This window comes from Paenibacillus allorhizosphaerae (assembly GCF_042659105.1).
In the GTDB taxonomy this organism is placed as follows: Bacteria; Bacillota; Bacilli; order Paenibacillales; family NBRC-103111; genus Paenibacillus_G; species Paenibacillus_G allorhizosphaerae.
In genome coordinates, this window is record NZ_JBHSRV010000022.1 from 1 (window position 1) to 55,613 (window position 55,613).

At 49.2% G+C, this 55,613-nt stretch carries 72 protein-coding genes, 1 rRNA gene and 1 other annotated feature (1 of these 74 running past the window's edge); of the genes, 2 read left to right on the plus strand and 71 right to left on the minus strand.

Annotated elements, in window-relative coordinates; genetic code table 11:
• The 3 genes from ACFQI7_RS34095 to ACFQI7_RS34105 all read right to left on the minus strand — a co-directional run.
• Positions 1-80, minus strand: a 16S ribosomal RNA gene (locus tag ACFQI7_RS34095); the annotation flags it as partial.
• 335 nt (positions 81-415) lie between these two features.
• Complete coding sequence (locus ACFQI7_RS34100; protein ID WP_218102670.1) at positions 416-634, minus strand: hypothetical protein; 219 nt, start codon at positions 632-634, stop codon at positions 416-418.
• 157 nt (positions 635-791) lie between these two features.
• The gene (locus ACFQI7_RS34105) at positions 792-1,412 is read right to left on the minus strand and encodes a stage II sporulation protein M (RefSeq protein ID WP_230415626.1); all 621 of its coding nucleotides are present in this window, start codon (positions 1,410-1,412) and stop codon (positions 792-794) included.
• A gap of 101 nt (positions 1,413-1,513) precedes the next feature.
• Here ACFQI7_RS34105 and pdaB point away from each other — a divergent pair, with 101 nt between their 5' ends.
• Positions 1,514-2,299 carry a polysaccharide deacetylase family sporulation protein PdaB gene (gene pdaB, locus ACFQI7_RS34110; RefSeq protein ID WP_218102672.1) on the plus strand — a complete coding sequence of 262 codons (786 nt, stop codon included), beginning with the start codon at positions 1,514-1,516 and terminating at the stop codon, positions 2,297-2,299.
• 29 nt (positions 2,300-2,328) lie between these two features.
• Here the strand turns inward: pdaB and ACFQI7_RS34115 are convergent, their stop codons facing one another.
• Positions 2,329-2,901 (minus strand): KinB-signaling pathway activation protein, encoded by a 573-nt coding sequence (locus ACFQI7_RS34115; protein ID WP_218102673.1) that lies wholly within the window; start codon positions 2,899-2,901, stop codon positions 2,329-2,331.
• A gap of 136 nt (positions 2,902-3,037) precedes the next feature.
• On the opposite strand from ACFQI7_RS34115, the gene gerD reads away from it, so the two are divergent.
• Positions 3,038-3,721 (plus strand): spore germination lipoprotein GerD, encoded by a 684-nt coding sequence (gene gerD, locus ACFQI7_RS34120; RefSeq protein WP_218102674.1) that lies wholly within the window; start codon positions 3,038-3,040, stop codon positions 3,719-3,721.
• A gap of 19 nt (positions 3,722-3,740) precedes the next feature.
• Here gerD and ACFQI7_RS34125 read toward each other — a convergent pair whose 3' ends face one another.
• The 67 genes from ACFQI7_RS34125 to clpC all read right to left on the minus strand — a co-directional run.
• Complete coding sequence (locus tag ACFQI7_RS34125) at positions 3,741-4,847, minus strand: Mrp/NBP35 family ATP-binding protein (protein WP_329958293.1); 1,107 nt, start codon at positions 4,845-4,847, stop codon at positions 3,741-3,743.
• 54 nt (positions 4,848-4,901) lie between these two features.
• Positions 4,902-5,663, minus strand: a complete 762-nt coding sequence (cwlD, locus tag ACFQI7_RS34130) for an N-acetylmuramoyl-L-alanine amidase CwlD (RefSeq protein WP_218102675.1) — start codon at positions 5,661-5,663, stop codon at positions 4,902-4,904.
• Between the two features lie 74 nt (positions 5,664-5,737).
• The gene (sat, locus tag ACFQI7_RS34135) at positions 5,738-6,913 is read right to left on the minus strand and encodes a sulfate adenylyltransferase (protein WP_218102676.1); all 1,176 of its coding nucleotides are present in this window, start codon (positions 6,911-6,913) and stop codon (positions 5,738-5,740) included.
• A 36-nt stretch (positions 6,914-6,949) separates the two neighbouring features.
• Positions 6,950-7,642 (minus strand): phosphoadenylyl-sulfate reductase, encoded by a 693-nt coding sequence (locus ACFQI7_RS34140; protein WP_218102677.1) that lies wholly within the window; start codon positions 7,640-7,642, stop codon positions 6,950-6,952.
• Between the two features lie 206 nt (positions 7,643-7,848).
• The gene (gene rpsI / locus ACFQI7_RS34145; RefSeq protein ID WP_218102678.1) at positions 7,849-8,241 is read right to left on the minus strand and encodes a 30S ribosomal protein S9; all 393 of its coding nucleotides are present in this window, start codon (positions 8,239-8,241) and stop codon (positions 7,849-7,851) included.
• 18 nt (positions 8,242-8,259) lie between these two features.
• Positions 8,260-8,697: a 50S ribosomal protein L13 gene (gene rplM, locus ACFQI7_RS34150; protein ID WP_218102680.1), complete on the minus strand. Its 438-nt coding sequence runs from the start codon at positions 8,695-8,697 to the stop codon at positions 8,260-8,262.
• 152 nt (positions 8,698-8,849) lie between these two features.
• A complete protein-coding gene (gene truA, locus ACFQI7_RS34155) occupies positions 8,850-9,629 on the minus strand; it encodes a tRNA pseudouridine(38-40) synthase TruA (protein ID WP_218102681.1) in 780 nt (259 codons plus the stop codon).
• A gap of 190 nt (positions 9,630-9,819) precedes the next feature.
• Positions 9,820-10,185, minus strand: a complete 366-nt coding sequence (gene rplQ / locus ACFQI7_RS34160) for a 50S ribosomal protein L17 (RefSeq protein ID WP_218102683.1) — start codon at positions 10,183-10,185, stop codon at positions 9,820-9,822.
• A gap of 51 nt (positions 10,186-10,236) precedes the next feature.
• A complete protein-coding gene (locus ACFQI7_RS34165; protein ID WP_218095090.1) occupies positions 10,237-11,181 on the minus strand; it encodes a DNA-directed RNA polymerase subunit alpha in 945 nt (314 codons plus the stop codon).
• Between the two features lie 129 nt (positions 11,182-11,310).
• A complete protein-coding gene (gene rpsK, locus ACFQI7_RS34170) occupies positions 11,311-11,706 on the minus strand; it encodes a 30S ribosomal protein S11 (RefSeq protein WP_013921137.1) in 396 nt (131 codons plus the stop codon).
• 20 nt (positions 11,707-11,726) lie between these two features.
• A complete protein-coding gene (gene rpsM, locus ACFQI7_RS34175) occupies positions 11,727-12,095 on the minus strand; it encodes a 30S ribosomal protein S13 (RefSeq protein ID WP_218102685.1) in 369 nt (122 codons plus the stop codon).
• Between the two features lie 16 nt (positions 12,096-12,111).
• The gene (gene rpmJ / locus ACFQI7_RS34180) at positions 12,112-12,225 is read right to left on the minus strand and encodes a 50S ribosomal protein L36 (RefSeq protein WP_003333770.1); all 114 of its coding nucleotides are present in this window, start codon (positions 12,223-12,225) and stop codon (positions 12,112-12,114) included.
• A 92-nt stretch (positions 12,226-12,317) separates the two neighbouring features.
• Positions 12,318-12,536 carry a translation initiation factor IF-1 gene (gene infA, locus ACFQI7_RS34185; RefSeq protein WP_218095092.1) on the minus strand — a complete coding sequence of 73 codons (219 nt, stop codon included), beginning with the start codon at positions 12,534-12,536 and terminating at the stop codon, positions 12,318-12,320.
• A gap of 2 nt (positions 12,537-12,538) precedes the next feature.
• Positions 12,539-12,847 (minus strand): KOW domain-containing RNA-binding protein, encoded by a 309-nt coding sequence (locus ACFQI7_RS34190; RefSeq protein ID WP_218102686.1) that lies wholly within the window; start codon positions 12,845-12,847, stop codon positions 12,539-12,541.
• A gap of 9 nt (positions 12,848-12,856) precedes the next feature.
• Positions 12,857-13,609: a type I methionyl aminopeptidase gene (gene map, locus ACFQI7_RS34195; protein WP_218102687.1), complete on the minus strand. Its 753-nt coding sequence runs from the start codon at positions 13,607-13,609 to the stop codon at positions 12,857-12,859.
• Positions 13,609-14,259, minus strand: coding sequence for an adenylate kinase (locus ACFQI7_RS34200; RefSeq protein WP_218102727.1), 651 nt, complete (start codon positions 14,257-14,259; stop codon positions 13,609-13,611). Before ACFQI7_RS34200 ends, map begins: the two co-directional genes overlap by 1 nt.
• A gap of 131 nt (positions 14,260-14,390) precedes the next feature.
• Positions 14,391-15,692: a preprotein translocase subunit SecY gene (gene secY / locus ACFQI7_RS34205; RefSeq protein WP_218102688.1), complete on the minus strand. Its 1,302-nt coding sequence runs from the start codon at positions 15,690-15,692 to the stop codon at positions 14,391-14,393.
• A complete protein-coding gene (gene rplO, locus ACFQI7_RS34210; protein WP_218102689.1) occupies positions 15,692-16,132 on the minus strand; it encodes a 50S ribosomal protein L15 in 441 nt (146 codons plus the stop codon). Before rplO ends, secY begins: the two co-directional genes overlap by 1 nt.
• 33 nt (positions 16,133-16,165) lie before the next feature.
• The gene (rpmD, locus tag ACFQI7_RS34215) at positions 16,166-16,354 is read right to left on the minus strand and encodes a 50S ribosomal protein L30 (protein WP_218102690.1); all 189 of its coding nucleotides are present in this window, start codon (positions 16,352-16,354) and stop codon (positions 16,166-16,168) included.
• A gap of 10 nt (positions 16,355-16,364) precedes the next feature.
• Positions 16,365-16,862, minus strand: coding sequence for a 30S ribosomal protein S5 (rpsE, locus tag ACFQI7_RS34220; RefSeq protein ID WP_144853553.1), 498 nt, complete (start codon positions 16,860-16,862; stop codon positions 16,365-16,367).
• 30 nt (positions 16,863-16,892) lie between these two features.
• A complete protein-coding gene (rplR, locus tag ACFQI7_RS34225) occupies positions 16,893-17,261 on the minus strand; it encodes a 50S ribosomal protein L18 (RefSeq protein WP_218102691.1) in 369 nt (122 codons plus the stop codon).
• 59 nt (positions 17,262-17,320) lie between these two features.
• Entirely contained in the window at positions 17,321-17,863 is a 543-nt protein-coding gene (rplF, locus tag ACFQI7_RS34230) for a 50S ribosomal protein L6 (RefSeq protein WP_218102692.1), read from the minus strand.
• Positions 17,864-17,895: 32 nt separating this feature from the next.
• On the minus strand, positions 17,896-18,294 hold the full coding sequence (gene rpsH, locus ACFQI7_RS34235) for a 30S ribosomal protein S8 (RefSeq protein WP_218102693.1): 399 nt from the start codon (positions 18,292-18,294) through the stop codon (positions 17,896-17,898).
• A gap of 33 nt (positions 18,295-18,327) precedes the next feature.
• Entirely contained in the window at positions 18,328-18,513 is a 186-nt protein-coding gene (locus tag ACFQI7_RS34240; protein ID WP_010498863.1) for a type Z 30S ribosomal protein S14, read from the minus strand.
• Positions 18,514-18,543: 30 nt separating this feature from the next.
• A complete protein-coding gene (rplE, locus tag ACFQI7_RS34245; protein WP_218095101.1) occupies positions 18,544-19,086 on the minus strand; it encodes a 50S ribosomal protein L5 in 543 nt (180 codons plus the stop codon).
• 31 nt (positions 19,087-19,117) lie between these two features.
• Positions 19,118-19,471, minus strand: a complete 354-nt coding sequence (gene rplX / locus ACFQI7_RS34250) for a 50S ribosomal protein L24 (RefSeq protein ID WP_218102694.1) — start codon at positions 19,469-19,471, stop codon at positions 19,118-19,120.
• Between the two features lie 47 nt (positions 19,472-19,518).
• Positions 19,519-19,887 (minus strand): 50S ribosomal protein L14, encoded by a 369-nt coding sequence (gene rplN / locus ACFQI7_RS34255; RefSeq protein ID WP_218102695.1) that lies wholly within the window; start codon positions 19,885-19,887, stop codon positions 19,519-19,521.
• A 41-nt stretch (positions 19,888-19,928) separates the two neighbouring features.
• Positions 19,929-20,192: a 30S ribosomal protein S17 gene (gene rpsQ, locus ACFQI7_RS34260; RefSeq protein WP_218095103.1), complete on the minus strand. Its 264-nt coding sequence runs from the start codon at positions 20,190-20,192 to the stop codon at positions 19,929-19,931.
• A gap of 23 nt (positions 20,193-20,215) precedes the next feature.
• Positions 20,216-20,416 carry a 50S ribosomal protein L29 gene (gene rpmC, locus ACFQI7_RS34265; protein ID WP_013921153.1) on the minus strand — a complete coding sequence of 67 codons (201 nt, stop codon included), beginning with the start codon at positions 20,414-20,416 and terminating at the stop codon, positions 20,216-20,218.
• Entirely contained in the window at positions 20,406-20,840 is a 435-nt protein-coding gene (rplP, locus tag ACFQI7_RS34270; protein ID WP_218095105.1) for a 50S ribosomal protein L16, read from the minus strand. The genes rpmC and rplP overlap by 11 nt, the downstream gene beginning before the upstream one ends.
• A gap of 2 nt (positions 20,841-20,842) precedes the next feature.
• Positions 20,843-21,508 carry a 30S ribosomal protein S3 gene (gene rpsC / locus ACFQI7_RS34275; RefSeq protein ID WP_218102696.1) on the minus strand — a complete coding sequence of 222 codons (666 nt, stop codon included), beginning with the start codon at positions 21,506-21,508 and terminating at the stop codon, positions 20,843-20,845.
• A 13-nt stretch (positions 21,509-21,521) separates the two neighbouring features.
• On the minus strand, positions 21,522-21,857 hold the full coding sequence (gene rplV, locus ACFQI7_RS34280; protein WP_218095107.1) for a 50S ribosomal protein L22: 336 nt from the start codon (positions 21,855-21,857) through the stop codon (positions 21,522-21,524).
• Positions 21,858-21,900: 43 nt separating this feature from the next.
• A complete protein-coding gene (gene rpsS, locus ACFQI7_RS34285) occupies positions 21,901-22,185 on the minus strand; it encodes a 30S ribosomal protein S19 (RefSeq protein ID WP_218102697.1) in 285 nt (94 codons plus the stop codon).
• A gap of 45 nt (positions 22,186-22,230) precedes the next feature.
• A complete protein-coding gene (gene rplB, locus ACFQI7_RS34290) occupies positions 22,231-23,061 on the minus strand; it encodes a 50S ribosomal protein L2 (RefSeq protein ID WP_218102698.1) in 831 nt (276 codons plus the stop codon).
• A gap of 30 nt (positions 23,062-23,091) precedes the next feature.
• On the minus strand, positions 23,092-23,382 hold the full coding sequence (gene rplW / locus ACFQI7_RS34295) for a 50S ribosomal protein L23 (protein ID WP_218102699.1): 291 nt from the start codon (positions 23,380-23,382) through the stop codon (positions 23,092-23,094).
• Positions 23,382-24,005 carry a 50S ribosomal protein L4 gene (gene rplD, locus ACFQI7_RS34300; RefSeq protein ID WP_218102700.1) on the minus strand — a complete coding sequence of 208 codons (624 nt, stop codon included), beginning with the start codon at positions 24,003-24,005 and terminating at the stop codon, positions 23,382-23,384. Before rplD ends, rplW begins: the two co-directional genes overlap by 1 nt.
• A 24-nt stretch (positions 24,006-24,029) precedes the next feature.
• A complete protein-coding gene (gene rplC, locus ACFQI7_RS34305) occupies positions 24,030-24,656 on the minus strand; it encodes a 50S ribosomal protein L3 (protein ID WP_218102701.1) in 627 nt (208 codons plus the stop codon).
• 51 nt (positions 24,657-24,707) lie between these two features.
• The gene (gene rpsJ / locus ACFQI7_RS34310; RefSeq protein ID WP_009589214.1) at positions 24,708-25,016 is read right to left on the minus strand and encodes a 30S ribosomal protein S10; all 309 of its coding nucleotides are present in this window, start codon (positions 25,014-25,016) and stop codon (positions 24,708-24,710) included.
• 247 nt (positions 25,017-25,263) lie between these two features.
• A complete protein-coding gene (gene tuf, locus ACFQI7_RS34315; RefSeq protein WP_218102702.1) occupies positions 25,264-26,454 on the minus strand; it encodes an elongation factor Tu in 1,191 nt (396 codons plus the stop codon).
• A 33-nt stretch (positions 26,455-26,487) separates the two neighbouring features.
• Positions 26,488-28,563: an elongation factor G gene (gene fusA / locus ACFQI7_RS34320; protein ID WP_218102703.1), complete on the minus strand. Its 2,076-nt coding sequence runs from the start codon at positions 28,561-28,563 to the stop codon at positions 26,488-26,490.
• 35 nt (positions 28,564-28,598) lie between these two features.
• Positions 28,599-29,069: a 30S ribosomal protein S7 gene (gene rpsG / locus ACFQI7_RS34325; protein ID WP_218095115.1), complete on the minus strand. Its 471-nt coding sequence runs from the start codon at positions 29,067-29,069 to the stop codon at positions 28,599-28,601.
• 41 nt (positions 29,070-29,110) lie between these two features.
• A complete protein-coding gene (rpsL, locus tag ACFQI7_RS34330) occupies positions 29,111-29,530 on the minus strand; it encodes a 30S ribosomal protein S12 (protein ID WP_218095116.1) in 420 nt (139 codons plus the stop codon).
• Positions 29,531-29,660: 130 nt separating this feature from the next.
• Entirely contained in the window at positions 29,661-29,912 is a 252-nt protein-coding gene (locus tag ACFQI7_RS34335) for a ribosomal L7Ae/L30e/S12e/Gadd45 family protein (RefSeq protein ID WP_218095117.1), read from the minus strand.
• 150 nt (positions 29,913-30,062) lie between these two features.
• Positions 30,063-33,683, minus strand: coding sequence for a DNA-directed RNA polymerase subunit beta' (gene rpoC / locus ACFQI7_RS34340; protein ID WP_218102704.1), 3,621 nt, complete (start codon positions 33,681-33,683; stop codon positions 30,063-30,065).
• Between the two features lie 108 nt (positions 33,684-33,791).
• Positions 33,792-37,346, minus strand: coding sequence for a DNA-directed RNA polymerase subunit beta (gene rpoB, locus ACFQI7_RS34345; protein ID WP_218102705.1), 3,555 nt, complete (start codon positions 37,344-37,346; stop codon positions 33,792-33,794).
• 392 nt (positions 37,347-37,738) lie between these two features.
• Entirely contained in the window at positions 37,739-38,335 is a 597-nt protein-coding gene (locus ACFQI7_RS34350) for a class I SAM-dependent methyltransferase (RefSeq protein ID WP_218102706.1), read from the minus strand.
• Between the two features lie 309 nt (positions 38,336-38,644).
• Positions 38,645-39,007: a 50S ribosomal protein L7/L12 gene (gene rplL / locus ACFQI7_RS34355; RefSeq protein WP_218102707.1), complete on the minus strand. Its 363-nt coding sequence runs from the start codon at positions 39,005-39,007 to the stop codon at positions 38,645-38,647.
• Between the two features lie 60 nt (positions 39,008-39,067).
• Positions 39,068-39,580, minus strand: a complete 513-nt coding sequence (gene rplJ, locus ACFQI7_RS34360) for a 50S ribosomal protein L10 (RefSeq protein WP_218102708.1) — start codon at positions 39,578-39,580, stop codon at positions 39,068-39,070.
• Between the two features lie 99 nt (positions 39,581-39,679).
• Positions 39,680-39,843 (minus strand) — a sequence feature (ribosomal protein L10 leader region).
• Positions 39,844-39,900: 57 nt separating this feature from the next.
• Entirely contained in the window at positions 39,901-40,593 is a 693-nt protein-coding gene (rplA, locus tag ACFQI7_RS34365; protein WP_218102709.1) for a 50S ribosomal protein L1, read from the minus strand.
• A 238-nt stretch (positions 40,594-40,831) separates the two neighbouring features.
• Positions 40,832-41,257: a 50S ribosomal protein L11 gene (gene rplK / locus ACFQI7_RS34370; RefSeq protein ID WP_072338039.1), complete on the minus strand. Its 426-nt coding sequence runs from the start codon at positions 41,255-41,257 to the stop codon at positions 40,832-40,834.
• A 42-nt stretch (positions 41,258-41,299) separates the two neighbouring features.
• A complete protein-coding gene (gene nusG, locus ACFQI7_RS34375) occupies positions 41,300-41,833 on the minus strand; it encodes a transcription termination/antitermination protein NusG (protein ID WP_218102710.1) in 534 nt (177 codons plus the stop codon).
• A 26-nt stretch (positions 41,834-41,859) separates the two neighbouring features.
• The gene (gene secE, locus ACFQI7_RS34380; protein ID WP_218102711.1) at positions 41,860-42,072 is read right to left on the minus strand and encodes a preprotein translocase subunit SecE; all 213 of its coding nucleotides are present in this window, start codon (positions 42,070-42,072) and stop codon (positions 41,860-41,862) included.
• Positions 42,073-42,090: 18 nt separating this feature from the next.
• Positions 42,091-42,240 (minus strand): 50S ribosomal protein L33, encoded by a 150-nt coding sequence (rpmG, locus tag ACFQI7_RS34385; protein ID WP_025851018.1) that lies wholly within the window; start codon positions 42,238-42,240, stop codon positions 42,091-42,093.
• Between the two features lie 355 nt (positions 42,241-42,595).
• Entirely contained in the window at positions 42,596-43,240 is a 645-nt protein-coding gene (sigH, locus tag ACFQI7_RS34390) for an RNA polymerase sporulation sigma factor SigH (RefSeq protein WP_218095126.1), read from the minus strand.
• Between the two features lie 116 nt (positions 43,241-43,356).
• On the minus strand, positions 43,357-43,875 hold the full coding sequence (locus tag ACFQI7_RS34395; RefSeq protein WP_218102712.1) for an NYN domain-containing protein: 519 nt from the start codon (positions 43,873-43,875) through the stop codon (positions 43,357-43,359).
• A 19-nt stretch (positions 43,876-43,894) separates the two neighbouring features.
• A complete protein-coding gene (rlmB, locus tag ACFQI7_RS34400) occupies positions 43,895-44,635 on the minus strand; it encodes a 23S rRNA (guanosine(2251)-2'-O)-methyltransferase RlmB (RefSeq protein ID WP_218102713.1) in 741 nt (246 codons plus the stop codon).
• Positions 44,636-44,662: 27 nt separating this feature from the next.
• Entirely contained in the window at positions 44,663-45,100 is a 438-nt protein-coding gene (locus ACFQI7_RS34405; protein WP_218102714.1) for a Mini-ribonuclease 3, read from the minus strand.
• A 1-nt stretch (position 45,101) separates the two neighbouring features.
• Positions 45,102-46,499, minus strand: coding sequence for a cysteine--tRNA ligase (gene cysS / locus ACFQI7_RS34410; protein WP_218102715.1), 1,398 nt, complete (start codon positions 46,497-46,499; stop codon positions 45,102-45,104).
• Positions 46,441-47,151, minus strand: a complete 711-nt coding sequence (gene cysE / locus ACFQI7_RS34415; RefSeq protein ID WP_218102716.1) for a serine O-acetyltransferase — start codon at positions 47,149-47,151, stop codon at positions 46,441-46,443. Before cysE ends, cysS begins: the two co-directional genes overlap by 59 nt.
• Before the next feature lie 404 nt (positions 47,152-47,555).
• Positions 47,556-49,013 carry a glutamate--tRNA ligase gene (gene gltX, locus ACFQI7_RS34420; protein ID WP_329958294.1) on the minus strand — a complete coding sequence of 486 codons (1,458 nt, stop codon included), beginning with the start codon at positions 49,011-49,013 and terminating at the stop codon, positions 47,556-47,558.
• 56 nt (positions 49,014-49,069) lie between these two features.
• Positions 49,070-49,555 carry a 2-C-methyl-D-erythritol 2,4-cyclodiphosphate synthase gene (ispF, locus tag ACFQI7_RS34425; RefSeq protein ID WP_218102728.1) on the minus strand — a complete coding sequence of 162 codons (486 nt, stop codon included), beginning with the start codon at positions 49,553-49,555 and terminating at the stop codon, positions 49,070-49,072.
• Positions 49,555-50,259, minus strand: coding sequence for a 2-C-methyl-D-erythritol 4-phosphate cytidylyltransferase (gene ispD, locus ACFQI7_RS34430; protein WP_218102718.1), 705 nt, complete (start codon positions 50,257-50,259; stop codon positions 49,555-49,557). The genes ispF and ispD overlap by 1 nt, the downstream gene beginning before the upstream one ends.
• 96 nt (positions 50,260-50,355) lie before the next feature.
• The gene (locus ACFQI7_RS34435; RefSeq protein ID WP_218102719.1) at positions 50,356-51,450 is read right to left on the minus strand and encodes a PIN/TRAM domain-containing protein; all 1,095 of its coding nucleotides are present in this window, start codon (positions 51,448-51,450) and stop codon (positions 50,356-50,358) included.
• 170 nt (positions 51,451-51,620) lie between these two features.
• Complete coding sequence (gene pssA / locus ACFQI7_RS34440; RefSeq protein ID WP_218102720.1) at positions 51,621-52,355, minus strand: CDP-diacylglycerol--serine O-phosphatidyltransferase; 735 nt, start codon at positions 52,353-52,355, stop codon at positions 51,621-51,623.
• A gap of 76 nt (positions 52,356-52,431) precedes the next feature.
• On the minus strand, positions 52,432-53,499 hold the full coding sequence (gene disA / locus ACFQI7_RS34445; protein ID WP_218102729.1) for a DNA integrity scanning diadenylate cyclase DisA: 1,068 nt from the start codon (positions 53,497-53,499) through the stop codon (positions 52,432-52,434).
• Positions 53,500-53,542: 43 nt separating this feature from the next.
• Positions 53,543-54,910, minus strand: coding sequence for a DNA repair protein RadA (radA, locus tag ACFQI7_RS34450; RefSeq protein WP_218102721.1), 1,368 nt, complete (start codon positions 54,908-54,910; stop codon positions 53,543-53,545).
• A gap of 171 nt (positions 54,911-55,081) precedes the next feature.
• A protein-coding gene (gene clpC, locus ACFQI7_RS34455; RefSeq protein ID WP_218102722.1) for an ATP-dependent protease ATP-binding subunit ClpC crosses the window boundary here: on the minus strand, positions 55,082-55,613 show its final stretch. The gene runs 1,907 nt beyond the window's last position; 532 of the gene's 2,439 nt are visible here — the last part of the coding sequence; the start codon falls outside the window, past its right edge; its stop codon occupies positions 55,082-55,084.

The following is a 55,613-nucleotide window of genomic DNA, read 5'->3' on the forward strand; positions in this document are numbered from 1 at the left end:
TCCGAAGACCCTCGCTCGACTTGCATGTATTAGGCACGCCGCCAGCGTTCGTCCTGAGCCAGGATCAAACTCTCCATTAAAGTTGCTCCCATCACCCGAAGGTCATGCTCGCTATAATGTAAGCTGATTAGCTCAAAAATTTAATGCTGGCGAGAATTTTCATTCTCTAATTCACTCACTCGTTGTTCAGTTTTCAAAGGGCAATGATACCGACATGAACCATGTCGTTTGCTGTCAACCATTTTAGCGGCGACTTTTATAATATATCACATTCGCCTACTTGATTGCAAGTTTTTTTTAAAACTTTCTACACTTCGAAGCTACGAAAGCTTTATATGGGCTTGTCCTTCAAAATGAGAACGAGTTATAAAATATCACACCGGCTTATTACATGTCAAGAGTCTTGAAGATATTTTTAATGATACATCCGATTTCGGGCGTATCTTGAAATTTCTTTTGGCGATGCCAAGCGGGCGTACATACGGAAAATGACTTTGTATCTCGATTCGATGGCCATTTTAATATCGGAATCGATCCTTTTGTCGTTCAGGTCGAACAACATCTCGTCCAATTCCTTGCGCAGGACATAATCCAATTCTCTACACTCGCGCTCATTAAATAAAAAACCAAGCATGTTCGCAGTAAGGCCCCTTTCGAAATACGTCTGGTCTGGGCGCAAAATGGCTGTGCTTTTTAAGAGACAATCGTTCTTAAGCGGTCCAGCCATCTTGCTCGCTTTACTGTTATGCACAGTTTTTGGAATTTTTATGAGTCAATTGGTTGAAATTATTTTATCCCCGGGCAAGCCAAAACGTGAGCGTGCTTTCGATCACCGCTGCAATCAGCAGCGCCGCGACAAGCAAACAACTGATAGGCACTAACGATTTTATAAACAATCGGAGATTTTCTCTGCCCTTGGCGATACGTTCCGGATTAATGATAGATACCATCAGCTTGAGCACGAGAAAACCTAGACGAAGTCCAAAGGCACTGGCAAAAACGATAGCAGGGATCTCTAAAATGCCATGCGGCACGATCGATTTCAGCACAAAGAGCAAAGATGTGCTTTTGGCTGAAACCGCGCATACATAACCAAGCAGCAGACCGTTAGCCATAAGAAAAAACAAAGGAATGAAGCCGAAAAATATACCTAATGCAATAATCAAGAGCGATTTGGAAGCATTGTTCCAGAAGATGATCCAAAATAATGTCCACTGCGGCTTCTCTTTGCCTTCGACGGAATTGACGATTTGCTTCAAGGCTTCCATTTGCGCATCAATGAATGTGTGGAATTGCTCCGAATATAAAGCGCCCATCAAAATGCCCGCGGTAAATACTAACGCACAGGCAATGAAATAATGTTTCATTTGTTTCATTTGCGTTACGGCATTTGTCCAATTCAAACGATACACCCCTTTTTTAAGCATAAGTTAGTGGTACTAGCATACATTGGTACTAGTCCACTTATATAAACAAGCCTTTCCTAAAAAGACAGGCAAAGGAGGCAAACAATGTGAATTATTTTTACGTAATGAACGGAAAAAAATTAAAGCAAGCCATGATTATCTGCGTCGCCGTATTATTCGCTATCGGTATTATTTACTCAGAAAGCGAAAATGTAACGGTATTCTCGCAAAACGAACCCGCGGCCGTATACAGTGTGCAGACGGAGAAGAAGCTGATTGCGCTCACTTTCGATATCAGTTGGGGCGACAAGCGGACAGAACCGATTCTCAAAGTACTTGAGGACAAAGGGATTAAAAAAGCGACCTTCTTCCTGTCTTCGCCATGGGCCAGCAGCCATCCGGAAATCGTCAATCATATAAAAAGCGGAGGCTGGGAAATTGGAAGCCACGGACATAAGCATGTCAATTACAGCAGTCTAACAGATGAAGAAATACAGACACAAATACAAACGGCTCACCGGGTATTATCGGAAGTAACCGGCAAAGCTCCGAATTTGCTCCGGTTGCCAAACGGTGATTTTGATAAAAGAGTGCTGCGCATCGCCCATGAAATGAACTATACGGTCGTTCAATGGGACACGGATTCGCAGGATTGGCTCAACAAAGGAACCGAAAATATAATTAACCGCGTTGTGGATAAAGCCCATCCCGGCGATATTGTACTGATGCATGCAAGCGACTCTTCCAAACAAACCCATGAAGCGCTTCCGACCATTATCGACAAGCTTCGAGCGAAAGGCTATGAGTTCGTCACGGTAAGCGAACTGATGAAGCTTACACAAGTCGACAATAAGCCGCCGGTGGAAGATCAAACGATGAAACAAATGCATTAATTAGGTTATACGATAAAAATCGAGAGCCGTTACAGCGGCTCTTTCTTTGTGTTCAATACTTTGCCTAAAATTAATATTTGCCATGTATTGCAGGCAACAAGCGGTACAATCATAAATACGGCGGAAGCGAAATTATGCAGTGTTAGCGCCGGCTGCGCCTCCAAGAGCGTTCCGACCGACATAAAGAACAAGGTGGGTATCCACGCGCTTTTATTCGTAATCCGAACCTTGAAATAAGCCACGGCAACGCTGATCAGCAGCAATCCGATGGTTCCTGCGATGTTGGTGTAGTTCAGATAAATCATATCGAACAATACGATGACCAGAATGATCATTTGAAGCATATTCCAGGTCCATACGTTTCGAATGATGCCCAACCCGATAAATCGAATAATTAAATAAGCGAAAAAACCGATCTGGCTTACCAAACTGATCAAGGCTCCGCCGACAAGCATCCAAAATATATTGTAGCCCATTGCGGAAATTCCCATAAAATCAAATTCCTGGTCGACCGCCTGTAATATAAATCCGGTTATTCCGGATGCCGCGGCTCCAATGAACATCGTGGTCCAGAACAAATAAAACCATTTTCTTAACGTCACGACCTATGTACCCCCATGATTTCATATCAGTTGTTAATTGTACCAACCTTCTCAATAAAAAGCTAACGACATTTGTGTTAAGCTCCTGTTAGTTGACAAATACTAACCGTAAAAACAATGAAGGGAGTCGGATGGGATGAACTTGCGGTGGCCTCGTTTGTTGCCCATTATTTTGGTCGTCGGCGTTCTGACAGCCTGCGGTTCAGACACACAAGCAGCCTCTTCCGGTAATAACGGAAACAATTATAAGGATACGAAATCGATGGTTCTTGATATTCTCAAAACCGAAGACGGCCGCAGAGCCATTCAGGAAGCGACCATCCAGCAAAATACAAAACTGCAAGCATTGTCTGCCGGCGATACGCAAATGTTGCAATTGGCGGTAAAGGATGTACTTGTCGATACGCAAAGCACTCAATTTCTGCAAAAGATGATTACCGACCCGAAATTCGCGGGTCAATTCGCCAAAGCGATTCAACAAGATACAAAGCAAATCCAAAAAGACTTGATGAAAGATCCCGAATATCAAAAGCAGCTTTTAAGCGCGATGAAAAGTCCTGATTTTGAAATGATGCTGCTCGATACGATGAAAAGCACTCCATATCGTGCCCAAGCCAAGGCGGTTATCCAGGAATCTTTACAAAGTCCTTTGTTTCGTCTAGAGCTAATGGAGTTGATGAAAAAAGTGCTTCAGGAGGAATCGATGCCGAAAACCCAAAGCCAAAGCGGCAAACAAACTGGGAGTAAAAGCGGCAGCAGCGAGCAACAAGCGGATGGCAAAGGCGACCAGCAAGACGGCGGCGGCAAGAAACAGCAATAATTGTAAAAAAAGGACTGGCTTATGCCGGTCCTTTTTGTTCAAGCTGAGATGCGATGGATTCCGCGACTTCTTTATAAGTGAGTCCCGTTTGCGAGTCGGCTTTGTATACCGACGGAGAATAGTCGGGTTCCGCGACATGGTTGTCCGGTACGCCTAGCGGGATTTGCGCAAGCAGTTTTGTATGCAGCTCTTCCGCCAATTTGGCGCCGCCGCCTCTGCCGAATACGTAGTCCTTTTCGCCGCAATGGCTGCAAGCGTAATAAGACATATTCTCCACTACGCCGATAATTTCGTGTTCGGTATGAATAGCCATAGCGCCTGCCCTCGCTGCAACAAAAGCGGCCGTTGCGTGCGGAGTCGTGACGATGATTTCCTTGCTGTGCGGAATCATTTGATGTACATCGAGCGCAACGTCTCCCGTGCCTGGCGGCAAATCAAGCAGAAGATAATCGAGCTTGCCCCACTCCACTTCATTGAAGAAATTGCGCAGCATTTTGCCTAGCATCGGACCGCGCCATATGACAGGCGTATTCTCTTCAACAAAAAAGCCCATGGAGATCACTTTGACGCCGAACCGCTCTATCGGAATAATCCGGTTATTTACCAGTTGAGGGCGCTCTTCGATTCCCATCATATCCGGTACGCTGAAGCCGTAAATGTCCGCGTCGACGATCCCGACCTTTTTGCCGATTCTGGCCAAAGCAACCGCCAAATTGACCGTTACCGTCGATTTTCCGACGCCGCCCTTGCCGCTGGCAACGGCGATAAATTTTACGCCGGAAGCCGGATCCAGGATGTTCATCACTGGCGCCGCCTGTTCCGCAGCCGTTTCCAGCGAAGCACTTCGTTCCTGCAGCTTTCGCGCCGCGTCGTTTCGTTCAAATTCGGAAAGGGTTCGAAACCGGAGGTGCACATCTTTCGCCCCTGCGGCTTGGAACCGTGCCGTCAACTGCTTTTGTAATTGCTGCTTATAATCATCGTCTTCACGGGATAACAGTACGGTCGCCGATACATGATCTTCCTTGATCATGATGTCGCGAATAAATTGCAAGTCCGTCAAGCTCAGACCGTATTCCGCGTCTTCGATCTCATTTCCAGCCGTCAATACATCTTCTCTAGATAACACGGTGTCACCTCAGCGTCCTAATATTTAATTCACTGAGGTTATTATATCATACTTTTAGTAAGAGCCTACTTTTTCACCCGAGTAATATCGTAGGATCCCTTGATAGATCGAGGCGGCGAGTTTTTTCTGATAGGCCGGGTCGTTCAACATTTTCGCCTCCGACGGATTCGACAAAAAACCTACTTCCACGAGGGCGCTCGGAATATTAAGCGTCTTCAGCACAAAAATTTCTTTATCCGCCTGCTTGGCGATCCGGTCCGTATTTTTCAAGTTTTTCTTGATTTCTTCCTGAATCAAAGTGGCTAAGGTCTGGTTATCCTTATGATTGGCAGGATAGAAAAACGTTTGCGCCCCGGACCATTTGGCAGACGGAATGCTGTTCAAATGTATACTTACGAACAAATCCGATTTTTGCTGCGAGATGAACTCGGCGCGCTTATGCAAATCCTCCGTCTTTCTACGGCTGTAACCTTTCGTTGAAGGATCCGCCAAATCCCGGTCATCTTCTCTGGTCATCACCACGAGAGCGCCGGACTGCTGCAAATAATCCCGCAAATACTTCGTAATCGCCAGGTTGATGTCTTTTTCGGATATCCCGTCTTTGCTCTTGGCACCGCCGTCCGGACCTCCATGCCCTGCGTCAAGCGCGATGATCTTCCCCGAGAGAGGCATCGTCCAATACGTCCACGTCTTGGTCGCGGGAAGCTCATACGTAAACATGAACAGCATCAACAGGACAAGCAGGGCAGACATGGCGATCTTTAATCCGCCGTGCATCGTCAACCAGACGATGACCCTCTTCTTCCTTCCAAACATAATGAAATCCACCTCGCATCCCCATAGACTCTGTACATCTTATGGGACGAGGTGGATATTTATACCTGCTTGTTTTATGCTTGGTATTCCGCTTCTTTCATGCCTTCAATCAGTACTTCCGCCACTTCGGGACGCGTAAATTGCGGTGGAGGGCACTCTCCGTCACGCAGCAGCGCCCGCACCTTCGTACCGGACAGATGCAGATGATCTTCTTTGCTGTGAGGGCAAGTTTTGCTCGACGCCATATTGCCGCACTTCGTGCAGAAGAAGCTGTGCTCGAAGAACAATGGCGTAATACCGAGCTCTTCTTGCGTAAAATTGCCGAATATTTCCTGCGCTTCATAAGTGCCGTAATAGTCGCCTACGCCCGCATGATCGCGGCCGACGATAAAGTGCGTGCAGCCATAGTTTTTGCGCACCATGGCATGGAAAATCGCTTCGCGCGGCCCCGCATATCGCATAGCCGCCGGAAATACACCAAGGAATACGCGATCTTTCGGATAATAATTTTCGAGCAGCACCAAATAACTGCGCATCCGTACGTCTGCGGAAATATCGTCCGACTTCGTCTCACCGACTAACGGGTTCAAGAACAAAGCATCGACAATTTCCATTGCGCTTTTTTGAATGTATTCATGCGCGCGGTGCACCGGATTCCGGGTTTGGAACCCTACAACCGTTCTCCAACCCTTGTCGGAAAAAATGCGTCGCGTTTCCGCAGGATCAAAATAATAGTCTTCGAACTTTTCCGGCTTCGGACGATTTAGAACTAGAACCGGTCCGCCAACGTAAGTGGACGGCTTCGTATACAGTTTTTGCACACCCGGATGGGCAGTATCGTCGGTCTTAAACACTTTTACGGCTTCGTTCTCCTGATCGACGGCATAAATGCTCTGCACATCGATAATGCCGTATATAACCCCGTCCTGCTCGCCGACGAGAGCCACTTGCTGGCCGACATTGATCGATTCGGCAGCTCCATTCTCCACGCCGAGCGTAATCGGAATGCTCCACACCGTACCATCCGCTAAACGCATCGACTCGACGACGGAACGATAGTCCGCCTCGTTCATAAAGCCGGTCAGTGGAGAAAACGCGCCAACGCCAATCAGGTCCAAATCGGATATCGCCCAAGTATTGATTTTAAGCTGGTATAACGATTCCGCTTTCGCTAACAGCTCATCTCTTTCCTTACCGAGTACTAACCGGTTAATTAATGTTCCACCGTGCGGCTTAATGGTTTCTCCCATGACTAACGTTACTCCTCCTCGTCCGCTTTCGTTTCTTTATTTATGCAAACCGCATTCCGTTTTCTCAAACCCCGCCCATCGTCCGGCGCGCGGATCTTCGCCAACCGCTACAGGCCGCGTGCAGTGTTCACAACCGATGCTCGGAAAGTTTTGATCATGCAGCGGATTGTAGATGATGTTGTTGCTGCGGATGTAGTTCCAGACATCTTCCGAAGTCCAGCTTGCGAGCGGATTGAATTTCACCAATCCGAACTTCACATCGTACTCGACTTTCTTGGAGTTTGCCCGGGTTGGCGCCTGATCTCTGCGAATACCGGTAATCCATGCATCGTAGTTCTTCAAAATGTCCGTCAGCGGATCCACTTTGCGAATGTTGCAGCACTGCGTCGGATTACTCTTCCAGAGCTCGTCGCCGTGTTGTTCCGCTTGCTCTGCAAGCGTCATCTTCGGCAGCACTTGTACAAATTGTAAACCATACTGCTGCTCAAGTCGATCCCGCGTTTCGTATGTTTCCTTAAAGTGCACATTCGTATCTAAGTAAAATATATCGGTTCTGGGGCTTACTTTTTGCAGCATATCGACCAAAACAACATCTTCGGCCCCAAAGCTACAGGCAAGCGTTATGTTCGGGAATCTTTCAACCGCCCAGGCTAAAAGTTCCTCCGGGCGCCGGTTTTCAAATTGTTCCGCGGCTGTGCGAATGAGTTCTTCTTTTTCGAATAAGTTCATGCAAAACGCCTCCATTCAGATTATTCCGAGTAAATTAATATGTTTTATAGTATTTGTATCTTATTATAATGATCCCATACTTTTTGTCAATTTAAATTTTTGTGTGGGTCGATACCGTTATTTTATTGAAATTCCGCTGAATTGGTGAAACGAAAAAAAGACCTTTTCGAATGTTTTCGAAAAGGTCTTTACCTCTAAGCAGAATATTAACGTTTGGAGAACTGAGGCGCACGACGAGCAGCTTTCAAGCCGTACTTCTTACGCTCTTTCATTCTCGGGTCGCGCGTCAGGAAACCTGCTTTTTTCAAGGAACCACGGAATTCAGGGTCCACTTTGAGCAATGCGCGGGAAATCCCGTGGCGAATCGCTCCAGCTTGTCCGGAAATACCGCCGCCATGAGCAAGAACCAAAACGTCATATTTGGACAGTGTTTCAGTCAAATTGAGCGGTTGTTTCACGATCAGCTTGAGTGTTTCCAAACCGAAATATTCATCCAAATTACGCTTATTGATAACGATACGGCCTTCGCCCGGTACGAGACGTACACGCGCTACCGAATGTTTACGTCGGCCAGTGCCATAATATTGTACTTGTGCCACAAGACAGTCCTCCCTTTATTAACCGCGAAGTTCCCAAACTTCAGGTTGTTGTGCTTGATGCGGATGTTCCGAACCGGCATATACTTTCAACTTCGTCTTCAGGCTATTGCCCAGACGATTTTTCGGAAGCATACCGTGAATCGCAAATTCCAATACGCGCTCCGGCTTGTTCTTCAGCATGTCTCCTGCGGAAGTCACTTTCAAACCGCCCGGATACAAAGAATGGCGATAGTACTTCTTGTCCTGCAGCTTCTTGCCAGTCAGGTGAACTTTCTCAGCATTGATAATGACGACGAAATCGCCCGTATCTACATGCGGGGTAAATTGAGTTTTGTGCTTGCCGCGCAAAATGCTGGCAGCTTCGCTTGCGAGACGTCCAAGCGTTTTATCGGTAGCATCGATGATGTACCATTTGCGTTCTACTTCATTTGGCTTCGCCATATATGTGGTACGCATGTAATGTTCCTCCTAAAATCTATCTTCACAGGTCATAATTCATTTTCATTTGTAAGTTTACGTTAGCCTATCAATGCATTTCAAGACCCGGGGCCGTGGGGTAGCCAGTCATGAAACACCATTTGTTATTGTACTACACAGATGCACAATAATCAAGAACTTGGTGCTTCTTCTTCATAAAAAACTTCCCACAACATCAAACCGTGAGCCATGGCCGTCGGACCCGCTTTCCCTCTGTTTTTCGCATCGAGAATAGCTCCTATATCCGAGCTTGGCCGCTTGCCCTCTCCGACCTGCAGGAGCGTGCCTACAATAATCCGGACCATGTTGTATAAAAACCCGTTGCCTGTCAAAAAAATATGAAAGGCGAAAGAGTTCAATTCCTCTTCAAACGGATCGCAAACGAGCTTAGCCTCATAAATTGTTCGGATAAACGAGTTTTTCGCCGTCCTGACCGAACTATAAGAAGTGAAGTCATGCTCGCCGACGAGATAGCGAAGACCTTCGCGCATCGCTTCGATGTTTAATGGCGTAGGGTGATGAAACTCCATATGCCGCTTAAACACATCCGGATTTTTACCGCAGCGCACCGTATAGCGATACGTTTTTCTTTTGGCCGCCCGCCTGCTGTGAAAATCGATCGGAACGATGCGTGCGTCCCGCACAACGATATCTTCCGCCACTCTGGCATTAAGCGCCATGCACCAGCGCTCGATAGGAATTTGCGACTCCGTTATAAAGTTAAACACTTGGCCTCTGGCGTGCACTCCCGCATCGGTACGGCCGGAGGCGGTTATTTTCAATTGTTCTCCGGTCAGCTGCTTGATGGCTTGCTCCAATTGATCCTGTACCGTCCTCAGGTCTCCAGGCTGGGTTTGAAAGCCGTTATAGGCGGTTCCGTCGTAGCTTACCGTCATTCGTATGTTTCTCACGGTTTGGCCTCCGAATCGCATTGCTCACGGCTCCTAAGCCTACAAAAAAAAGGGTTTCAGCAGAATCGCAAGATCCCGTCCACCCTTTCCCTTCCGTTTGCACCGGTACAACGGCAACGCCGTTGCCCGTGTTCAAAACTATAGCCTCTGTTACGGCCATTTTAAAGCCGACAGATGCCGTTTATGCTTGTTAAGCGCGGTCTACCAGTTCCAGGTAAACCATAGGAGCCGCATCGCCGCGACGAGGTCCCAATTTCAAAATGCGCGTATATCCGCCTTGACGTTCAGCGTAACGAGGCGCCAGATCTGCGAAAAGCTTCTGAATCGCATCCTGATTCTCGTTAGCCGCTTCACGGCGCACAAAGGAAGCCACTTGGCGACGAGCGTGCAAGTCTCCGCGTTTCGCGAGTGTGATTAACTTTTCTGCGATCGAACGCACTTCTTTAGCTTTGGCTTCTGTTGTTTGAATGCGCTCATGTATGAATAAGTCGGTTACCAGGTCACGAAACAATGCTTTACGTGCGCTGGAGTCACGACCCAACTTTTGGTATGCCACTATCGTGCACCCTCCTTCTGCATAATGGTTAAAGCGCGCGCATAGGGAGCATTAATCTTCCATTCTCAGACCAAGACCAAGCTCTTCCAGCTTTTCCTGAACTTCCTCCAAAGATTTGCGTCCCAAGTTGCGCACTTTCATCATATCTTCTTCCGTTTTGGTAATCAGCTCTTGCACCGTATTGATACCGGCACGCTTCAGGCAGTTGTAGGAACGGACAGAAAGGTCGAGTTCTTCGATAGTCATCTCCAGAACTTTTTCTTTTTTGTCTTCTTCCTTCTCCACCATGATTTCGGCATCTTTCGCTTCGTCGGTCAAACCGACAAACAGCATCAAATGCTCCGTCAAAATTTTAGCGCCCAGACTTACGGCTTCTTCCGGTCGAATACTTCCATCGGTCCAGACTTCGAGGGTAAGTTTATCATAATTCGTAACTTGACCGACGCGTGTATTTTCCACGCTATAGTTGACGCGGGTAATCGGAGTATAGATCGAATCGATCGGAATCACGCCGATCGGCTGATCCTCTCTTTTGTTCTTGTCTGCCGATACATACCCCCGGCCGCGATTCGCATGAATTCGCATATGAAGCCGCGCATCGGAGGACAGCGTAGCAATGTGCAAATCAGGGTTCAAAATTTCCACATCGCTATCGCCGCGAATATCGCCAGCCACAACAGCCCCTTCCCCTTCGGCATCGATCTCCAACACTTTCTCTTCGTCGGAGTGAATCTTCAGCGACAAGCCTTTAAGGTTAAGGATAATCTCCGTAACATCTTCCATGACACCAGGAACCGTAGAAAATTCATGCAGCACGCCATCGATTTGCACCGATGTCACTGCTGCCCCCGGTAAAGACGAAAGTAAAATTCTGCGAAGCGAATTACCGAGTGTCGTTCCGTAGCCTCTTTCCAAAGGCTCTACGACAAACTTGCCGTAGGTGCCGTCTTCGCTCAATGATACGGTTTCTATTTTCGGCTTTTCGATTTCGATCATTGGTAAACACCCTCCTTCAAACGTCGTTTCCCTCTGGATAACTTAAGACGTATAAAACGTGTAATATGCCCATCCAAATAGTATTCTCAACTTTTGGATAATTATACCACACGGCTTAACAATCCTGAATTAGACACGACGACGTTTCGGAGGACGGCAACCGTTATGTGGGATTGGAGTCACGTCTTTAATCAGGTTTACTTCCAAACCTGCCGCTTGCAGCGAACGAATCGCAGCTTCACGACCTGCTCCCGGACCTTTAACCATAACTTCGACAGCTTTCATCCCGTGCTCCATTGCCGCTTTAGCCGCGGACTCAGCAGCCATTTGCGCAGCAAACGGAGTGCTTTTGCGGGAGCCTTTGAAACCGAGGTTACCGGCGCTTGCCCAGGAAATTGCGTTCCCGTGCGGGTCGGTAATCGTTACGATCGTATTGTTAAACGTAGAGCGGATATGCGCTACGCCGGAGTCAATATTTTTCCGATCACGACGTTTGGTACGTACAACTTTTTTAGGTTTAGCCATTTAAGAGTTACCCTCCTTTACTATTTTTTCTTATTCGCTACCGTACGACGAGGACCTTTACGCGTACGAGCGTTTGTTTTCGTACGTTGACCGCGAACAGGCAGGCCGCGACGATGACGAACACCGCGGTAGCAGCCGATTTCGATCAGGCGCTTGATGTTCAGTGCGATTTCACGACGAAGGTCGCCTTCCACTTTGAGCGTTTTGTCGATGACTTCACGGATTTTGCTTACTTCGTCTTCCGTCAAGTCGCGAACGCGAGTGTCAGGGTTTACGCCGGTTTGAGCGACGATTTTTTGTGCTGTCGTATTTCCGATACCGAAAATGTATGTCAGAGCAATGATCACTCGTTTGTCACGAGGCAAGTCTACACCAGCAATACGTGCCATTTATTGGGGCACCCCCTTAACCTTGTTTTTGTTTATGCTTCGGATTTTCACAGATTACCATAACGTTCCCTTTGCGGCGAATGACTTTGCATTTTTCGCAAATCGGCTTGACCGACGGTCTTACCTTCATGGTGGTTACCTCCTAAGAGTTTTTCGCTAGAAAAACTTTCTTCGTAAGCAGTGCTGAGTTTTCGTGAGAAAACTTACTTCGTTTGCGTCCATTTATTTAAAACGATAGGTTATACGGCCTCTGGTCAAATCATAAGGCGAAAGTTCGACTGTTACTTTATCTCCGGGCAGGATCCGGATAAAGTTCATTCTGATTTTACCCGATACATGAGCAAGTATCTTATGACCGTTCTCCAGTTCCACTTTAAACATTGCATTCGGAAGAGGTTCAATCACTGTACCTTCAACTTCAATTACATCTTCTTTGGCCACAGTCATTCTCCTTTCTCTAGCGCTTCAGTTTCCAAATTGTCCACATACTTATTCAGTGCAAATCGCAGCTTCCCGTTGGTGACACGAGAGGTCTCCAGCAAGCTTTCAGCCACTTCGGAGCTGATTGCCGGCAGAAGCTCGAGATGAATAATGTTTTTTTTCTTAGGCTGATCGAATCTCCGTTTGTCGCCGTCAGCAATCCACACGTAACGTTGGTCTACGACGCCGATAATGACGGCAAACTTTCCGGAATCTTGTCCCCGAATCACCCTAACGATTTGTCCAGGCTGAGGTCCGCATGATGCTGCCATCGCATTCACCTACGTCCCAGGCAGCGTCAGTATCTCATAACCGTCCGGCGTAATCGCTATGGTATGCTCGAAATGAGCGCACAGTGTGCCATCCACCGTTACGACCGTCCAATTGTCTTCTAGCGTGCGAACGTATCGCTCGCCAACATTCACCATTGGTTCGATCGCAAGTACCATACCGGGCTTTAGCCGCGGGCCATGTCCTGCCACGCCGTAGTTTGGAATTTGGGGCTCCTCGTGGAGCTCCGTTCCAATGCCGTGTCCGACATACTCCCGGACAACCGAAAAACCTTCATCTTCAATGCATTTTTGGATGGCGTGCGATATCGTGTACAGCCTCACATCCGGCCCGGCTTGCGCAAGGCCCGCAAAAAGCGATTTTTCCGTCACTTCAAGCAGCTTGCGTGCGGTCTCGGAAATGGTGCCGACCCCATACGTCCAAGCGGAGTCTCCATGATATCCTTTATACTTCGCGCCGATGTCAATACTGATGATGTCACCATCTTTTAGCTTTCTTTGACCGGGAATACCGTGAACCAATTCGTCATTGACTGAAGCACATATGCTGCCAGGAAAACCGTTGTAGCCTTTAAAAGACGGGACTGCTCCTTGACTGCGAATATAGTCTTCTGCGATTTGATCGAGCTGTTTGGTTGTAACATCGGGCTGAATGACCTGTTTGAGCAACCGATGCGTTTCGGCAACGATTCGCCCAGCCTCCCGCATGAGCTCCAATTCAGCAGCTGACTTACAGATGATCATTAAGCCTGCCCTCGCAATAGTGAACTGATTTGTCCAGTAACCGTATGAATCTCTTGCTCACCGTTAACCTCACGCAATATTCCCTTGTTACGATAATACTCCAAGAGAGGAGCTGTTTTATTGATATACTCGTCCAAACGAGTCCCTACTTTTTCTTCGGTGTCATCCGAACGCTGATACAACTCACCAGAACATTTGTCGCAAACATTGTCACGCGCAGGGGGGTTAAACAAGATATGATACGTAGCTCCACAAGACTTACAGATTCTACGACCCGTCAAACGTGCTAGCAGTCGATCGCGATCTACTTTCAAGTTAATGACGTGATCCATCGTTTTTCCCATCGATGCCATGATTTCATCCAAGGCCTCGGCTTGGGAGATGGTTCTTGGGAAACCGTCAAGCAGAAATCCTTTGCTGCAATCGGATTGCTGCAATCTTTCGCGCACAATGCCGATCGTAATCTCATCCGGTACAAGCAGTCCCTGATCAACATATTTTTTTGCTTCCAAACCTAGCGGCGTTTCCTGCTTCATCGCCAGCCGGAAAGCATCCCCGGTAGAAATATGCGGGATTTGAAATTCGTCAACGATTTTTTCAGCTTGAGTACCTTTCCCTGCACCGGGAGGCCCCATAAAGATGATGTTCATCATGACTTCCTCCCCAAGGCATCTTTCGATGCTAACAGCACAATAGGTGCCGATAGCCAATTGGTTGTTGTCAACTGCCACTCTCAAACGTCCGAGTATCCCGTTGCAACTTTGCTACCAGTACCTATTTGCTATTTATTAATAAATCCTTTGTAGTGGCGTTTAATCAACTGGCTTTCGATCGTTTTCATCGTTTCAAGGCCTACGCCGATGACGATGAGAAGCGAAGTGCCCCCAATTCGTACCGAGTTAGGCAATCCAGCCAGACTGCCGAACAACATTGGAACGATCGATATAGCCGCCAGGAATAATGCGCCGGACAAAGTAATTCTTGTCATCACCCGCGTCAAGTAAACGGATGTGGTTTTACCTGGTCGAATGCCTGGAATGTAACCACCGTTTTTCTTCATCTGGTCCGCCATTTGCACAGGATTGATCTGTACAAAGGTGTAGAAGTAAGTGAAACCGATGATTAACAGCACGTAGAGCACCATTCCAAACGGATGCGTGTAGTTGAGATTGGTAATAATCCATTCCGCAACTACGTTGCCTCTCCAAAAGCTTGCAATCGTTGGTGGAAATACGAGCAACGAAAGTGCGAAGATGACCGGAATAACCCCCGCGGCATTCACTTTCAAAGGAATGTGCGTGGATTGACCTCCGAACATTTTCCGTCCGACGACTCTCTTTGCGTATTGAACCGGGATTTTGCGAACGCCTTGCTGTACGAAAATGACACCGGCAATCAGCGCAATGATCACGACGGCAATAATCACAACCTTCACTATGTTCAGGAAGAGCGCGTCACCAGCATCTGCGAATTGCGATTGATAGATCTGGTGAATGCCGGTCGGAATTGCTGCCACGATTCCCGCGAAGATGATAATGGAAATACCATTTCCAATGCCATTTTCGGTGATTTGTTCCCCTAACCACATCAGAAAAGCAGTACCTGCCGTAAGCACGATGGCAATTAAAGCATACGTCGCTAGGCTTGGATTATTTACCAAACCGGCGTACAAACGGTTAAATCCGATTGACAACCCGAATGCTTGAATTATACCAAGAACGATCGTACCGTATCGGGTAATCTGCCCTAACTTCTTTCTGCCCACTTCCCCTTCTTTCGCCCATTGAGTAAATCTCGGGATTACATCCATGGACAAAAGCTGTACGATGATCGAGGCCGTAATGTACGGCATAATCCCCATCGCAAAAATAGAAAATTGGAACAGCGCGCCGCCCGAGAATGTATTCAGCAAGCCGAATACATCGCTACTGTTGGCTTGGTCTTGAAGTTTCAGTATTTCTGTGTTGATGTTAGGTACCGGAATAAAAGCACCTATTCTGTAGACGATCAGAACAAGAAGCGTAAACAAAATCCGCTTTCTTAGATCGGCTACTTTCATAATATTGGATATGGTACGAAACATTAAATCACCTCGGTTTTACCGCCGGCAGCCTGGATTTTCTCTACCGCAGATTGAGAAAACTTGTTGGCTTTAACGTTCAGCCCTACAGTGATTTCACCGTTCCCCAAGATTTTGATTCCGTCTTTAGGGTTTTTCACGATGCCAGCTTCGAACAGAACTTCCGGAGTAACTTCCGTACCCGCCGTGAATTTGTTCAATTCCTCAACGTTGATTGTCGCATATTCCGTACGGAATCTGTTGTTAAATCCACGCTTCGGCAATCGACGATACAACGGGTTTTGACCGCCTTCGAATCCTGGACGAACACCGCCGCCCGAACGAGCATTTTGACCTTTATGACCGCGAGTAGCCGTTTTACCCATACCGCTACCGATACCGCGACCTACACGCTTGCGGGAAGAACGGGAACCAGGCGCTGAAGTAAGTTCATGCAATTTCATCGTTTGCACCTCCTCTAGCTATAAATTACAACCTTATGCTTCTACTTCTTGAACGTCAACCAGATGCTGTACTTGGCTTACCATACCGCGAATAGCGGCATTGTCAGCTTGAGTAACCGTTTGATGCAGCTTGCGAAGTCCGAGAGCGGCAACGGTTTTGCGTTGCGTTTCTGGACGGCCGATCAGGCTGCGCTTGAGGGTGATTTGCAATTGCTTAGCCATGGTATCCCTCCTAACCTAAAAGTTCTTCTACGGTTTTACCGCGAAGCTTAGCAACCTCTTCCGCACGCTTCAGGCGTCCTAAGCCTTCCAGGGTAGCGTTAACCATGTTGATGGAGTTCGAAGATCCGAGGGACTTCGTCAAAATATCGCCTACGCCAGCCAGTTCAAGCACCGCACGAACCGGGCCGCCGGCGATAACTCCTGTACCTTTCGAAGCAGGCTTCAGAAGCACGCGGCCTGCGCCAAAATGTCCAGTCACCAGGTGAGGAATAGTTGTTCCGACGATAGGAACGTGAATCAGGTTCTTCTTCGCGTCTTCGATACCTTTGCGAATCGCATCAGGTACCTCGGAAGCTTTACCGATTCCAGCGCCTACCCAACCCTTGCCGTCGCCCACGACTACAAGCGCGCTAAAGCTGAAACGACGACCGCCTTTTACTACTTTAGCTACGCGGTTAATATGAACGACTTTTTCAGTCAGCTCTAAAGTATTGGGATCAATACGCAAGTCCTTTACCTCCTTGTTTCATAGATTGAATTAGAATTCAAGACCTGCTTCACGAGCAGCGTCTGCGAGTGCCTTTACTCGGCCGTGATACAAATATCCGCCGCGGTCAAATACCACTTTGTCTACGCCGGCTTTTTTGGCGCGCTCTGCGATCAAAGCGCCGACTTTCGTAGCCGCTTCAACGTTACCGCCGTTGCCGACATTTTCTTTCAATTCTTTATCTTGCGTCGATGCTGCAGCGATCGTTACGCCTTTTACATCGTCGACCAGTTGAGCATACATATGTTTAGCAGAACGGAAAATATTGAGGCGTGGACGCTCAGCCGTTCCTTGAATTTTTTTGCGAACGCGAAGATGTCTCTTCAGACGCGCTTTATTTTTATCGCCTTTGGTAATCATTCCAGGGTTCACTCCTTTCGAGTTGGTTCCGAATCAGCAGGCTAAGCCGTTACGCCGCCTTACTTCTTCTTACCGGCTTTACCTTCTTTACGAAGAATACGCTCGCCTTCGTACTTGATTCCTTTGCCTTTATACGGCTCAGGCTCACGTACGGAACGAACTTTTGCAGCTGTTGCGCCGACCAATTCTTTATCGATCCCTTTAACGATGATCTTGGTGTTGGAAGGAACTTCGAATTCGATGCCGCTCTCAGGCTCGATCTCAACCGGGTGGGAATACCCAACGTTCAGCACCAGCTTATTGCCGGTTTTGTTCGCACGGTAACCTACGCCAACAAGCTCAAGGTTTTTTGCGAATCCATCAGTTACGCCGCTAACCATGTTTTGTACTACACTGCGCGTAGTACCATGCAAAGAGCGGTGCAATTTATTGTCGGAAGGGCGTTCTACAGTCAGAACACTGCCCTCAACGCTAACCTTCATATCTTTGTGCAGCTCACGGCTCAAAGTACCTTTAGGACCTTTTACCGTAATTAATGTATTTTCTAAAGTCACGTTTACTCCGCTTGGGATCGTGATAGGCTTTCGGCCAATACGGGACATGTTGTGCACCTCCGTTCATTAAAAATCATTTATTACCAAACGTAGCAGATCACTTCTCCGCCGGCTTTGGATTGACGAGCTTCTTTGTCTGTCATTACCCCTTTGGAGGTGGACAGAATTGCGATTCCGAGACCTCCGAGTACGCGCGGAACCTCTTGGCTTTTCGCATAAACGCGCAGGCCTGGCTTGCTGATTCTTTTCAAACCGGTAATAACGCGCTCTTGGTTCGGGCCATATTTCAGGAACAAGCGGATGATGCCTTGCTTGTTATCTTCGATATATTCAGCGTCACGAATAAAGCCTTCCTTTTTCAAGATCTCGGCGATTTCACGCTTAACCTTCGAAGCCGGAATTTCCACAGTTTCGTGACGAACAACGTTAGCGTTGCGAATGCGTGTAAGCATATCTGCAATTGGATCGGACATAACCATGTAATGTAAACCTCCTTCCCGAAACTTTAGGTTTTACCAGCTTGCTTTCTTAACGCCAGGAATCTGGCCTTTGTATGCCAATTCGCGGAAGCAAATTCTGCAAATTTTGAACTTACGCAGAACAGAATGCGGACGACCGCAGCGTTCGCAGCGTGTGTAAGCCTGCACCTTGAATTTTGGAGGACGCTGCTGCTTAATCTTCATCGAAGTTTTTGCCACTTTTTGTTTACACCTCCGATTATGCCGTCCTTATTTTACAAACGGCATACCTAATTGGTTTAATAACTCACGGGACTCTTCATCCGTTTTGGCCGTAGTTACGATTACGATATCCATACCGCGCACTTTGTCCACTTTGTCGTACTCAACTTCCGGGAAGATCAGCTGCTCTTTCAAACCGAGCGTGTAGTTTCCGCGGCCGTCGAATGCTTTCGCGGAAACGCCGCGGAAGTCGCGAACCCGTGGAAGAGCAACGTTGAACAGCTTATCCAGGAATTGATACATGCGCTCGCCGCGAAGCGTTACTTTCACGCCGATTGGCATATTTTCGCGCAGTTTAAAGCCTGCGATCGATTTTTTCGCTCTGGTGATAACCGGCTTTTGACCGGAGATCAGTTGCAGGTCTTGAACCGCCGTATCGAGAACTTTGGAGTTGGATACCGCTTCGCCCACACCCATGTTAATAACGACTTTCTCGATCTTCGGAACTTGCATTACAGTTGTGTAATTAAACTTCTGCATCAACGCAGGAGTGATTTCGTTCAGAAAACGATCTTTCATTCTTGCTGCCATCGTTCATGTACCTCCTTTCTTACTTTTACAATTAATCGATAACCTCGCCGGATTTTTTCGCGACGCGGACTTTATTGCCGTTCTCAAGCACTTTGTAGCCGACGCGTGTAGGCTGGCCGCTCTTCGGATCGATCAGCATCACATTAGATACATGAATCGGAGCCTCTTGCGTAATGATGCCGCCTTGCGGATTTTGTTGGGAAGGCTTCGTGTGCTTCTTCACCAGGTTCACACCTTCGATCAACACTCGGTTTTCGCGAGGGAATGCTGCGATGACGCGGCCCTTTTTCCCTTTGTCCTTACCGGTAATAACAAAAACCGTATCGTCTTTTTTCACGTGCAATTTATTGTTATGGGACTCGAGTTTCTTCGGTTGTTTTGGCATTTCGTTTACACCTCAGCTTTCATAAGAAAACTTATTGATTTCTTAACTTAGATAACCTCAGGAGCCAGAGAAACGATCTTCATGAAGTCTCTGTCGCGAAGTTCGCGCGCTACCGGTCCGAAGATCCGCGTGCCGCGTGGGCTCTTATCTTCTTTTACGATAACCGCTGCATTTTCGTCAAAGGTGATGTAGGATCCGTCTTTACGACGAGCACCGCGTCTCGTGCGCACGACTACCGCTTTAACAACGTCACCCTTTTTGACAACGCCACCTGGTGTTGCTTCTTTTACGGAGCAAACGATCAGATCACCGATGTTCGCAGTACGACGACCCGTACCACCCAACACGCGGATACACATAAGCGATTTCGCGCCGGAATTATCAGCTACCTTCAAACGAGTAAATGGTTGAATCATTGTGTATTCCCTCCTTCCAGGCTTGATACCAGTTGCTTATATTAAACGATAACCGCTTTTTCAACCACTTTGACCAGTCTCCAGCGCTTGTCTTTGGAGAGCGGACGGGTTTCCATGATTTCGACAACGTCACCGATTTTAGCTTCATTGTTCTCATCATGAGCCTTGAACTTTTTCGTATATTTGATGCGCTTGTGATAAAGGTCGTGTTTTTTGTACGTTTCTACAGCAACAACGATGGTTTTGTCCATTTTGTCGCTTACGACTTTACCCAGCTGCGTCTTGCGCTCGTTGCGTTCAGCCATCAGAGATCCTCCTCTCTCATTCATTAACTAGTGATTCCCAATTCTCTTTCACGCAAAACAGTTTTTGCCCGGGCAATCTCTTTGCGGACTTTTTGAATTTGTACGGGATTATCCAGTTGACCGGTAGCCAGTTGAAAACGGAGGTTAAAGAGTTGCTCTTTAAATCCGGCAATTTTTTGTTCGATCTCAGCAGTGGTTAAGTTGCGAAATTCACTAGCTTTCATTTGCTTCACCACCTACTTCTTCTCTTTTCACAAACTTCGTTTTGATCGGGAGCTTGTGAGAGGCGAGACGCATAGCTTCACGGGCGATTTCTTCGCTGACGCCTGCAAGTTCAAACAGAACTTTGCCCGGCTTCACGACAGCAACCCATTTCTCTACGTTACCTTTACCGCTACCCATCCGGACTTCAAGCGGCTTTTGGGTAATTGGCTTGGAAGGGAAAATCTTGATCCAAACTTTACCGCCCCGCTTAATATAACGAGTCATCGCAATACGGGCTGCTTCGATTTGACGGTTGGTTACCCAAGCCGGCTCAAGCGCCTGCAAACCATATTCGCCGAAATGTACTTCCGCTCCGCCTTTCGCTTGGCCGCGCATGTTGCCGCGGTGCTCCTTGCGGTGTTTTACACGTTTAGGAACTAACATGATTAGTTGCCTCCTTCCGTAACAGCCTTTTTCTTAGCCGTTGGAAGAACTTCGCCACGATAGATCCATACTTTTACGCCGATTCGACCATAAGTGGTATGAGCTTCAGCCGTACCGTAGTCGATGTCTGCACGCAATGTATGAAGTGGTACCGTACCTTCGCTATAACCTTCCGTTCTAGCGATTTCCGCTCCGCCCAAACGACCGCTAACCGATGTTTTAATACCTTTGGCTCCGGATCTCATCGTTCTTTGGATCGACTGTTTCAGTGCACGACGGAACGATACGCGACGCTCCAATTGTTGTGCAATGCTCTCAGCTACCAAAATCGCGTCCAGCTCCGGATGTTTTACTTCGTTGATGTTGATATGAACTTTTTTACCGTTCGTCAGCTTGGAAAGATAGCCGCGGATCACTTCTACTTCGGAACCGCCTTTACCGATAACCATGCCAGGCTTTGCAGTATGAATCGTAACGTTCACGCGGTTTGCTGCACGTTCGATTTCAATGCGGGAAACTGCGGATTCTTTCAGCTTTTGTTTCAGATATTCGCGAATTTTGACGTCTTCCATCAGCAGATCGCCGAAATCTTTGCCGGCGAACCATTTGGATTCCCAGTCACGAATAATACCAATTCTAAGTCCTACCGGGTTTACTTTCTGACCCACACGTTATCCCTCCTTATTTCTCAGATACCACTAAAGTAATGTGGCTGGTACGTTTATTAATACGGCTCGCACGACCCATAGCGCGAGGACGGAATCTCTTCAAAGTCGGTCCTTGATCTACGAAAACTTGAGCAACCACCAGATTGTTTGGATCCAAGGAGTAGTTGTGCTCAGCGTTTGCGATAGCCGAGTTCAGCAGCTTCTCAACGATCGGGGAAGCGGCTTTTGGCGTGTGGCGCAAAATCGCGATCGCTTCGCCCACTTGCTTGCCGCGGATCAAATCAACGACGAGCTGTGCCTTTCGGGGAGCAATGCGAACATATCTTACAACGGCTTTAGCTTGTTGCATGGAAGTACCTCCTCTCATTCACTTCTAAACATGTTTTCCTGTCTTAGCGCTTGCCCGTTTTCTTGTCGTCACCGGAGTGACCTTTGTATGTGCGGGTTGGAGCAAATTCACCAAGCTTATGTCCGACCATATCTTCCGTTACATAGACTGGAACATGCTTTCTGCCATCATATACCGCGAATGTGTGGCCGATGAATTGCGGGAAAATCGTCGAACGGCGAGACCAAGTCTTGATAACCTGTTTCTTCACACCGTCGTTACCCAATGCTTCTACTTTCTTCAAAAGATAGCCATCAACAAATGGCCCCTTCTTTAAACTGCGACCCATGCTTCGTTCCTCCCTTCTTTAACCGAAACAAGATAGACATTACTGTTACTTCGTACGACGACGAATAATATATTGATTGGAAGCTTTGTTTTTCTTCCGAGTCTTGTAACCAAGCGTCGGTTTGCCCCATGGAGACATCGGAGATTTGCGTCCGATCGGAGAACGGCCTTCGCCACCACCGTGTGGGTGATCGTTCGGGTTCATGACGGAACCGCGCACTTCCGGTCTTTGACCGAGCCAGCGGGAACGTCCGGCTTTACCGATTTTGACAAGCTCATAATCTTCGTTACCTACGGAACCGATGGTTGCGCGGCAAACTTTCAAAACTCTTCTCATTTCGCCCGAGGACAGACGAACGATAGCGTACTGCTCTTCTTTACCGAGAAGCTGAGCTTCCGTTCCGGCCGCGCGAACCAATTGGCCGCCCTTGCCCGGCTTAAGCTCGATATTGTGAATCACTGTACCTACCGGGATGTTTTCCATTGGAAGCGCGTTTCCGATCTTGATGTCGGCTTCCGGACCCGATACGATTTGATCGCCCACTTTAAGGCCTTTCGGAGCGATGATGTAACGCTTTTCGCCATCCACATAGTGGATCAACGCGATGTTCGCGGAACGGTTCGGATCATACTCGATTGTAGCAACGGTACCGGGTATTCCATCTTTGTTCCGTTTGAAATCGATAATACGGTATTTACGCTTATGTCCGCCGCCTTGATGACGAACCGTAATTTTACCTTGGTTGTTGCGGCCGGCTTTTTTGCTCAGCGGAGCCAGCAAGCTTTTCTCCGGTGTGGATGTTGTAATTTCTTCAAATGTAGAAACCGACATCGCACGTCTTGCAGGAGACGTTGGTTTATATTTTTTAATTGGCACGTGGATTCCCTCCTTACTTCAAAAGATGTCTTATACGGATTCGAAGAACTCCAGCTCTTTGCTGTCTGCGCTCAAGGTTACGATCGCTTTCTTCCATTCGGAAGTGTAACCGGAGTAACGTCCATAGCGCTTTGGCTTCGCAGGCATTCTCAATGTGTTAACATTCGTTACTTTCACTTTGAAAATTTGCTCGATCGCTTGCTTGATTTCCGTTTTGTTCGAACGAATGTCGACTTCGAAAACGTACTTCTTGTCGCTCATCATTTCGCTGGAACGTTCGGTAATGATCGGGCGCTTAATAATATCGCGAGGGTTTTTCATTACGCAAACACCTCCTCTACCTTTTGCACCGCTTCTTTCGTAATGATCAGCTTGTCGTAAACCATAACATCAAGCACGTTGATTCCTTCAGCGGCTACAAACTTAACGCCAGGAATGTTGCGTGCGGACAATGCTACGTTCTCGTCATACGCCGCTGTCACTACCAAAGCTTTACGATCTACTTTAAGGTTATTTAAAATCGCCGCGAACTCTTTCGTCTTCGGAGCAGCCAGGGACAATGCATCGAGAACGATGATTTCGCTGGACTTCACCTTGGAAGACAACGCGGATTTGATCGCCAAACGACGAACTTTCTTAGGAAGCTTATAGGAATAGCTGCGAGGCGTAGGACCGAATACGACACCGCCGCCTTTCCATTGCGGGGAGCGGATACTGCCTTGACGGGCACGTCCTGTACCTTTTTGTTTCCAAGGCTTGCGACCGCCGCCGCGAACTTCGGAACGACCTTTCGTTTTATGCGTACCGGCGCGAAGCGATGCACGCTGCATCAATACCGCTTCATTCAACACATGAACATGCGGCTCGATTCCGAATACGGACTCGGACAGCTCGACTTCGCCAACCTGGGAACCACTAACGTTAAATACTGCTACTTTTGGCATCTGTTATCCTCCTTTCTTGCTATCTTACTTCTTTACCGTAGACTTCACGGTAACGACGCAGTTTTTCGGGCCCGGAATGGAACCTTTGATCAGAAGCACATTGCGCTCAGCGTCGACTTTAACAACTTCGAGCTTTTGAATCGTAACCGTCTCCGTACCCATATGCCCTGGCAAGTTTTTGCCTTTTGGCACGCGGTTCGCTTGAATCGAACCCATGGAACCCGGACCGCGATGATAACGGGAACCGTGAGCCATCGGACCTCTGGATTGGTTATGTCTTTTGATAACGCCTTGGAACCCTTTACCTTTCGAAGTTCCCGTAACGTCAACGAATTCTCCTTCAGCGAACAAGTCAGCTTTGATTTCCTGGCCAACTTCATAATCAGACATTTGAACGCCGCGGATTTCTTTAATGTAGCGCTTAGGTGTTGCGCCCGCTTTTTTCGCATGGCCCAACTCAGGTTTAATCGCATTCTTTTCTTTCTTATCAGCAAAACCGATTTGGATGGCTTCATAACCGTCGTTGTCCGAATCCTTCTTCTGCAGCACTGTGCAAGGACCCGCTTGGATAACCGTAACCGGAACAACCAATCCTTCAGGTGTAAATACTTGAGTCATACCAAGTTTTTTACCTAAGATACCTTTTGTCATCGTTGACACCTCTTTTCCTCTCTAGCTTCTATTTATTCACATGTGTATATCTTACAGTTTGATTTCGATATCCACACCGGACGGCAGATCCAAACGCATCAGCGCGTCAACCGTTTGCGGCGTCGGATTCACAATATCAATCAAACGCTTGTGCGTGCGCATTTCGAATTGTTCACGAGAATCTTTGTACTTGTGAACGGCACGAAGAATCGTGATGACTTGCTTCTCAGTAGGAAGCGGAATCGGACCAGACACTCCTGCACCGGAACGCTTGGCTGTTTCCACGATCTTCTCGGCGGATTGATCCAGAACTCTGTGATCATAAGCCTTCAAACGAATACGAATCTTTTGCTTTGCCATAGTATTCCCTCCTTTTATCGCCCAATTTAGTATCGGACATACTCCGTGAAAATCTCCTGACGCCGCCCCTATGGCAAAGGGGCCGGGTGTGTCAGCAACCTCTCACATCATCGCAACGTCACAGACCAACGCTCACTATTATATTAAAAAGAAATACAAAAAGCAAGAAAAAGTTATGACATCGGCCTAAAAAGTTAAAAACCCTTCATCTATATAGATGAAGGGTTGCCCAAGCAGGCAAAAAAACTTATTTTTGAATTGTAGCTACGGCGCCTGCGCCTACTGTACGGCCGCCTTCGCGAATCGCGAAGCGAGTACCTTCTTCGATAGCGATTGGTGCGATCAGTTCAACGGTAACCGTGATGTTGTCGCCAGGCATAACCATTTCTGCGCCTTCTGGCAGGTTGATGATCCCTGTTACGTCCGTTGTACGGAAGTAGAACTGAGGACGGTAACCTGTGAAGAATGGCTTGTGACGTCCGCCTTCTTCTTTTGTCAGGACGTAGATTTGAGCCGTGAAGTTTGTATGAGGCTTAACCGAACCCGGTTTTGCCAATACTTGACCACGCTCGATGTCTTTACGGTCCACACCGCGAAGCAGTGCACCGATGTTGTCGCCCGCTTGAGCGGAATCCAGAAGTTTACGGAACATTTCTACGCCCGTTACAACGGATTTGCGAGTTTCTTCAGCAAGACCGATAATTTCGATCTCGTCGCCTACTTTTACTACACCGCGCTCTACACGACCTGTAGCAACGGTACCACGACCAGTGATCGTGAACACGTCCTCTACCGGCATCAAGAAAGGCTTGTCAGTGTCGCGCTCAGGCGTAGGGATGTAAGTATCGATGTGCTCGAACAGCTCAACGATTTTGTCAGCCCAAGGACCGTCTGGGTTTTGCAGAGCTTCACGAGCTGCGCCGCGAACGATCGGAGTGTCGTCGCCTGGGAATTCGTACTCGTTGAGCAGGTCGCGAACTTCCATTTCAACCAGTTCCAAAAGCTCTTCGTCTTCAACCATGTCGCATTTGTTCAGGAATACGACGATGTAAGGTACGCCTACTTGGCGGGAGAGCAGGATGTGCTCGCGCGTTTGCGGCATTGGGCCGTCAGCTGCGGATACAACCAGGATCGCTCCGTCCATTTGAGCTGCACCCGTGATCATGTTTTTAACATAGTCGGCGTGACCTGGGCAGTCAACGTGTGCGTAGTGACGGTTAGGTGTTTCATATTCAACGTGAGCTGTGGAGATTGTGATCCCGCGCTCGCGCTCTTCTGGCGCTTTATCGATTTGGTCGAATGCTACAGCAGCACCGCCGTATTTTTTCGACAATACTGTTGTGATTGCAGCAGTCAAAGTTGTTTTACCGTGGTCAACGTGACCGATGGTACCAATGTTAACGTGCGGCTTATTACGTTCAAATTTCGCTTTTGCCATGGAAAGAAGCCTCCTTAAATAATCAATTTTATATTAAGCGCCTTTGTGCTTTGCCACGATTTCTTCTGCAATGGACTTAGGCACTTCTTCATAATGCGAGATTTCCATCGAGTACACGCCGCGACCTTGCGTACGGGAACGAAGTGTCGTCGAGTAGCCGAACATTTCGGAAAGAGGCACTTTCGCGCGGATAATTTGTGCGCCAAAGCGGGAATCCATACCCTCGATCCGACCGCGGCGGGAGTTAAGGTCGCCCATAACGTCGCCCATATACTCTTCCGGAACGGTAACTTCTACTTTCATGATTGGCTCAAGCAATACCGGACGGCATTTCTCCGCTGCTGCTTTAAGCGCCATGGAACCTGCGATTTTGAACGCCATTTCACTGGAGTCGACATCGTGATAGGAACCATCCACTACGGTAGCTTTGATATCTACGAGCGGGAAGCCTGCGTATACGCCGTTCTTCATCGACTCTTCGATACCAGCTTGAATCGGAGCGACGTATTCTTTAGGAATAGCACCACCGACGATTTTGCTCTCGAACTGGAAGCCAGTACCCGGCTCAAGAGGTTCGAATTCAACCCAGCAATGGCCATACTGACCGCGGCCACCGGATTGGCGTACGAATTTACCTTCAACCTTCGCAGGCTGACGGAACGTTTCACGGTAAGCAACCTGTGGTTTACCCACGTTGGTTTCTACCTTGAACTCGCGAAGCATACGGTCAACGATAATCTCGAGGTGAAGCTCACCCATACCGGCGATAATCGTTTGGCCTGTTTCTTCGTCCGTGTGCGCACGGAAAGTCGGGTCTTCTTCGGACAGCTTCGCAAGCGCGATACCCATCTTGTCTTGGTCGGCTTTCGTTTTCGGCTCAACCGCAAGCTGGATTACCGGCTCAGGGAAGTTCATCGATTCGAGAATAACCGGGTTTTTCTCATCGCACAGCGTATCGCCAGTGATCGTATCTTTCAAGCCTACGGCAGCTGCAATGTCACCGGCATACACTTCGGTGATTTCCTGACGGCTGTTCGCATGCATTTGCAAAATACGGCCGATCCGTTCGCGCTTGCCTTTCGTTCCGTTCAATACGTACGAACCGGAGTTCAACACACCGGAGTATACGCGGAAGAACGTAAGCTTACCAACAAACGGGTCAGTCATGATTTTGAACGCTAAAGCGGAAAACGGTTGGTCGTCGGCGGATTTGCGGACAACTTCCGTTCCGTCTTCAAGCGTACCCTTAATGTCTGGAACATCAACAGGAGAAGGAAGGTAAGCGATAACGGCATCCAACATCATTTGAACGCCTTTGTTGCGGTAAGAAGATCCGCAAACAACCGGGAAGATTTGAACCGAACATACGCCTTTGCGGAGCGCAGATTTGATTTCTTCCACAGTCAGCTCTTCGCCTTCCAGGTATTTCATCATGAGCTCCTCGTCAAGCTCGGAAACTTTCTCTACAAGCTCAAGACGAAGCTCTTCCACTTTCTCTTTGAATTCCTCAGGCACATCGGAGATGATCGGATCTTTGCCCAAGTCGTCTTTGTAAACATATGCTTTGCGCTCAATGATGTCAATCGCGCCGACAAAATCATTCTCGGCACCGATCGGCAATTGAATCGCAACGGCATTTGCACCAAGCTTTTCACGCATCGATTGAATTACTTGCAAGTAATCCGCACCGATGATGTCCATTTTGTTAACGTAAGCAATCCGAGGAACGCCGTAACGGTCCGCTTGTCTCCAAACCGTCTCCGACTGCGGCTCAACGCCTTCCTTCGCACTGAATACACCTACAGCTCCATCCAATACGCGCAGGGAACGTTCAACTTCAACGGTGAAGTCAACGTGGCCCGGGGTGTCGATGATATTGATGCGGTGGCCTTTCCACTGAGCGGTCGTAGCGGCGGAAGTAATCGTAATTCCGCGCTCCTGCTCTTGCTCCATCCAGTCCATTGTCGCAGCACCTTCGTGAACTTCACCGATTTTGTGCGTACGGCCTGTGTAGAACAAAATGCGCTCTGTCGTGGTCGTCTTACCGGCATCGATATGCGCCATGATCCCGATGTTACGCGTATCTTTTAAGGAGAACTCTCTTGCCATCAGGTTGTCTCCTTCCTAAAAGTAGGAATAATATTTTACCAACGATAGTGCGCGAACGCTTTGTTGGCTTCTGCCATTTTGTGCGTGTCTTCGCGCTTCTTCACGGAAGCGCCTGTGTTGTTGCTGGCGTCGATAATCTCTTGCGCCAATCTCTCTTCCATCGTCTTCTCACCGCGAAGACGGGAATAGTTAACGAGCCAACGAAGACCTAACGTCGTGCGGCGTTCCGGTCTTACCTCTACCGGCACTTGATAGTTGGCACCCCCAACACGGCGGGCTTTAACTTCAAGAACAGGCATGATATTCTTGATTGCTGCTTCAAACACTTCCATCGGATCTTTGCCCGTACGCTCTTGAATCGTGTTAAAAGCGTTATAAAGAATCGTTTGCGCCGTTCCTCTTTTCCCATCAATCATGATGCGGTTGATCAGACGGGTAACAAGCTTGCTATTGTAAATCGGATCTGGCAATACGTCTCTGCGAGTAACTGGACCTTTACGAGGCATAGTTATCCCCCTTTCTCAAAAAGTTCATACTTATTTTGATATTACTTCTTCACTTTCGGACGCTTAGCGCCGTACTTGGAACGAGCTTGTTTACGGTTGTTCACGCCTGCAGTATCGAGCGCGCCACGAACGATGTGATAACGAACCCCTGGAAGGTCCTTAACACGACCGCCGCGGATCAGCACCACGCTGTGCTCTTGCAGGTTGTGTCCGATACCCGGGATGTAAGCAGTAACCTCAACACGGTTAGTCAAACGAACACGCGCATATTTACGAAGAGCGGAGTTCGGTTTCTTCGGCGTCATTGTACCTACACGAGTACATACGCCACGTTTTTGAGGGGAGCTCAGATCCGTCGCTTCTCTTTTCAAGGCGTTGAAACCTCTTTGAAGAGCCGGGGATTTGGATTTTACAACTTTTGCTTCGCGTCCTTTACGAACGAGTTGGTTAATTGTTGGCATTTTGGCCACCTCCTTCAAGATCATGATCCTACAATTTCAAGCCCACAGATCCAGGCGAATCGTAAATGAACAAAGGAAAAGCTTTTGCCTTCGAACTCCATGCATTTTCTCAGACAAAAACGGATTCGTTCTATTCATTCACTACGGCAGCCATGGCGGCGCCTACTTCAATACCACACGCTTTACCTAGCAGTTTCATAGAGTCCACGTATGTTACTTTAACCCCCATTTTCTTGCAGAGGTTAACCATTTTTATCGTAATTCGCGGATCTGCATCTTTGGCAACGAAGACTTCCGAGGCAATTCCTTGCTCGACGGTTCTTGTCGCATGTTTCGTGCCGATTGTTATTTTGGCAGCCTGCTTCACTTTATCATAAGACATGAACCATATCCTCCAAAGAGACAGGTGTTTCTTATAAAATGGCACACTACGATATATTAGCACCTCGGCCATACCATGTCAAGGATAGGCGCTCGCCTTCAAAAACTTTTTTTCATATCGTTTTTGAAGGCAAGCCCACATAACCTCGTATTATTCTACAGTGACCGCTTCGGCTTCATTCAACAACTCATCCTGCTCTTCCGCGTTCGGGTCCGTAATTCGGATATTCCGGTATCTCGACATGCCCGTACCGGCCGGTATGAGCTTGCCGATAATGACGTTCTCTTTCAAACCGAGCAGTTGGTCGACTTTGCCCTTGATTGCGGCATCGGTCAGAACGCGTGTCGTTTCCTGGAACGATGCGGCAGACAGGAACGAGTCGGTTTCCAAAGACGCTTTTGTAATACCGAGAAGGACCGGTTTGGCAACCGCCGGCTCTTCGCCTGCAAACAGCGCAACTTTATTCGCTTCCTCGTACTCGTGAATATCGACGAACGATCCCGGCAGCAGCGTCGTATTCCCCGCATCGACGATACGGATTTTACGCAGCATCTGGCGAATCATTACCTCGATGTGCTTGTCATTGATCTCAACGCCCTGATTTCGATACACGCGCTGGACTTCCTGCAGAATGTAGTTTTGCACCCCGCGGATCCCTTTGATGCGCAGCATCTCTTTCGGGTCGATCGAGCCTTCGGTTAACTCGTCGCCCGCTTCGACCGTTTGATTCACGGTAACGCGAATACGCGAGCCGTAAGGCATGGTGTACACTTTCGATTCCGCTTCTCCCTGTACTTCAATCTCGCGGCGGTCTTTCGCTTCGCGAATTTCCTTAACTACCCCGTCGATCTCAGTAATCGTCGCCTGCCCTTTCGGGTTCCGAGCTTCGAAAAGTTCTTGAATCCGCGGCAAACCTTGCGTAATATCGTCACCCGCAACGCCTCCGGTATGGAACGTACGCATGGTGAGCTGCGTTCCCGGTTCACCGATAGACTGAGCTGCGATAATACCGACAGCTTCGCCGATTTCAACGTACTGGCCTGTCGCCAGGTTGCGCCCGTAGCATTTTTTGCAAACGCCATGACGGGAACGGCAGCTGAGAACGGAGCGAATCTGAATTTTCTCAATACCGGCTTCAATTATCCGATCGGCAATAGGTGATTCGATCAATCCATTGCGGGGTACGATAACTTCGCCGGATTTCGGATCGCGTATCGTTTCAAAGGAATAACGCCCTTCGATACGATCGTACAGATCCTCGATCACTTCTTTACCGTCCTGAATTCTGCTGACAATGAAGCCTTTATCGGTACCGCAATCTTCATCGCGTACGATAACATCCTGCGCCACATCGACGAGACGTCTGGTCAAATAACCCGAGTCCGCCGTCCGGAGCGCCGTATCCGCAAGACCTTTCCGCGCACCGTGCGTGGAAATGAAGTATTCCAATACCGTGAGGCCTTCGCGGAAGTTCGACTTGATCGGCAGCTCGTAAATCCGTCCGGTCGGCGTCGCCATAAGTCCGCGCATCCCGCCGAGCTGGGTGATCTGCGATTTGTTACCGCGCGCTTTCGATTCAACCATCATGTTGATGGAGTTGTACTTGTCAAGCGACTTCATCAGTACTTCCGTGATTTCGTCTTTCGCCTTGCTCCAGATCGAGATGACACGGTCATAACGTTCGTCATCCGTAATCAAACCGCGGCGATATTGGTTGGTTACGACATTGACCTTATCTTCCGACTCGCGAAGAATTTCATCCTTCTCTTTCGGAACGGTCACGTCGGCAACGGCAACCGTAATACCTGCGCGCGTCGAATACGTAAAGCCGAGCTGTTTGATATCATCCAAAATAACAGAGGTGCGCATCGTTTGGTAACGACGGAAGCATTCTCCGATGATCGAGCCGAGGTAGTCTTTGCCGACGGCTTTCGTCTCCGGGAGTTCTTCCATCTTGCCGCGGATGTCTCCGCCTTTGCCAAATACGAAATAGTTATCCGAAATACCGTTCAACAGGTTCGCTTTGGTTGCCTCGTTGATGAATGGGAAATCCGCCGGGTAAATTTCGTTGAAAATAATTTTACCGATGGACGTAATGAGCACCGCTTCTTGCTGTTCCGGCGTAAAGCTCGTTTTGTTAAGCGCTTTGGCCGGAATCGCAACGCGTGCATGCAAGGAAGCATCTCCTCTGTGATAGAGCGATACAGCCTCGGATACGGTACGCAAAATCGTTCCTGCGCCTTTGGCGCGCTTGTTGTCCGTCGTCAAATAGAAGCTGCCGAGTACCATATCCTGCGAAGGTGTAACGACTGGTTTGCCGTCCTTCGGGTTCAGGATATTGCCGGAGGCCAGCATCAGAACGCGCGCTTCCGCTTGCGCCTCTGCCGACAGCGGCACGTGAACGGCCATCTGGTCACCGTCGAAGTCGGCGTTATATGCCGTACATACGAGCGGATGCAGCTTGATAGCGCGCCCTTCGACCAAGATCGGTTCGAATGCCTGGATCCCTAGTCTGTGCAGCGTAGGGGCACGGTTCAGCAGTACCGGATGCTCCCTGATAACTTCTTCAAGCACATCCCATACTTCCGGGCTGACGCGTTCCACTTTGCGCTTCGCGCTCTTGATGTTGTGGGCAAGCCCTTTATTCACAAGCTCTTTCATGACGAATGGCTTGAACAGCTCAAGCGCCATTTCTTTCGGCAGACCGCATTGATACATCTTCAGGTTCGGTCCGACGACGATAACGGAACGTCCGGAATAGTCAACCCGTTTGCCCAGCAAGTTTTGACGGAAACGGCCTTGCTTCCCTTTCAGCATGTGGCTGAGCGATTTGAGCGGACGGTTGCCCGGTCCGGTAACCGGACGGCCGCGGCGGCCGTTGTCGATCAGGGCGTCAACTGCTTCTTGCAGCATCCGCTTCTCGTTCTGCACGATGATATCCGGCGCACCGAGATCAAGCAGTCTTTTCAGACGGTTGTTCCGGTTGATCACGCGGCGGTACAAATCGTTCAAGTCAGACGTGGCGAAACGGCCGCCGTCCAGCTGAACCATCGGACGAAGTTCCGGCGGGATGACCGGCAATACATCCAGTACCATCCACTCCGGCATATTTTTCGAATTACGGAATGCTTCCATGACTTCCAGACGTTTAATCGCCCGGTTGCGGCGTTGGCCCTGAGCGGTTTTAAGCTCATCCTTCAGCATATCGACTTCTTTCTCGATGTCGATGTCCTGAAGCAGCTTTTTGACCGCTTCCGCACCCATGCCGGCTTGAAACGCATAGCCGTACTTTTCTCTGTAGCTGCGGTATTCCTTCTCGGAGAGCAGCTGCTTTTTCTCAAGCGGCGTATCCCCAGGGTCGGTCACGACATAAGATGCAAAATAAATGATCTCTTCAAGGGAACGCGGAGACATATCGAGCGCAAGGCCCATCCGACTCGGAATCCCTTTGAAATACCAGATATGCGATACCGGCGCGGCCAATTCAATATGGCCCATGCGCTCGCGGCGCACTTTTTGCCGGGTTACTTCAACGCCGCAGCGATCGCAAACCACGCCTTTGTAACGAACGCGCTTATACTTACCGCAATGGCACTCCCAGTCTTTGGTCGGCCCGAAGATTTTTTCGCAGAACAATCCTTCCTTTTCAGGTTTAAGCGTCCTGTAGTTGATCGTTTCGGGCTTCTTTACTTCGCCGCGGGACCAGGAACGGATTTTATCCGGTGAAGCCAGGCCGATCTTCATATACTCGAAATTGTTGACGTCTATCAAGGAGCAACCCTCCTCCAACTTTTGTGGAACGTATTGCACCCGAACGGATGCGTGATGCTTGTGGTGCGTGCTATAGTGCCCACGACAAACGACTAACGCAAAAGTTTATTATTCGACGGCAAGCTCCGCGCCTTCAAGATTAAGGTTCAGCTTATCGCTTGATACCTCGTCATCATCGTCCATTTCCTTCATTTCGATCTCTTCTTCATTCTCGGAAAGGATCTTCACATCCATACCCAAGCTTTGAAGCTCTTTGATCAATACTTTGAAAGATTCCGGTACGCCCGGCTCCGGAACGTTCTCGCCTTTGACAATCGATTCATACGTCTTCACCCGTCCAACCACGTCATCCGATTTGACGGTCAATATTTCTTGCAGCGTGTAAGCCGCGCCATAAGCCTCGAGCGCCCAAACTTCCATCTCCCCGAAACGCTGTCCGCCGAACTGCGCCTTACCGCCGAGCGGCTGCTGCGTAACAAGAGAGTATGGTCCGGTCGACCGGGCATGAATTTTATCGTCAACCATGTGCGCCAGTTTGATCATGTACATGACGCCGACCGTAACTTCCCGTTCAAACGGTTCGCCCGTACGTCCGTCGTACAGCATCGTTTTACCGTTGCGCTGCATGCCGGCTTCTTCCATCGTATCGAATACGTCATACTCGCGGGCACCGTCAAATACCGGCGTAGCGGTATGAATACCGAGGAATCTGGCGGCCATGCCAAGATGAACTTCGAGCACCTGACCGATGTTCATCCGCGATGGAACGCCGAGCGGGTTAAGCACGACTTCAACCGGCGTACCGTCCGGCATGAACGGCATGTCCTCCTCAGGCAGAATGCGCGCGATAACCCCTTTGTTCCCGTGACGTCCGGCCATTTTATCGCCCTCGGAAATTTTCCGTTTCTGGGCAATATAAACGCGAACCAACTGATTGACGCCTGGCGGCAGCTCATCGCCATTCTCGCGCGTGAACACTTTCACGTCGACAACGATCCCGTCCGTACCGTGAGGCACGCGGAGGGAAGTATCGCGTACTTCGCGAGCTTTCTCGCCGAAGATCGCATGAAGCAATCTTTCTTCCGCCGTCAGCTCGGTAACGCCTTTCGGCGTGACTTTACCGACCAAAATATCTCCAGCGGCGATTTCCGCACCGACGCGAATAATACCGCGTTCATCGAGATTTTTCAGCGCGTCTTCGCCGACGTTCGGAATATCGCGTGTAATTTCTTCCGGTCCGAGCTTCGTATCGCGGGATTCAGACTCATACTCTTCGATGTGAATGGAAGTGTATACGTCTTCCTTTACAAGCCGTTCGCTAAGCAGAATCGCATCCTCGTAGTTGTAGCCTTCCCACGTCATAAAGGCAACGACAACGTTACGGCCAAGCGCCAGCTCGCCTTGCTCCGTTGAAGGACCGTCGGCCAAAATATCGCCCACGCGCACTTGCTCGCCTTTGTGGCAAATCGGACGCTGGTTGATGCATGTACCTTGGTTGGAACGCAAAAACTTATGAAGCTTATGCTTAATCAAGTCGCCGTTAACCAGTCGACCATCGACCATTTCCTGACGGCGAACCCATATTTCATTAGCGGAAACGCGTTCTACGACTCCGTTCACTTTGGAAACGATACAAACGCCGGAATCTTTGGCGGACTTATGTTCCATTCCCGTACCGACCAGCGGCGATTTCGGAATGAGAAGCGGTACTGCCTGCCGCTGCATGTTCGATCCCATGAGCGCACGGTTGGAGTCGTCATTTTCAAGGAACGGGATGAGCGCCGTCGCCACGGATACAACCTGCTTCGGCGATACGTCCATATAATCGACGCGATCTTTCGGAAGCGTCAGGATATCGTCTTTGTAACGAACGATAACCGAATCGTTGGCAAATTTGCCTTCATCCGTAAGCTCTGCGTTTGCCTGAGCTACAACGTAGTTGTCTTCTTCATCAGCAGTCAAATAGGCAATCTCGTCGGTTACGATTCCCGTATTCGGATCAACGCGTCGGTACGGCGCTTCGATAAAACCGAACTCGTTCACACGCGCAAAGGTGGAAAGCGAGTTGATCAAACCGATGTTCGGACCTTCCGGCGTCTCGATCGGGCACATCCGTCCATAGTGGGAGTGATGCACGTCGCGAACTTCAAAGCCAGCGCGCTCTCTGGTCAAACCGCCGGGTCCGAGTGCGGACAGACGGCGTTTGTGCGTCAGTTCAGCCAGCGGATTCGTCTGGTCCATAAACTGCGACAGCTGCGAACTTCCGAAGAACTCCTTAATCGATGCAATGACAGGACGAATGTTAATGAGCTGCTGCGGGGTGATCGTATTCACGTCCTGAATGGACATTCGCTCACGCACAACGCGTTCCATCCGGGACAACCCGATCCGGAATTGGTTTTGCAGCAATTCGCCCACGGAACGCAAACGACGGTTCCCCAAGTGGTCGATATCATCCGTGCTTCCGATTCCATGAAGCAGATTCATGAAGTAGTTGATCGAAGCGATGATGTCGGCCGGGGTAATGTTTTTAATCGACTTGTCGATTTTCCCGTTGGCGATGACTTTCACGATTTTCCCGTCTTCGATCGGAGAATACACGTCGATCGCCTGAAGCGGAATTTGATTCGTTTCCGTTACCCCATTGACAGCCGTATATTCTTTAAAACCAACGCTATCTTCCAGGTGAGGCATGATGGAATCAAGCAATCGGCGATCGATCAGTTGGCCGGCTTCCGCAATAATCTCGCCGGTCGCCGTATCCACTAACGTTTCAGCCAAACGTTGGTTGAACAAACGGTTCTTGATGTGCAGCTTTTTGTTGATTTTGTATCGGCCGACGTTCGCCAGATCATAGCGCTTCGGATCGAAGAAACGAGCGACCAGCAAGCTTCTGGCGTTATCGAGCGTCGGAGGCTCGCCCGGACGCAACCGTTCGTAAATTTCGATCAGCGCTTTGTCCGTCGAATCGGTGTTATCCTTGTCCAACGTATTGCGGATGTACTCGTTGTCGCCGAGCAGATCGATAATCTCCGCATCGGTACCGAAACCTAGTGCTCTCAGCAGCACGGTGACCGGAATTTTACGTGTACGATCAATCCGAACATAGACGATGTCTTTGGCATCGGTTTCGAGTTCAAGCCATGCGCCCCGGTTCGGGATGACCGTAGCCGTATATGTTTTCTTACCATTTTTATCGACTTTCGTGCTAAAATAGACGCTAGGAGAACGAACCAGCTGACTGACGATAACCCGTTCGGCGCCGTTGATGATGAACGTACCCGTTTCCGTCATCAGAGGAAAATCGCCCATAAATACTTCCTGCTCTTTTACCTCTCCGGTTTCCTTATTGATTAACCGTACTTTCACACGAAGCGGTGCTGCAAAGGTGACGTCGCGTTCCTTGGATTCATCAACCGAGTATTTGGGCTCACCCAAGCTATAGTCAATAAACTCCAACACCAAATTCCCCGTAAAATCTTGTATCGGGGAAATATCCTGAAACATTTCGCGCAATCCTTCATCCAAAAACCACTGATATGATTTTTGTTGGATCTCAATCAAGTTAGGAATTTCCAAAACCTCATTGATCCGCGCGTACGACCTGCGTTTACGTCGACCTAATTGAACAAGATGACCCGCCAACTTAGATTCACCCCTCATGTCTACTCAATAGAACAAAATAAAAGCCTCTTGGGAAGCCTTCTCGAGTAAATATTGCCCGAAGTTGGAACTTCTTTAGGAAGCTTCTAATTACTGAAATGAGAATTGGAGACTTTCCTTTCACTTTCCACATTTTTCCTCATACCATGTAGGTTTTACCTAAAATTTAAACATTATACGTCGAATGTTATAATTTTATACACTACATGCAGGAAAAATATTTCTTGACATTTTAGCCAACTAAAGACATATATCCCAATCATAATGCTGACATTTTATAATAATACCACAGATAAAATATCAAGTCAACATTTTTTCCTACGGCGGAATATATCGGTTAGTCACGACATTCCGAAGCCGCTAAGCGATATATTCCGCCGCAAGACTGCTTTCTACTTCGTCGCTTTCAAAATCCAATAACCTTTATCTCGCTCCACTTCCACCACTTCGGAAAACAGAGACTCCAGTTTTTTCACAGCCGATGGGGCTCCCTGCTTTTTCTGAATGACAATCCACAGCGCGCCTCCCGGAACGAGCACCTCATGCGCCTGTTCAAAAATGCGATGGACCGTCTCCTTTCCCGCACGAATCGGCGGGTTGGTGAGTACAGCGTCAAATGTACGGCCCGTTACCTGCTCGAGAAGATCGCTTTGCAAAATTTCAACATTCGTGATCTGATTGCGCTTCGCATTATGCTTCGCCAGCTCAATCGCCCTCTCGTTGATGTCAACCATCGTAACCATACCTTTTCCTGCAAGCACCGCCGCAGCAAGACCGATCGGCCCGTAGCCGCAGCCTACGTCGAGCACTCTGGCCTGATCCGGCAGACTTACCGTCTCTATGAGCAGCTTCGACCCGTAGTCGATCCCTCGCTTGGAGAAGACGCCGGCGTCGGTGGTAAATGTAAATGTACGACCGATCATGGTTTCTTCAATCGTATGCTGATCGTGGGCCGTACTCGGTTTTTGAGAATAATAATGCTCCGACACGTAGCATCACCCTCCTATGTTGACAACTGAGATCGTCTAAACGGATCTAACAGTTGCAACGTTTGTTGACAACTGAGATCATCGAAACTGATCTAACGATTGCAACGTTGTTGACAACTGAGATCATCGAGACCGATCTAACAATTGCAACGTTGTTGACAACTGAGATCATCGAAACCGATCTAACAATTGCAACGTTTGTTGACAAAAGAGACCGGCCCAAATCGACCTGTCCGCCGCAGGTTTATCGAAAAGGAAAACCCCTTGAAGAGTCGCCTCTGCAAGGGGTGCTTAACACGCAAGTCCGTATTACTTCACTTCTACGGAAGCGCCTGCTTCTTCCAATTTTGCTTTAACGGATTCAGCTTCTTCTTTGGAAACTTTCTCTTTAAGCGGCTTCGGTGCGCCGTCTACAAGATCTTTCGCTTCTTTCAAGCCGAGGCCTGTAATTTCGCGAACAACTTTGATAACGTTGATTTTGGAAGCGCCAGCGCTGTTCAAAATTACGTCGAATTCTGTTTGCTCAGCAACTTCTGCTGCTGCGCCGCCTGCTACTACAGCTACAGGTGCTGCTGCAGTTACGCCGAATTCTTCTTCGATTGCTTTAACCAGGTCGTTCAGTTCAAGTACAGTCATGCCTTTGATGGCTTCCAAGATTTGCTCTTTGCTCATGGTTAAACCTCCATTTATGTTCGATATGATTTTTTTTAGAATACTGAAAGCTTGCAATAATTAAGCTTCTTGCGCTCCGCCTTCTTGCTTCTCGGCCACAGCCTTAACCGCAAGGGCGAAATTGCGAACAGGTGCTTGAAGCACGCTGAGCAACATGGACAGAAGACCTTCTCTGGAAGGAAGTTCTGCGAGTGCTTTGATTTGGTTAAAATCAACCACTTTACCTTCAACGACGCCGGCTTTTACGCTCAGTTGATCGTTTTTCTTGGCAAAATCGGTCAAAATTTTGGCCGGAGCCACAACGTCGTCTTTGCTGAATGCAATCGCGGTAGGACCGCTCAAGTATTCACCCAGATCGGACAATTCGGAATTTTCCGTAGCACGGCGAACCAATGAATTTTTCAATACTTGGAACTCAATGCCCGCTTCACGCAATTGTTTGCGAAGCTCGGTTACTTGAGCCACGTTCAAACCGCGGTAATCTGCAACGATTGCGCAGGAGCTTTCTTTCAGCTTGTCGCTTACTTCTGCCACTTGCGCCGCTTTTTGCTCGATAATTTTCGCGTTTGCCATATTTGCACCTCTTTTCATGCAGCGATTTTACAACACTTACTTGCGAAGCTTACGCTCGTAAACTACCCGATCACATTCGTGCATCTGCCAGGCATCTCCCCAGAAAACGAGAAATGCCTTCGCAGACAAGGCGAAGGCATGATCATTCACGAATTCTTTGTACTAACAGGCAAAGAATACCGAACTTATATCATAACACCTCGGTAGGAGATTAAGCTTCCAAAGGAAGCACCTACTGTCTACGGTAAGCATATTCGTTTGTTAAACCTTTAACAGGTTAGCACGGCTGACGAACAAAGTCAACTGTTAAGCTATTCCTATTATCGGAGGTTAGCCGCGTTGATGCGAGCGCCCGGTCCCATCGTGGAAGAAACCGCAACGTTCTTCAGGTAAACGCCTTTTGCTGCAGCAGGCTTCGCTCTGTTCAGCGCATCGATGAGCGCTTTAAAGTTCTCAGCAAGCTTCTCAGCGTCGAAGGACACTTTACCGATCGGCGCGTGGATTTGTCCGGCTTTATCCAGACGGTATTCGATTTTACCTGCCTTGATTTCCTGAACGGCTTTCGCTACGTCGAACGTAACGGTGCCCGCTTTCGGGTTCGGCATCAAACCTTTACCACCTAAGATACGGCCAAGTTTACCGACTTCACTCATCATGTCCGGCGTAGCTACGCAGACATCGAAGTCGAACCAACCTTGTTGGATTTTGTTTATCATGTCTTGATCGCCTACAAAGTCAGCGCCAGCCGCTTCCGCTTCTTTCGCTTTGTCCCCTTTGGCAAATACAAGAACGCGTTTTGTTTTACCAGTGCCGTGTGGCAGTACAACGACGCCGCGGACAGCCTGGTCTTGTTTTCTAGGGTCTACGCCCAAACGTACGGCAACTTCAACGGTTTCGTCGAACTTTGCACGTGCCGTCTTCTTTACAAGCTCGATCGCTTCAAACGGCTCATAGAACGCTTCAGCATCGATCTGCTTGGCTACTTCGAGGTATTTCTTACCGTGTTTAGCCATTGTCTAGTCCTCCTAAGTGGTATTAGCGGAATGTCCTCCCACTGATCGTGCAACTTTGTTACTTCGTGTGAAACGAAGACAGTTGTCACGTTTCATGCAACCGTTACATAAGCGAAGCCATGTCGGTTGTCATGTATGTGCAACCATTACACAGGCGAAGCCGTGTTGGTTGTCACGTATGTGCAATCGTTACAAATGCGAAGCATTGTCGATTGTCACTGCGGATTTCGCAATCGAATTAGTCTTCGATCACTACGCCCATGCTGCGAGCCGTACCTTCAACCATACGCATAGCCGCTTCCACGGACGCTGCGTTCAGGTCAGGCATTTTTTGCTCGGCGATTTCGCGTACTTTCGAACGCTTAACAGTCGCAACCTTCTTCTTGTTCGGTTCGCCGGATCCTTTTTCGATCCCTGCAGCTACGCGCAGCAATACGGCAGCCGGAGGCGTTTTCGTCTCAAAAGTGAAGGAGCGATCTTCAAATACCGTAATTACGACAGGGATGATCAAACCAGCTTGGTCGGCTGTACGAGCGTTAAACTCTTTACAGAATGCCATGATGTTAACCCCTGCTTGACCGAGTGCAGGACCGATCGGCGGCGCCGGATTCGCTTTACCTGCAGGAACTTGAAGCTTTACCATTTTGATGACCTTTTTTGCCATTGTGTGACACCTCCTCGTTCTAGTATGGCAGTCTGCACCGCTTTACAGCTTTTCCACTTGGTTGTAGTCCAGCTCGACCGGCGTTTCTCTGCCAAACATGTTGACATGTACCTTCAGTTTACTCTTGTCCACAAGTATTTCCTCTACCGTACCGACAAAGTTGGCGAAAGGCCCGACTTTTACGCGAACGGTATCCTTCAGCTCGAAATCGATTTTCGGTTTCGGCTCTTCAATGCCCATGTGTTTAAGGATCGAATCGACTTCCTCGGGAAGCAGCGCCGTCGGCTTCGAACCGGAACCGGTGGAACCTACGAACCCGGTAACGCCAGGCGTGTTGCGCACGACATACCATGAATCGTCCGTCTGGATCATCTCCACAAGCACGTAACCCGGATATACTTTGCGCATAACCGTCTTCTTCTTGCCATCCTTATTCACAAGCTCTTCTTCCATGGGGACAAGCACCCGAAAGATCTTATCCTTCATGTCCATGGACTCAACACGTTTTTCCAAATTAGCCTTTACCTTGTTCTCATACCCCGAATAGGTATGTACGACGTACCATCTTTTCTCCATTTCCATAGCGCCACCCATTGTCATCATCATTGGAATACAAGGCGAAGCAGCTCAGAAATACCCAAGTCAAGAACATAGAAGTACACCGTCACGAAGGCGACCGTAAACAAGACAACCAGCGTATAGCTGATCATTTCCTTACGCGTAGGCCATTTGACTTTCCTCAATTCAGACCAGCAGTCCGCAAAAAAAGAAAACGTGCTGCCAAATCCTTGCTTCATTTTAGCCAAAAAGGCCATGGCCTGCACCTCCAAAAACTAGCGAGTTTCGCGATGAGCGGTTTGTTCATTGCAAAACTTGCAATATTTCTTAAGCTCCATGCGGTCAGGATGGTTGCGCTTATTTTTGGTGGAAGTATAGTTTCTTTGCTTGCAGTTTGTGCACGCTAATGTGATAATCACCCGCATGATGTACACCTCCTACGGTCCAGCCTCAAAATTTTCGCCTTTAAGCGATCAGCATAAAAAAAGCCCCAAAGCTTAAGGCTACCAAAATACTTTAGCACACGCCCTTTTTTCTGTCAAGGAAAAAGGATTAACACGAACTGCCTGTCCCGCATTTTCCCAGTATCGGCAAACTGCACGAGTCTTAAACCCGAAGTTGAACACGAAAACGGTTGACATGAGAGAACGTTTGTTCTACTATAAAGGTATCCAATATTCGGCAAATGAAAGTGTTCAAAGCTCAGTCCCGGCACAAGCGATAGCACAGGTTCCTTGCAAAATAAAAAGGCCCCTGCTTCGTAGCAACGGCACTTGTAAACTAGGCGTCCCTTACTTCCAAATATCTCTCGAGTTTGCGCTTCACTCGCTGCAGCGCATTGTCAATCGACTTCACGTGCCGATCCAAATCAACGGCAATTTCCTGATAAGACCGGCCATCCAAATACAGCATCAATACTCTGCGTTCAAGATCGCTTAATATTTCTCCCATCTTATCTTCCAGACCGCTAAACTCTTCCTGGTTGATTATCAATTCCTCCGGATCGGAAACTCGGGAGCCGCAAATGACATCGAGCAGCGTACGATCGGAATCTTCATCATAAATAGGCTTGTCCAGCGAAACGTAAGAATTCAGTGGAATATGTTTCTGGCGAGTAGCAGTTTTGATAGCCGTAATGATCTGGCGGGTAATACACAGCTCGGCAAACGCCTTGAAGGATGATAGCTTGTCGCCGCGAAAGTCGCGAATCGATTTGTACAGGCCGATCATGCCTTCCTGCACAATGTCTTCTCTGTCTGCACCGATCAAAAAATAAGAACGCGCTTTGGCGCGCACAAAGTTCTTATACTTGTTGATCAGATATTCGAGCGCATCGCTGTCGCCTTCGCGGACCGAATCCACAATATCTTCGTCTGCCTTGAGGTCGTATTCGTACATTCTCAGTTCTTTGAGGTCGACACTCACCAATATCCCTCCGGCCCTGCGCTTCAAAGATAGGATTAGTATACATTATGTAATCTATCACCGTCAACAAGATTACGCTTGAAAAAGCTTCATATTACGAGACTTTCAGGCATATTTTAACGCCCTCGCCTCCACTTTTCGAACATCGCCTTGACGTCGTCGCTCAGCTTGCTGTCGAAAGTATTATGTCGACCTGAGCTGTTGTCCTCTTCGATTTTCTTCCGTATTTCCTGCCGGGCTTGCCTTACTTTGACCAGCAGCTCGCCGGCCGGAACCCGGAAAGCCCCTTTGCCGAAAATAACGTGCTGCTCGGTCATGTCGCTGGTCGCCACATAGATTTGTTTTCGACGGCCGATATGTGCGGTAACAAGCCGTTCTATCAATTCATCGGCCGTCTCTTTTTCTTTTGTAAAATAGACGGGAAGTTTATGGTGCACGTCTTTGCGTCCGAGCCCGGGCACATAATAAGCGTCAAAAACAAGAATGACCTTCATCCCGGAAAACGACTGATACTCCCCCATGATGCCGATCAACCGGTCGCGCGCTTCTTCGAGCCGGATCTCTTTTAGCTTCTGCAGCTCGGGCCAGGCGCCGATGATATTATATCCGTCCACAATTAATATTTCTTGAATCATTCAACGTGCCCCGCCATCGCTAGTGAGCGGCCATTCGCTGGCGCACAACTTCATACATCAATACGGAAGCGGCCACTGAGGCGTTCAAAGAGTTGATTTGACCGAACATCGGCAGCTTGAGTAAAAAATCGCACTTCTCTTTAATTAACCGCCCTACCCCTTTACTCTCGTTCCCGATGATGATGGCGATCGGCAAATTGAGGTTTGTTGCATATACATGCTGCTTCGCGTCTACATCCGTTCCGGCGATCCACAGCCCCTGCTCTTTCAGCTGTTCAATCGTCTGCGCCAAGTTGGTCACCCGTGCAACAGGGACATATTCCACCGCGCCAGCCGATGTTTTCGATACGGTAGCGGTTAAACCGACGGAACGCCGTTTCGGAATGATGACCCCATGAACCCCCGTGCAATCGGCCGACCGCAAAATAGAGCCCAGGTTATGCGGATCTTCGATTTCATCCAATATCAGCAGGAACGGTTGTTCCCCCTTTTCTGCGGCTCTGGCCAATAAATCTTCCACCTCTACGTATTCATAAGCCGCCACCTGCGCAACGACGCCTTGATGCTGTACACCCGCCGCCATTTGATCCAGCTTTCGTTTGTCCGCAAATTGAACGATAACACCATTTTGCTTTGCTTCGGCAATAATCGGTTGCGTCAATTGTTTTTGCGCCTGCTCGGCGATCCATATTTTATTGATCGTCCGGCCGGAGCGGAGCGCTTCAAGCACTGAATGCTTGCCTCCGATAAATTCTTCCATTACGAGGTCCCCCTTTCTGCCATTTATTCAGGAACGGCTCTGATCGAGCGAAAGCATCAACAAATGCTTCAGCCGTTCCCATTGCTGCGTATAATATAAATAACCGATCAAACATTCGAACGCCGTGCTGTGCCGGTACTCCAATATATCGGCATTTTTGGCCGTAGTTCCCGATTTGGCGTTACGTCCCCGCTTCACGATGTCGATTTCTTCTTCCGTCAGCTCGGGCATCCAGCGTTCAAGCGCCCGTGCCTGAGCTTTGGCGGACACATACTGTGTCGCTTGGCGATGAAGATGGTTCGGACGATGGTTAGGCATTGATACGACATACTGCCGAACAAACACTTCATAGATCGCATCGCCCATATAGGCCAGCACCAAAGGGTTCAACAGCTTCGGCTCGCGTGCCGGCGGAAAGTCGAATAAATTGCTACCGCCAATAGATAACAGATCATCCCGCTCCATGTTATTTCCGCCGCCAACGGATACCCTGAGCCGTATCTTCCAGTACGATGCCCCGCTCCGTCAGGAGATTGCGAATTTCATCCGCACGCGCCCAATTTTTCGTACGCCGCGCCTCGGTCCGTTCGGTAATCAATTGCTCGATTTCTTCATCGAGCAGCGATTCTTCCGTACGGGATAGTATACCCAATACGTCATCCATCGCCGCAAATTGCTGTTCCAGAAGCTGCAGTGAGGCCAAAGTGACCCGATCCTTGTTCATATACAAATTCGCCGCATGCACAAGGTCGAACACTGCCGTGATCGCATCCGGCGTATTGAAATCGTCATTCATCTTCGTTTCGAAGTTTTCCTTCGCCGTACGTACCGCCTCCGCGACAGATGGTTCCGCTTCACCCGCATCCGCCGTCTTAAGACGATGCTTGATGCCTGCGATGCAGTTCTCGATCCGGGCCAAACTGCCTTTCGCCTGCTCGACGGCCTCGTCGCTGAAATTGAGCGGGTTGCGATAATGGCCGGAAAGCATAAAGTAACGGATAATTTGCGGCGACATCGTTTGGAGCAATTGGTGCACGTTAATGCCGTTTCCAAGCGATTTGGACATCTTCTCGTTATTGATGTTTACAAACCCGTTATGCATCCAATAATTGGACATGGCATGCCCTGTCAATCCTTCAGACTGGGCGATCTCGCACTCATGATGCGGGAAGGTCAAATCTTGGCCACCGCCGTGAATATCGATCGTTTCGCCCAAATATTTGCGGACCATGGCCGAGCACTCGATATGCCACCCCGGCCGCCCTTCGCCCCATGGGCTGGACCAGCTGATTTCGCCGGGCTTTGCCGCTTTCCAGAGCACAAAGTCCTGCGGATTCTCCTTGCGTTCATCCACATCGACACGGATGCCGAACTGCAGCTCCTCCATATTCTGGTGAGACAGTTTGCCGTATTCGGCAAACTTCGCCGTGCGATAAAAGACATCCCCGCCGCTCTCATACGCTAGTCCCTTCTCGACCAGTCCTGAGATAAAATCGATGATCTCCGTCATATTCTCCGTCACGCGGGGATGGACAGTCGCTTGGCGCACGCCCAGCCCTTGCGTGTCCTCGTAATATTTTTGCACGAACAGGTCGGCGACTTCCGGCACCGTCGTTCCCATTTCCGCCGCTTTCTTGATCAGCTTGTCATCTACATCGGTAAAGTTCACCACATAGTGAACGTCGTATCCTACCGATTCCAAGTAACGCCGCACCACGTCGAAAAAGATAACCGGACGGGCGTTACCGATATGAATATAATCGTATACGGTTGGGCCGCATACATACATCTTCACTTTGCCGGGCTCAATCGGGTTGAACTCTTCTTTGGCCCGCGTCATGGTATTGTAAATCTTGAGCGCCATTCTTTTCATTGCCTCCGTTTTTCGATTTTGCTTCCGCCAGCTCCGCCTTCAAGTCGTCAATCTGTTTCTGCACGTCGCGAAACATATCTACTACCGGGTCGGGCAGCTTGTCATGTTCCAAACGGCCGACGCGCACGCCGTCCCGCTTCACCACACGGCCGGGAATACCTACAACCGTGCTGTTGGGGGGCACTTCATTCAATACCACGGCATTCGTTCCGATTCTGGAATTGTCGCCGACCTTAAAAGAGCCGGTCACCTTGGCCCCTGCAGAAATAACGACATTGTTGCCGATGGTCGGGTGACGTTTCCCTTTTTCTTTCCCCGTACCGCCAAGCGTAACCCCGTGATACAGCAGCACGTCGTCTCCGATCTCGCATGTTTCTCCAATCACGACCCCCATCCCGTGGTCAATGAAGAAGCGGCGGCCGATAACTGCGCCGGGATGAATCTCGATCCCCGTCATAAACCGGCTGATTTGAGAAATGATTCTTGCGATTGTAAATAGACGTCTCCGGTAAAACCAGTGCGCCACCCGATGCGCCCATAGCGCATGCAAACCGGCGTACGTAAATACGACTTCAAACCAGCCTCTTGCCGCGGGATCATTCTCAAATATCGTAGCGACGTCTTCACGCATTCTCGCAAACATTCAGCACACCTCTTTCCCCCTGCGCCCTCTCGCTCACTGAACCAATCACAACAAAAAGCCCCCACAGCCGTCAGGCTGCAGAGGCGTTGCATCGCGGTTCCACTCTGCTTGAATCACTACGCGGGATCCTGCACGTTGCCGTACAAGCTTCTCCCCTAGTCACTCATCTTAGTCGTTCGTATCGTGAACGAAACGGCAAAGACTACCCTGCCTGTCAGCCTGACGGCTGCGTCAGATCGTCTTTACGGCTCCCGGGTGCACTTCCGGGGAGCAAGGATTGGACAACTCGCAGCCGGCCGATCATGCTCGGCCGATTGTCCTCTCTGAAAATCCCGGCTTTCCCGTACTTTCCCGTTCGTCGCCTTCGCTTTATGATTGTTTAGTATAGCGGAAATAATCCGCCATTACAATAATTTCTTCACTCGGCTCATCACGGTTTCTTTACCGAGCAAGTACATAGTCATGTTCAGATCCGGCCCGTGCATTTGACCGGTAAGCGCCACGCGTACGGTCATGAACAGCGGCTTTCCTTTGTACCCTGTTTCCGTCTGAACGGCTTTCATGATGCCTTTCATCGCGTCTACCGTAAAGTCCGCAGCCTGCTCTACTTGAGACAAGAAACTGCTCAACACGACCGGTGCATGCTCTTCCGAAAGCATTGACTTCGCTTCCTCGTTCTCGAACGTAACGTCCTCCCGGAAGAAAAGCTCCGACAGCGGCACGATTTCCCCAGCGAATCGCAGCTGCTCCTGGTACAGCCCGACGAGCGAGCGCACCCATTGCTCCTGCTCGGCACTGAGCGACTGCGACAGACGCCCCGCCTTCTGCAGATGCGGAAGGGCAATCGATACGATCCGGTCGGGATCGGCTTTTTTGATATATACGTTATTCATCCAGTTCAGCTTATCCATATCGAACACGGCCGGACTTTTGGAAATACGGCTCAAATCGAATTGAGCGATCAATTCTTCTTTGGAGAAAATCTCTTCCTCGCCCTTCGGCGACCAGCCCAGCAGCGCAATGAAATTCATGACCGCTTCCGGCAAATAACCGAGATCGCGATACTGCTCCATAAATTGAATGATGGATTCGTCGCGCTTACTCATTTTTTTGCGATCTTGATTCAGTATGAGCGATAAATGCGCGAATTCCGGCACCGGCAAGCCCAATGCCTCGTACATCATAATTTGCCGCGGCGTATTGGTCAAATGCTCTTCCCCGCGAATGACCAGATTGATTTTCATCAAATGATCGTCAAGAATAACGGCGAAGTTATAGGTCGGGATTCCGTCAGGACGAACGATGATGAAATCACCGATACCGCCGGACTCAAACTCCACCTGCTCGCGAATCCGGTCGTTAAACGAGATGGTGCGGTTTTCCGGCACGCGGAACCGGATCGACGGCTTACGTCCTTCTGCGCGGCATGCTTCAGCCTGCTCCGGCGTCAAGTGACGGCACTTGCCCGAATACATCGGCATCAAGCCTTTTGCTTCCTGCTCCGCCCGTTCCTGCTCCAGATCCGCCTCGGAACAGTAGCAATAATAGGCATCGCCGCTGCCGATCAATTGTTCAATAAACGGCTTATATAAGTGCAAACGTTCCGTCTGCCGATAAGGACCGTACGGGCCGCCGATATCTACGCTCTCGTCCCAATCGACGCCAAGCCATTGCAATCCGTCCAGCTGGTTGCTGATGCCCGACTCTTGATGACGGGTCTGGTCCGTATCCTCGAAACGAATAATAAAGCGACCGCCTTCCTTGCGGGCGATCAAATAATTGAATAAAGCCGTGCGGGCTCCGCCGATATGAAGATGTCCGGTCGGACTCGGGGCATACCTAACGCGAAAATCCATGGAAATGTTCTCCTCTCAAAAATAACGGCAACGAGTAATTCCGAAAAAAATATTATTCGTTATCATAGCACACCTTTTACCAGACAAACAACCGCCTGCGCCGCAATGCCTTCGCCGCGTCCCGTGAACCCAAGCTGTTCCGTCGTTGTCGCTTTGACATTGACCTGTGTCGGTTCTTCCGCCTCCAGCGCTGTGACAATCCGTTCCACCATAGCGGGAATGTAAGGAGCCATCTTCGGCTTCTGGGCGATGATCGTACAGTCCGCGTTGCCCAGACGGTATCCCGCTTCCTTCGCAAGCGCCCATACCTGCTCCAATAGCTTGTAGCTGTCGGCGTCTTTGAATGCTTGATCCGTATCGGGAAAATGTTTCCCGATATCGCCGCGTCCGAGCGCCCCCAGGATGGCATCGCTCAGCGCATGCAGCAGCACATCCGCATCGGAATGGCCAAGAAGCCCTTTTTCATAAGGAATTTCTACGCCGCCGATAATGCATTTACGCCCTTCCACCAACTGATGCACATCAAAACCTTGTCCTACACGAATCATCATTTCTTCTCTCCCCTGACCTGACGTATGATCCACTCGGCCCAAGGCAAATCCTCCGGCGTTGTGATTTTAATATTGTAATAATCGGCTTCCACTACAGCCACTTTCGTGCCAAGCCGCTCCACCAGCATGGCGTCGTCCGTCCCCAGGAACGACTCCCGGCGTGCTTGTTCATGTGCTTCCACCAGCAAAGAAAAGCGAAAAGCCTGCGGGGTTTGGATCGCCCACAAGCTGCTCCGATCGGGGGTGGCTTTAATAAAGCCGTCACGGTCAACGACTTTGATCGTATCCTTTACAGGAACGGCCAATACCGCGGCACCTGTCACTTTCGCTTTGGCAAGGCACGCCATGATATGCTCCTCTGCCGCAAAAGGCCGTACGCCGTCATGTACCATGACCCATTCCACATAACCGGTGAGCGTCAGAAGCCCTTGATAAACAGAATCCTGACGCTCTTTTCCCCCCGGAATAATTCGCTTTATTTTACCGAGACCGTACTGCTCCGCATATCCCTTGCAGCGTTCTACATCGTCCGGGCCGGTAACGAGGACGATCTCGTCCACCGCGTCCATCCGGTTGAACCTCAACAATGTATGTACCAATATCGGTTTATCGTCGATCTGCAAGTATTGCTTGCTCTCCTGCGTGCCCATTCTCGAACCTTTGCCCGCAGCTACGATGACAATCCCCAGCTTGTCCTTCATTGCTCTCACCTGCCACAACGTATCGGCTCAAGAAGTTGCGGCTGCTCTTGCGCCTGCCGCTGTCCTCCAAAAGCGCATCTCCCTTATCATACCTTGTTAGAGCGCTTTTTCCAATAGCTTCGGTTTGGCAAAGATCATTCGGCCTGCTGAAGTTTGCAGTACGCTGGTCACCAGCACATCGAGCGTCGTACCGATGAAATCACGTCCGCCTTCAACGACGATCATCGTCCCGTCATCCAAATAAGCTACGCCTTGTCCATGTTCCTTGCCGTCCTTAATAACCTGTACCAAAATTTCCTCGCCCGGCAGAACGACCGGCTTCACCGCGTTGGCCAGATCGTTGATGTTCAGCACCGATACGCCTTGCAGTTCGCATACTTTATTCAGGTTAAAATCGTTTGTGATGACTTTGCCCTGAAGCACTTTGGCGAGCCGCACGAGTTTGCTGTCCACTTCGGAAATTTCCTCGAAGTCGCCTTCATAGATCAGTACTTTCACATCGAGTTCTTTCTGAATTTTGTTCAAAATATCGAGTCCGCGACGTCCCCGGTTCCGTTTGAGTAAATCTGACGAATCGGCGATATGCTGCAGCTCCTCCAGAACAAATTCCGGAATGACGAGCGTCCCCTCGATAAACCCGGTTTTGCAAATATCCGCTATGCGGCCGTCAATAATAACGCTGGTATCGAGTATTTTATGTTCCTCGAATCCTTTTGCTTCACCCGCTCCCCGGTCTCGTCCGGATTGCCTCTTATCGAGCAGCGCCATGAGTTCATCTTTCTTGACCGAGCCAAGACGGTAGCCTACCCAAGCAAACAACGCAATACAAAGCATATGGATGAGCGGGCTTGTCAAACCGGCATCTTCCAACGGACCGAACAGGACGGACGATATCAACAGTCCGATGACCATGCCGACGGAACCGGCCAGCAGCTCTGTGATCGGCACGTTCCCTACCTGCTCTTCTCCTTTTTGCACCAATCTTGTTACATAATAAAGCACAACCGTGCTGACGGAATAAAACAATACGGCCCCCAGCGCAAACATCCAGAATTCATATCCTGGCATCGAATCCAGTCCCGAAACCGGTTCTATGACGTCAAAAAATGGCTTACGAATCGTATCACTCCACTGTACTCCAAGCGCACCGCCAATAACTGCAAACAGAAGCTGGAACCACTTTCTCATCATAGATTTCACCTCCATTAATCAATCGTTTCATCTTCCTCGTTACAATTATGAACCAAAAGTTTCCTGCCTAATCCTCGGAAGACGAAGAAAATGCAAAAAAAAGCATCTACTTTCCTTCCGGAAAATAAATGCTTTTCATTTTCACCGATTCATTATGGAGCAACGGCATGTTAGAACGTCGTCGTTTTGCTTTCGTTTTCTTCTACCTTTTTGTTTTTCTTTCTTCTTCGGAAGAAGAGCCGATCAACGTTTTTTTTTAACCCCCACAACGCATAGATCACGAGCGGGACGAAGATAAGCTTGGACAGCAAGCTTGGATATAAAATAGCAAGCAGCACCGCTGCCGCAACGACAACCGGAGTAATCCACAAGGCTGCTTTCGGGATGCCGACCTTCTTGAAGTTCGGATATTTCACGGTGCTGACCATCAAATAGGAGAGCAGCAGCGTCGAAAGCACGAGTACGAGTGTATTCAATTCGTTATGAAAAAGGGCAAGCGTACACAGCACGCCGCCGGCCGCCGGAATCGGAAGTCCGATAAAATATCCCGGCGTACCCGCCACCACGTTGAAGCGGGCAAGTCTGAGCGCTCCGCAAATCGGGAAAATCGCCGTCACAATCCATGCAGCCGCTGCATTCAATTCGGTAAAAGCGACTACGTACATGATGAACGCCGGAGCAACTCCGAACGAAATAACGTCGGACAAAGAATCAAGCTCTTTGCCGAATTCGCTCTGCGCGTTCAAGGCGCGTGCCACGCGTCCGTCCAATCCGTCGAGCAGCATGGCAACAATGACCATAATCGCCGCAAGCTCGGGATTATTGTTAAACACTAAAATAATGGAAATTATTCCCAAGAACAGGTTTCCAACGGTAAATAAGTTCGGCAGGGATTTCGTTATCATGTTTATAGTCCACCTCTGGTTTTACTGTACCCCAATCCATTTCATTATATTAGGCTACCCTCTGATTGTATGCAAGTTATATATGTCTGTCAATGAGTACCTGATCTTGGATACGTTTCAGTCCCTCTTTAATCGTGCGCGCGCGTACCTCGCCGATTCCGTCGACATCGTCGAGTTCTTCTATCGTAGCCATCATCAAATGCGGAAGATACTCGAACCGCTCGACCAAATTATGGATGATCACTGAAGGCAGCCGCGGAATTTTGTGAAGAACCCGGTAACCACGCGGCGAAACCGTCTCCTCCGCATTAATCGCGGCATGTCCGTAACCAAGCACCCGGGCAATATGGGAATGATCCAAAATTTCATCCGAAGCAAGTCGGCGCAATGCCGCCATCACTTCCTTGACTTTCTCGTCGCTTGGATCTCTGACGTAATCTTTGATCAGCAGATACGATTCATGCTCCGTATGGCCGACCAATTCTTCCATCTGCATGCTGATGAGCCGTCCTTCGTTACCGAGTTCATTAATATATCTTTTAATCTCCGCCCGAATCCGCAACACCATCTCAACCCGCTGAACGACCCCTGTCACATCATGAAGTGTGACAAGCTCCTCGAATTCGGCAGCGCCGAGATTGGTCAAATCTTGATCGAGCACCGACTTATATTTCTCCAACGTCTGTATCGCCTGATTGGCCTTGGTCAAAATAACGCCGATATCTTTCAGTGCATAACGCAGGTTGCCCTGGTACAAAGTAATGACATTCCTCCGCTGCGAAATGGAGACAACGAGTTTGGACGTTTGTTTCGCCACCCGCTCTGCCGTCCGATGACGGATCCCCGTTTCGATGGAAGAAATCGATGAATCCGGGATCAGCTGTGTGTTCGCATAAAGGATTCGTTTCAAATCTTCGCTTAAAATAATCGCTCCGTCCATTTTGGCCAGCTCATATAAATAGTTGGGCGAAAAATCACAATTGATGGAGAACCCGCCGTCCACGATTTCCATCACTTCCGGGCTGTAGCCGACGACGATCAATCCGCCGGTTTTCGCTCGAAGCACGTTTTCGAGTCCCTCCCGAAAAGGCGTACCCGGAGCGACGAGCTGCAGCAGTTGGCTCATCACATCCCTTTTGGTCATTTCCTTGCTCACGTAATGTCCCTCCATTCTTACCGATACCTGGTTATAGTAAAGCAGCCGAAAGCGCTTCGGCTACCGTATTGACGCCGATAATTTCAATGCCTGCCGGGGGAGCCCAGCCTTTCAAGCTTTTTTGCGGCACAATCACCCGCTTGAAGCCAAGCTTTTGCGCTTCGCGCACGCGTTGGTCGACTCTGGATACGCCGCGTACTTCTCCGGTCAAACCGACTTCGCCGAAGACGACGTCATACGGCTGCGTAGGCTGTTCACGAAAGCTGGACGCAATGCTCACCGCTACCGCCAAATCGACCGCTGGTTCATCGAGTTTGACCCCGCCGGCAATATTCAGGTAAGCATCCTGATTTTGCAGGAACATTCCCATTCGTTTTTCTAAAACGGCAATAATGAGCGATAAACGATTATGATCGAACCCGGTCGCCATGCGGCGCGGCGAAGGAAAATTCGTCGTCGAAACGAGCGCCTGCAGCTCTACGAGCACCGGACGGGTTCCCTCCATACTGGCAACGACTGTTGATCCGGATACGCCTAGCGGACGTTCGGACAAGAATAGCTCGGACGGATTATTGACTTCGACCAATCCGATTTCCTGCATCTCGAAAATGCCGATTTCGTTCGTCGAGCCGAAGCGGTTTTTGACCGCGCGCAATAAACGGTACGAATGGTGCCGCTCGCCTTCGAAATAAAGCACGCAATCGACCATATGTTCGAGCATACGGGGACCGGCAATCGCCCCTTCTTTAGTAACATGACCAACAACTACCGTTGCAATGCCTTTGATTTTGGCGATCCGCATAAAATGACCGGTGCACTCCCGCACTTGGGAAACGCTGCCCGGCGCTGAAGTGACAGCCGGATGGTATACCGTTTGAATCGAATCGATCACGACAAAATCAGGGCCGATCTCATCGATCGCCGCTTCGATGTGCTCCACATTCGTTTCGCTAAGAACGAATAACAGGGGAGAAACCACTTGAAGCCGGTCGGCCCGAAGCTTCGTTTGTCTAACGGACTCTTCTCCGGAGATGTAAAGAACTTTCAGCTGCTGCTTCGTAAGCTCAAACGATGTTTGCAGCAGCAACGTTGACTTGCCGATCCCGGGATCGCCTCCGACCAGAATAAGCGAGCCCGGGACGATGCCGCCGCCCAGCACGCGGTTAAGCTCCTTATTGTCCGTAACAATTCGCTGCTCTTCACTGCTCTCTATGTTTATGATCGAAACCGGCTTTTCTTTCTTCTTGGAAAAGGAAGTGTGCAGCCCCTGGCTTTTGCTGACAGTTTCTACTTCTTCCACAAAACTGTTCCATGCATGACAGCCTGGGCATTTTCCGAGCCATTTGGGGGACTCGTAGCCGCACTGCTGACAAAAAAATTTGGTTTTCGTTTTTACCATGTCCAACTCCTGCTTCTACGATCGGTCCTGTATTCCAGAACTGATAAAAAAATTCCACTATTTCTCAGTGTACCATTTTGCGCCTGTATTTGAAAACCCATCTCCCTCCAAATACAAAAAAATCCAACCCCCCCGACGTTCATCGGGCGAGGTTGGATTTTACTATTACGCTTACGACGTTACTTCTTGCGTTCGTTCAACGACAAGCTCTCCGTCTTTCTCGTCAATCGTCAGCTTGTCGCCTTTGGCAATATTGCCGCGAAGCAATTCTTCGGACAGACGGTCCTCGATGTGCTTCTGGATCGCTCGGCGCAGCGGTCTTGCACCGAATGCCGGATCGTAGCCTTCCTTCGCCAGGAACGCTTTCGCCGCGTCGGTCAGAAGGAAATCGACATCTTGTTCTTTCAGACGCTTGCGCAAATCGTCGGCCATCAGCGTCACGATTTCGGCGATATGCTTCTCATCGAGCGAATGGAAAACAATGATTTCGTCGATCCGGTTCAGGAACTCCGGACGGAAGCTCTTTTTAAGCTCGCCCATCACTTTATCCTTCATATTATTATACTCTCGGCCTGCATCTTGCGCCGCAGTGAAGCCCAGCGTCGTGTTTTTCTTAATGGCTTCCGCCCCGACGTTGGACGTCATGATGATAAGCGTATTGCGGAAGTCTACCGTCCGGCCTTTGGAATCGGTCAAACGCCCG

Bases quoted from the DNA above. Each gene is read 5' to 3' on its own strand.
- gerD (WP_218102674.1), top strand. From the start codon at position 3,038: ATGAACTTGCGGTGGCCTCGTTTGTTGCCCATTATTTTGGTCGTCGGC.
- rplW (WP_218102699.1), bottom strand. From the start codon at position 23,382: ATGAAAAACCCTCGCGATATTATTAAGCGCCCGATCATTACCGAACGT.
- rpmG (WP_025851018.1), bottom strand. From the start codon at position 42,240: ATGCGGGTGATTATCACATTAGCGTGCACAAACTGCAAGCAAAGAAAC.
- ACFQI7_RS34165 (WP_218095090.1), bottom strand. From the start codon at position 11,181: ATGATCGAAATCGAAAAGCCGAAAATAGAAACCGTATCATTGAGCGAA.
- rplM (WP_218102680.1), bottom strand. From the start codon at position 8,697: ATGCGTACCACATATATGGCGAAGCCAAATGAAGTAGAACGCAAATGG.
- rpsJ (WP_009589214.1), bottom strand. From the start codon at position 25,016: ATGGCAAAGCAAAAGATTCGTATTCGTTTGAAGGCTTATGATCACAGA.
- ispF (WP_218102728.1), bottom strand. From the start codon at position 49,555: ATGATTCGTGTAGGACAAGGTTTTGATGTGCATCAGTTGGTGGAAGGG.
- rplJ (WP_218102708.1), bottom strand. From the start codon at position 39,580: ATGGCAAACGCGAAAATTATCGAGCAAAAAGCGGCGCAAGTGGCAGAA.
- rpsM (WP_218102685.1), bottom strand. From the start codon at position 12,095: ATGGCACGTATTGCTGGTGTAGACTTGCCTCGTGACAAACGAGTGATC.
- cysE (WP_218102716.1), bottom strand. From the start codon at position 47,151: ATGTTTGCGAGAATGCGTGAAGACGTCGCTACGATATTTGAGAATGAT.
- rpmJ (WP_003333770.1), bottom strand. From the start codon at position 12,225: ATGAAGGTAAGACCGTCGGTCAAGCCGATTTGCGAAAAATGCAAAGTC.
- sat (WP_218102676.1), bottom strand. From the start codon at position 6,913: ATGGGAGAAACCATTAAGCCGCACGGTGGAACATTAATTAACCGGTTA.
- rpsQ (WP_218095103.1), bottom strand. From the start codon at position 20,192: ATGGCTGAACGCAACGAGCGCAAGACGCAGCTGGGTAAAGTCGTAAGC.
- rplE (WP_218095101.1), bottom strand. From the start codon at position 19,086: ATGGCAGCAAGAATGAAAGATCGTTTTCTGAACGAAATCACTCCTGCG.
- rplV (WP_218095107.1), bottom strand. From the start codon at position 21,857: ATGCAACAAGCTAAAGCCGTTGTAAGATATGTTCGCATTGCTCCCCGA.
- rplK (WP_072338039.1), bottom strand. From the start codon at position 41,257: ATGGCAAAAAAGGTCATCAAAATGGTAAAGCTTCAAGTTCCTGCAGGT.
- rpoB (WP_218102705.1), bottom strand. From the start codon at position 37,346: ATGAGGGGTGAATCTAAGTTGGCGGGTCATCTTGTTCAATTAGGTCGA.
- rplC (WP_218102701.1), bottom strand. From the start codon at position 24,656: ATGACAAAAGGTATCTTAGGTAAAAAACTTGGTATGACTCAAGTATTT.
- rpmC (WP_013921153.1), bottom strand. From the start codon at position 20,416: ATGAAAGCTAGTGAATTTCGCAACTTAACCACTGCTGAGATCGAACAA.
- secE (WP_218102711.1), bottom strand. From the start codon at position 42,072: ATGGCCTTTTTGGCTAAAATGAAGCAAGGATTTGGCAGCACGTTTTCT.
- fusA (WP_218102703.1), bottom strand. From the start codon at position 28,563: ATGGCAAGAGAGTTCTCCTTAAAAGATACGCGTAACATCGGGATCATG.
- secY (WP_218102688.1), bottom strand. From the start codon at position 15,692: ATGTTTCGTACCATATCCAATATTATGAAAGTAGCCGATCTAAGAAAG.
- rpsK (WP_013921137.1), bottom strand. From the start codon at position 11,706: ATGGCTAAACCTAAAAAAGTTGTACGTACCAAACGTCGTGATCGGAAA.
- radA (WP_218102721.1), bottom strand. From the start codon at position 54,910: ATGGTAAAAACGAAAACCAAATTTTTTTGTCAGCAGTGCGGCTACGAG.
- rplP (WP_218095105.1), bottom strand. From the start codon at position 20,840: ATGTTAGTTCCTAAACGTGTAAAACACCGCAAGGAGCACCGCGGCAAC.
- cwlD (WP_218102675.1), bottom strand. From the start codon at position 5,663: ATGTTTGGAAGGAAGAAGAGGGTCATCGTCTGGTTGACGATGCACGGC.
- ACFQI7_RS34395 (WP_218102712.1), bottom strand. From the start codon at position 43,875: ATGATTCAAGAAATATTAATTGTGGACGGATATAATATCATCGGCGCC.
- map (WP_218102687.1), bottom strand. From the start codon at position 13,609: ATGATCATCTGTAAGTCAGCTGCTGAATTGGAGCTCATGCGGGAGGCT.
- rpsH (WP_218102693.1), bottom strand. From the start codon at position 18,294: ATGGTTATGTCCGATCCAATTGCAGATATGCTTACACGCATTCGCAAC.
- pssA (WP_218102720.1), bottom strand. From the start codon at position 52,355: ATGATAACGAAATCCCTGCCGAACTTATTTACCGTTGGAAACCTGTTC.
- rpsS (WP_218102697.1), bottom strand. From the start codon at position 22,185: ATGGGTCGCAGTTTAAAGAAGGGGCCATTTGTTGATGGCTATCTTTTG.
- disA (WP_218102729.1), bottom strand. From the start codon at position 53,499: ATGACCAAAAGGGATGTGATGAGCCAACTGCTGCAGCTCGTCGCTCCG.
- rpmD (WP_218102690.1), bottom strand. From the start codon at position 16,354: ATGGCTAAGCAATTGCAAATCACCCTCAAGCGCAGCCTGATCGGCCGT.
- rlmB (WP_218102713.1), bottom strand. From the start codon at position 44,635: ATGGAAGAATTTATCGGAGGCAAGCATTCAGTGCTTGAAGCGCTCCGC.
- rplN (WP_218102695.1), bottom strand. From the start codon at position 19,887: ATGATTCAACCATTTACTCGTTTGAAGGTAGCTGATAATTCCGGCGCG.
- ACFQI7_RS34100 (WP_218102670.1), bottom strand. From the start codon at position 634: ATGCTTGGTTTTTTATTTAATGAGCGCGAGTGTAGAGAATTGGATTAT.
- ACFQI7_RS34405 (WP_218102714.1), bottom strand. From the start codon at position 45,100: ATGGAGCGGGATGATCTGTTATCTATTGGCGGTAGCAATTTATTCGAC.
- tuf (WP_218102702.1), bottom strand. From the start codon at position 26,454: ATGGCAAAAGCGAAATTTGAACGTAATAAGCCGCACGTTAACATTGGT.
- rplL (WP_218102707.1), bottom strand. From the start codon at position 39,007: ATGAGCAAAGAGCAAATCTTGGAAGCCATCAAAGGCATGACTGTACTT.
- ACFQI7_RS34200 (WP_218102727.1), bottom strand. From the start codon at position 14,259: ATGAACATCATCTTTATGGGGCCTCCCGGTGCAGGGAAAGGTACTCAA.
- rplF (WP_218102692.1), bottom strand. From the start codon at position 17,863: ATGTCCCGTATTGGCCGAAAGCCTATCACGATCCCAAGCGGAGTAAAC.
- nusG (WP_218102710.1), bottom strand. From the start codon at position 41,833: ATGGAGAAAAGATGGTACGTCGTACATACCTATTCGGGGTATGAGAAC.
- ACFQI7_RS34435 (WP_218102719.1), bottom strand. From the start codon at position 51,450: ATGATGAGAAAGTGGTTCCAGCTTCTGTTTGCAGTTATTGGCGGTGCG.
- ispD (WP_218102718.1), bottom strand. From the start codon at position 50,259: ATGAAGGACAAGCTGGGGATTGTCATCGTAGCTGCGGGCAAAGGTTCG.
- cysS (WP_218102715.1), bottom strand. From the start codon at position 46,499: ATGGCGCTCAAGATTTACAATACCATGACGCGGGCCAAAGAAGAGTTC.
- rplA (WP_218102709.1), bottom strand. From the start codon at position 40,593: ATGGCTAAACACGGTAAGAAATACCTCGAAGTAGCCAAGCAGATCGAT.
- rplX (WP_218102694.1), bottom strand. From the start codon at position 19,471: ATGCCAAAACAACCGAAGAAACTCGAGTCCCATAACAATAAATTGCAC.
- rplO (WP_218102689.1), bottom strand. From the start codon at position 16,132: ATGAAATTGCATGAACTTACTTCAGCGCCTGGTTCCCGTTCTTCCCGC.
- ACFQI7_RS34140 (WP_218102677.1), bottom strand. From the start codon at position 7,642: ATGAACTTATTCGAAAAAGAAGAACTCATTCGCACAGCCGCGGAACAA.
- rplD (WP_218102700.1), bottom strand. From the start codon at position 24,005: ATGCCAAAAGTAGCAGTATTTAACGTTAGTGGTTCCCAGGTTGGCGAA.
- rpsG (WP_218095115.1), bottom strand. From the start codon at position 29,069: ATGCCTCGTAAAGGTCCAGTTACTCGCAGAGACGTATTGCCAGATCCG.
- ACFQI7_RS34190 (WP_218102686.1), bottom strand. From the start codon at position 12,847: ATGGCAGCATCATGCGGACCTCAGCCTGGACAAATCGTTAGGGTGATT.
- ACFQI7_RS34335 (WP_218095117.1), bottom strand. From the start codon at position 29,912: ATGTCTTATGATAAAGTGAAGCAGGCTGCCAAAATAACAATCGGCACG.
- rpsL (WP_218095116.1), bottom strand. From the start codon at position 29,530: ATGCCAACAATTAACCAACTCGTTCGTAAAGGACGCGAAGCAAAAGTT.
- rplR (WP_218102691.1), bottom strand. From the start codon at position 17,261: ATGATTACCAAAGGCGATAAAAATAAAGCGCGTCTGAAGAGACATCTT.